The 55,833-nt window shown below is 73.8% G+C and carries 59 protein-coding genes (1 of these 59 only partly in view); 30 read left to right on the top strand and 29 right to left on the bottom strand.

The genetic code is table 11. From position 1 onward, the window contains the following. Together ACRYM6_RS11195 and ACRYM6_RS11190 are read left to right on the top strand one after the other, a co-directional pair. On the top strand, positions 1-698 hold the 3' portion of the coding sequence (locus tag ACRYM6_RS11195) for a TIM barrel protein (RefSeq protein ID WP_432542950.1). Its footprint begins 73 nt before the window's first position; 698 of the gene's 771 nt are visible here — the last part of the coding sequence; its start codon lies beyond the left edge, outside the window; it ends in the stop codon at positions 696-698. 64 nt (positions 699-762) lie between these two features. Continuing rightward, on the top strand, positions 763-1,509 hold the full coding sequence (locus ACRYM6_RS11190; RefSeq protein WP_432542949.1) for a class I SAM-dependent methyltransferase: 747 nt from the start codon (positions 763-765) through the stop codon (positions 1,507-1,509). On the opposite strand, the gene ACRYM6_RS11185 is transcribed toward ACRYM6_RS11190, so the two are convergent. After that, positions 1,499-2,722 carry an ROK family transcriptional regulator gene (locus ACRYM6_RS11185; RefSeq protein WP_432542948.1) on the bottom strand — a complete coding sequence of 408 codons (1,224 nt, stop codon included), beginning with the start codon at positions 2,720-2,722 and terminating at the stop codon, positions 1,499-1,501. The genes ACRYM6_RS11190 and ACRYM6_RS11185 overlap by 11 nt on opposite strands. Before the next feature lie 209 nt (positions 2,723-2,931). Here ACRYM6_RS11185 and ACRYM6_RS11180 point away from each other — a divergent pair, with 209 nt between their 5' ends. From ACRYM6_RS11180 to ACRYM6_RS11145, 8 genes are read left to right on the top strand one after another with little or no spacing between them, the layout of a single operon-like run. Then, positions 2,932-4,629 carry an ABC transporter substrate-binding protein gene (locus tag ACRYM6_RS11180; protein WP_432542947.1) on the top strand — a complete coding sequence of 566 codons (1,698 nt, stop codon included), beginning with the start codon at positions 2,932-2,934 and terminating at the stop codon, positions 4,627-4,629. A gap of 4 nt (positions 4,630-4,633) precedes the next feature. Continuing rightward, positions 4,634-5,620 (top strand): ABC transporter permease, encoded by a 987-nt coding sequence (locus ACRYM6_RS11175; protein WP_432542946.1) that lies wholly within the window; start codon positions 4,634-4,636, stop codon positions 5,618-5,620. Positions 5,621-5,634: 14 nt separating this feature from the next. Then, the gene (locus ACRYM6_RS11170; protein ID WP_432542945.1) at positions 5,635-6,597 is read left to right on the top strand and encodes an ABC transporter permease; all 963 of its coding nucleotides are present in this window, start codon (positions 5,635-5,637) and stop codon (positions 6,595-6,597) included. Further along, positions 6,594-7,460: an ABC transporter ATP-binding protein gene (locus ACRYM6_RS11165; RefSeq protein ID WP_432542944.1), complete on the top strand. Its 867-nt coding sequence runs from the start codon at positions 6,594-6,596 to the stop codon at positions 7,458-7,460. The genes ACRYM6_RS11170 and ACRYM6_RS11165 overlap by 4 nt, the downstream gene beginning before the upstream one ends. Continuing rightward, on the top strand, positions 7,457-8,356 hold the full coding sequence (locus tag ACRYM6_RS11160) for an ABC transporter ATP-binding protein (protein ID WP_432542943.1): 900 nt from the start codon (positions 7,457-7,459) through the stop codon (positions 8,354-8,356). Before ACRYM6_RS11165 ends, ACRYM6_RS11160 begins: the two co-directional genes overlap by 4 nt. A gap of 33 nt (positions 8,357-8,389) precedes the next feature. After that, positions 8,390-10,813 carry a glycoside hydrolase family 2 protein gene (locus ACRYM6_RS11155; RefSeq protein WP_432542942.1) on the top strand — a complete coding sequence of 808 codons (2,424 nt, stop codon included), beginning with the start codon at positions 8,390-8,392 and terminating at the stop codon, positions 10,811-10,813. After that, on the top strand, positions 10,810-11,670 hold the full coding sequence (locus ACRYM6_RS11150; RefSeq protein WP_432542941.1) for a LacI family DNA-binding transcriptional regulator: 861 nt from the start codon (positions 10,810-10,812) through the stop codon (positions 11,668-11,670). The genes ACRYM6_RS11155 and ACRYM6_RS11150 overlap by 4 nt, the downstream gene beginning before the upstream one ends. A gap of 16 nt (positions 11,671-11,686) precedes the next feature. Further along, positions 11,687-12,325: a trimeric intracellular cation channel family protein gene (locus ACRYM6_RS11145; protein ID WP_432542940.1), complete on the top strand. Its 639-nt coding sequence runs from the start codon at positions 11,687-11,689 to the stop codon at positions 12,323-12,325. Between the two features lie 46 nt (positions 12,326-12,371). Here ACRYM6_RS11145 and ACRYM6_RS11140 read toward each other — a convergent pair whose 3' ends face one another. Then, positions 12,372-13,061 (bottom strand): GAF and ANTAR domain-containing protein, encoded by a 690-nt coding sequence (locus ACRYM6_RS11140; protein ID WP_432542939.1) that lies wholly within the window; start codon positions 13,059-13,061, stop codon positions 12,372-12,374. Positions 13,062-13,254: 193 nt separating this feature from the next. After that, positions 13,255-14,280 (bottom strand): ABC transporter substrate-binding protein, encoded by a 1,026-nt coding sequence (locus ACRYM6_RS11135; RefSeq protein WP_432542938.1) that lies wholly within the window; start codon positions 14,278-14,280, stop codon positions 13,255-13,257. 130 nt (positions 14,281-14,410) lie between these two features. Between ACRYM6_RS11135 and ACRYM6_RS11130 the strand changes: the two genes are divergently transcribed. The 3 genes from ACRYM6_RS11130 to ACRYM6_RS11120 all read left to right on the top strand — a co-directional run bounded on the left by ACRYM6_RS11130 (position 14,411) and on the right by ACRYM6_RS11120 (position 17,096). Then, positions 14,411-15,157, top strand: coding sequence for a FadR/GntR family transcriptional regulator (locus ACRYM6_RS11130; RefSeq protein WP_432542937.1), 747 nt, complete (start codon positions 14,411-14,413; stop codon positions 15,155-15,157). A gap of 86 nt (positions 15,158-15,243) precedes the next feature. After that, the gene (locus ACRYM6_RS11125) at positions 15,244-15,543 is read left to right on the top strand and encodes a hypothetical protein (RefSeq protein WP_432542936.1); all 300 of its coding nucleotides are present in this window, start codon (positions 15,244-15,246) and stop codon (positions 15,541-15,543) included. After that, complete coding sequence (locus ACRYM6_RS11120) at positions 15,540-17,096, top strand: amidase (protein ID WP_432542935.1); 1,557 nt, start codon at positions 15,540-15,542, stop codon at positions 17,094-17,096. Before ACRYM6_RS11125 ends, ACRYM6_RS11120 begins: the two co-directional genes overlap by 4 nt. Before the next feature lie 110 nt (positions 17,097-17,206). Here the strand turns inward: ACRYM6_RS11120 and nrdF are convergent, their stop codons facing one another. The 6 genes from nrdF to ACRYM6_RS11090 all read right to left on the bottom strand — a co-directional run bounded on the left by nrdF (position 17,207) and on the right by ACRYM6_RS11090 (position 22,839). Next, on the bottom strand, positions 17,207-18,178 hold the full coding sequence (gene nrdF / locus ACRYM6_RS11115) for a class 1b ribonucleoside-diphosphate reductase subunit beta (protein ID WP_432542934.1): 972 nt from the start codon (positions 18,176-18,178) through the stop codon (positions 17,207-17,209). A 34-nt stretch (positions 18,179-18,212) separates the two neighbouring features. Continuing rightward, positions 18,213-20,294, bottom strand: coding sequence for a class 1b ribonucleoside-diphosphate reductase subunit alpha (gene nrdE / locus ACRYM6_RS11110; protein WP_432542999.1), 2,082 nt, complete (start codon positions 20,292-20,294; stop codon positions 18,213-18,215). Between the two features lie 74 nt (positions 20,295-20,368). After that, positions 20,369-20,767 (bottom strand): class Ib ribonucleoside-diphosphate reductase assembly flavoprotein NrdI, encoded by a 399-nt coding sequence (nrdI, locus tag ACRYM6_RS11105; protein ID WP_432542933.1) that lies wholly within the window; start codon positions 20,765-20,767, stop codon positions 20,369-20,371. Between the two features lie 32 nt (positions 20,768-20,799). Then, the gene (gene nrdH / locus ACRYM6_RS11100; protein ID WP_179750297.1) at positions 20,800-21,039 is read right to left on the bottom strand and encodes a glutaredoxin-like protein NrdH; all 240 of its coding nucleotides are present in this window, start codon (positions 21,037-21,039) and stop codon (positions 20,800-20,802) included. A 451-nt stretch (positions 21,040-21,490) separates the two neighbouring features. Further along, entirely contained in the window at positions 21,491-21,901 is a 411-nt protein-coding gene (locus ACRYM6_RS11095) for a Dabb family protein (RefSeq protein WP_432542932.1), read from the bottom strand. Positions 21,902-21,951: 50 nt separating this feature from the next. Then, positions 21,952-22,839, bottom strand: coding sequence for an SDR family oxidoreductase (locus ACRYM6_RS11090; RefSeq protein ID WP_432542931.1), 888 nt, complete (start codon positions 22,837-22,839; stop codon positions 21,952-21,954). 83 nt (positions 22,840-22,922) lie between these two features. Here ACRYM6_RS11090 and ACRYM6_RS11085 point away from each other — a divergent pair, with 83 nt between their 5' ends. After that, positions 22,923-23,519, top strand: a complete 597-nt coding sequence (locus ACRYM6_RS11085; protein ID WP_432542930.1) for a TetR/AcrR family transcriptional regulator — start codon at positions 22,923-22,925, stop codon at positions 23,517-23,519. A gap of 6 nt (positions 23,520-23,525) precedes the next feature. On the opposite strand, the gene ACRYM6_RS11080 is transcribed toward ACRYM6_RS11085, so the two are convergent. Further along, positions 23,526-24,527 (bottom strand): LacI family DNA-binding transcriptional regulator, encoded by a 1,002-nt coding sequence (locus ACRYM6_RS11080; protein ID WP_432542929.1) that lies wholly within the window; start codon positions 24,525-24,527, stop codon positions 23,526-23,528. Positions 24,528-24,569: 42 nt separating this feature from the next. Continuing rightward, positions 24,570-24,899 (bottom strand): L-rhamnose mutarotase, encoded by a 330-nt coding sequence (locus ACRYM6_RS11075; RefSeq protein ID WP_432542928.1) that lies wholly within the window; start codon positions 24,897-24,899, stop codon positions 24,570-24,572. Between the two features lie 154 nt (positions 24,900-25,053). Between ACRYM6_RS11075 and ACRYM6_RS11070 the strand changes: the two genes are divergently transcribed. Together ACRYM6_RS11070 and ACRYM6_RS11065 are read left to right on the top strand one after the other, a co-directional pair. Then, positions 25,054-25,983, top strand: a complete 930-nt coding sequence (locus tag ACRYM6_RS11070) for a DHH family phosphoesterase (RefSeq protein ID WP_432542927.1) — start codon at positions 25,054-25,056, stop codon at positions 25,981-25,983. Positions 25,984-26,208: 225 nt separating this feature from the next. Beyond that, positions 26,209-27,021 (top strand): IclR family transcriptional regulator, encoded by an 813-nt coding sequence (locus ACRYM6_RS11065; RefSeq protein WP_432542926.1) that lies wholly within the window; start codon positions 26,209-26,211, stop codon positions 27,019-27,021. Here the strand turns inward: ACRYM6_RS11065 and ACRYM6_RS11060 are convergent. After that, entirely contained in the window at positions 27,018-28,205 is a 1,188-nt protein-coding gene (locus ACRYM6_RS11060) for an MFS transporter (protein ID WP_432542925.1), read from the bottom strand. The genes ACRYM6_RS11065 and ACRYM6_RS11060 overlap by 4 nt on opposite strands. Beyond that, on the bottom strand, positions 28,202-28,954 hold the full coding sequence (locus tag ACRYM6_RS11055) for an SDR family NAD(P)-dependent oxidoreductase (protein WP_432542924.1): 753 nt from the start codon (positions 28,952-28,954) through the stop codon (positions 28,202-28,204). The genes ACRYM6_RS11060 and ACRYM6_RS11055 overlap by 4 nt, the downstream gene beginning before the upstream one ends. 59 nt (positions 28,955-29,013) lie before the next feature. Between ACRYM6_RS11055 and ACRYM6_RS11050 the strand changes: the two genes are divergently transcribed. Then, positions 29,014-29,730: an SDR family oxidoreductase gene (locus ACRYM6_RS11050; RefSeq protein ID WP_432542923.1), complete on the top strand. Its 717-nt coding sequence runs from the start codon at positions 29,014-29,016 to the stop codon at positions 29,728-29,730. Then, positions 29,727-30,395 (top strand): FadR/GntR family transcriptional regulator, encoded by a 669-nt coding sequence (locus tag ACRYM6_RS11045; RefSeq protein WP_432542922.1) that lies wholly within the window; start codon positions 29,727-29,729, stop codon positions 30,393-30,395. Before ACRYM6_RS11050 ends, ACRYM6_RS11045 begins: the two co-directional genes overlap by 4 nt. Here ACRYM6_RS11045 and ACRYM6_RS11040 read toward each other — a convergent pair. Then, on the bottom strand, positions 30,356-30,886 hold the full coding sequence (locus ACRYM6_RS11040) for an isochorismatase family protein (protein ID WP_432542921.1): 531 nt from the start codon (positions 30,884-30,886) through the stop codon (positions 30,356-30,358). The genes ACRYM6_RS11045 and ACRYM6_RS11040 overlap by 40 nt on opposite strands. Before the next feature lie 32 nt (positions 30,887-30,918). Between ACRYM6_RS11040 and ACRYM6_RS11035 the strand changes: the two genes are divergently transcribed. Beyond that, on the top strand, positions 30,919-31,308 hold the full coding sequence (locus ACRYM6_RS11035) for a RidA family protein (RefSeq protein WP_432542920.1): 390 nt from the start codon (positions 30,919-30,921) through the stop codon (positions 31,306-31,308). 1 nt (position 31,309) lies between these two features. Here ACRYM6_RS11035 and ACRYM6_RS11030 read toward each other — a convergent pair whose 3' ends face one another. Continuing rightward, positions 31,310-31,576, bottom strand: coding sequence for a hypothetical protein (locus tag ACRYM6_RS11030; RefSeq protein WP_432542919.1), 267 nt, complete (start codon positions 31,574-31,576; stop codon positions 31,310-31,312). Between the two features lie 467 nt (positions 31,577-32,043). Here ACRYM6_RS11030 and ACRYM6_RS11025 point away from each other — a divergent pair, with 467 nt between their 5' ends. Together ACRYM6_RS11025 and ACRYM6_RS11020 are read left to right on the top strand one after the other, a co-directional pair. Then, positions 32,044-32,769, top strand: a complete 726-nt coding sequence (locus ACRYM6_RS11025; protein ID WP_432542918.1) for an HAD family hydrolase — start codon at positions 32,044-32,046, stop codon at positions 32,767-32,769. A 49-nt stretch (positions 32,770-32,818) separates the two neighbouring features. Next, positions 32,819-33,841 (top strand): HD domain-containing protein, encoded by a 1,023-nt coding sequence (locus ACRYM6_RS11020; protein ID WP_432542917.1) that lies wholly within the window; start codon positions 32,819-32,821, stop codon positions 33,839-33,841. 72 nt (positions 33,842-33,913) lie between these two features. Here ACRYM6_RS11020 and ACRYM6_RS11015 read toward each other — a convergent pair whose 3' ends face one another. Both ACRYM6_RS11015 and ACRYM6_RS11010 read right to left on the bottom strand, forming a co-directional pair. After that, entirely contained in the window at positions 33,914-34,504 is a 591-nt protein-coding gene (locus tag ACRYM6_RS11015; protein WP_432542916.1) for a GrpB family protein, read from the bottom strand. A gap of 270 nt (positions 34,505-34,774) precedes the next feature. Further along, positions 34,775-35,620: a WD40 repeat domain-containing protein gene (locus ACRYM6_RS11010; protein WP_432542915.1), complete on the bottom strand. Its 846-nt coding sequence runs from the start codon at positions 35,618-35,620 to the stop codon at positions 34,775-34,777. A gap of 245 nt (positions 35,621-35,865) precedes the next feature. On the opposite strand from ACRYM6_RS11010, the gene ACRYM6_RS11005 reads away from it, so the two are divergent. Further along, positions 35,866-36,090, top strand: coding sequence for a hypothetical protein (locus ACRYM6_RS11005; protein WP_432542914.1), 225 nt, complete (start codon positions 35,866-35,868; stop codon positions 36,088-36,090). Positions 36,091-36,559: 469 nt separating this feature from the next. Further along, the gene (locus ACRYM6_RS11000; RefSeq protein WP_432542913.1) at positions 36,560-36,793 is read left to right on the top strand and encodes a hypothetical protein; all 234 of its coding nucleotides are present in this window, start codon (positions 36,560-36,562) and stop codon (positions 36,791-36,793) included. A gap of 144 nt (positions 36,794-36,937) precedes the next feature. Here the strand turns inward: ACRYM6_RS11000 and ACRYM6_RS10995 are convergent, their stop codons facing one another. Together ACRYM6_RS10995 and ACRYM6_RS10990 are read right to left on the bottom strand one after the other, a co-directional pair. Continuing rightward, positions 36,938-37,978: a phosphotriesterase family protein gene (locus tag ACRYM6_RS10995; protein WP_432542912.1), complete on the bottom strand. Its 1,041-nt coding sequence runs from the start codon at positions 37,976-37,978 to the stop codon at positions 36,938-36,940. A gap of 133 nt (positions 37,979-38,111) precedes the next feature. Then, a complete protein-coding gene (locus ACRYM6_RS10990; protein WP_432542911.1) occupies positions 38,112-39,002 on the bottom strand; it encodes an alpha/beta fold hydrolase in 891 nt (296 codons plus the stop codon). 87 nt (positions 39,003-39,089) lie between these two features. Here ACRYM6_RS10990 and ACRYM6_RS10985 point away from each other — a divergent pair, with 87 nt between their 5' ends. Next, positions 39,090-39,566 carry a MarR family winged helix-turn-helix transcriptional regulator gene (locus ACRYM6_RS10985; protein ID WP_432542910.1) on the top strand — a complete coding sequence of 159 codons (477 nt, stop codon included), beginning with the start codon at positions 39,090-39,092 and terminating at the stop codon, positions 39,564-39,566. 165 nt (positions 39,567-39,731) lie between these two features. Here ACRYM6_RS10985 and ACRYM6_RS10980 read toward each other — a convergent pair whose 3' ends face one another. The 3 genes from ACRYM6_RS10980 to ACRYM6_RS10970 form a co-directional block, all read right to left on the bottom strand. Continuing rightward, entirely contained in the window at positions 39,732-40,199 is a 468-nt protein-coding gene (locus tag ACRYM6_RS10980; protein ID WP_432542909.1) for a hypothetical protein, read from the bottom strand. A gap of 151 nt (positions 40,200-40,350) precedes the next feature. Further along, entirely contained in the window at positions 40,351-40,857 is a 507-nt protein-coding gene (locus ACRYM6_RS10975; protein ID WP_432542908.1) for a VanZ family protein, read from the bottom strand. A 154-nt stretch (positions 40,858-41,011) separates the two neighbouring features. Continuing rightward, on the bottom strand, positions 41,012-42,607 hold the full coding sequence (locus tag ACRYM6_RS10970; RefSeq protein WP_432542907.1) for a methyl-accepting chemotaxis protein: 1,596 nt from the start codon (positions 42,605-42,607) through the stop codon (positions 41,012-41,014). A gap of 156 nt (positions 42,608-42,763) precedes the next feature. Here ACRYM6_RS10970 and ACRYM6_RS10965 point away from each other — a divergent pair, with 156 nt between their 5' ends. Further along, entirely contained in the window at positions 42,764-43,690 is a 927-nt protein-coding gene (locus tag ACRYM6_RS10965; RefSeq protein ID WP_432542906.1) for a DUF5996 family protein, read from the top strand. 39 nt (positions 43,691-43,729) lie between these two features. Beyond that, positions 43,730-44,035: a GNAT family N-acetyltransferase gene (locus tag ACRYM6_RS10960; protein ID WP_432542905.1), complete on the top strand. Its 306-nt coding sequence runs from the start codon at positions 43,730-43,732 to the stop codon at positions 44,033-44,035. Positions 44,036-44,053: 18 nt separating this feature from the next. On the opposite strand, the gene ACRYM6_RS10955 is transcribed toward ACRYM6_RS10960, so the two are convergent. From ACRYM6_RS10955 to ACRYM6_RS10940, 4 genes are all read right to left on the bottom strand, one after another. Beyond that, positions 44,054-44,860, bottom strand: coding sequence for a hypothetical protein (locus ACRYM6_RS10955; RefSeq protein WP_432542904.1), 807 nt, complete (start codon positions 44,858-44,860; stop codon positions 44,054-44,056). Between the two features lie 144 nt (positions 44,861-45,004). Then, on the bottom strand, positions 45,005-45,493 hold the full coding sequence (locus tag ACRYM6_RS10950; protein ID WP_432542903.1) for an Lrp/AsnC family transcriptional regulator: 489 nt from the start codon (positions 45,491-45,493) through the stop codon (positions 45,005-45,007). Between the two features lie 20 nt (positions 45,494-45,513). Further along, complete coding sequence (locus ACRYM6_RS10945) at positions 45,514-46,950, bottom strand: gamma-aminobutyraldehyde dehydrogenase (RefSeq protein ID WP_432542902.1); 1,437 nt, start codon at positions 46,948-46,950, stop codon at positions 45,514-45,516. Further along, positions 46,950-48,938 (bottom strand): primary-amine oxidase, encoded by a 1,989-nt coding sequence (locus ACRYM6_RS10940; protein ID WP_432542901.1) that lies wholly within the window; start codon positions 48,936-48,938, stop codon positions 46,950-46,952. The genes ACRYM6_RS10945 and ACRYM6_RS10940 overlap by 1 nt, the downstream gene beginning before the upstream one ends. Positions 48,939-49,096: 158 nt before the next feature. Here ACRYM6_RS10940 and ACRYM6_RS10935 point away from each other — a divergent pair, with 158 nt between their 5' ends. Further along, on the top strand, positions 49,097-50,608 hold the full coding sequence (locus ACRYM6_RS10935) for an APC family permease (RefSeq protein WP_432542900.1): 1,512 nt from the start codon (positions 49,097-49,099) through the stop codon (positions 50,606-50,608). A gap of 46 nt (positions 50,609-50,654) precedes the next feature. On the opposite strand, the gene nagA is transcribed toward ACRYM6_RS10935, so the two are convergent. Both nagA and ACRYM6_RS10925 read right to left on the bottom strand, forming a co-directional pair. Then, positions 50,655-51,749 (bottom strand): N-acetylglucosamine-6-phosphate deacetylase, encoded by a 1,095-nt coding sequence (nagA, locus tag ACRYM6_RS10930; protein WP_432542899.1) that lies wholly within the window; start codon positions 51,747-51,749, stop codon positions 50,655-50,657. Continuing rightward, entirely contained in the window at positions 51,746-52,786 is a 1,041-nt protein-coding gene (locus ACRYM6_RS10925; RefSeq protein ID WP_432542898.1) for an SIS domain-containing protein, read from the bottom strand. Before ACRYM6_RS10925 ends, nagA begins: the two co-directional genes overlap by 4 nt. Before the next feature lie 96 nt (positions 52,787-52,882). Between ACRYM6_RS10925 and ACRYM6_RS10920 the strand changes: the two genes are divergently transcribed. Then, on the top strand, positions 52,883-53,758 hold the full coding sequence (locus tag ACRYM6_RS10920) for a MurR/RpiR family transcriptional regulator (protein ID WP_432542897.1): 876 nt from the start codon (positions 52,883-52,885) through the stop codon (positions 53,756-53,758). 3 nt (positions 53,759-53,761) lie between these two features. Here the strand turns inward: ACRYM6_RS10920 and map are convergent, their stop codons facing one another. Beyond that, complete coding sequence (gene map / locus ACRYM6_RS10915; protein WP_432542896.1) at positions 53,762-54,529, bottom strand: type I methionyl aminopeptidase; 768 nt, start codon at positions 54,527-54,529, stop codon at positions 53,762-53,764. A gap of 63 nt (positions 54,530-54,592) precedes the next feature. Here map and ACRYM6_RS10910 point away from each other — a divergent pair, with 63 nt between their 5' ends. Both ACRYM6_RS10910 and ACRYM6_RS10905 read left to right on the top strand, forming a co-directional pair. After that, positions 54,593-54,862, top strand: a complete 270-nt coding sequence (locus tag ACRYM6_RS10910) for a helix-turn-helix domain-containing protein (protein ID WP_432542895.1) — start codon at positions 54,593-54,595, stop codon at positions 54,860-54,862. Next, positions 54,859-55,827: an FAD-binding oxidoreductase gene (locus tag ACRYM6_RS10905; RefSeq protein WP_432542894.1), complete on the top strand. Its 969-nt coding sequence runs from the start codon at positions 54,859-54,861 to the stop codon at positions 55,825-55,827. The genes ACRYM6_RS10910 and ACRYM6_RS10905 overlap by 4 nt, the downstream gene beginning before the upstream one ends. Positions 55,828-55,833: the final 6 nt, after the last annotated feature.

Here is a 55,833-nt window from a genome sequence, read left to right as displayed (position 1 = left end):
CCGCCGGTTTCGGCGTGGAGATCTGGGACTGGTGGACGAAGGACCTCGACGAGCTGGCCGCCACCGGCGCGACGTTCACGTCGATGACCGGGTACGTCGAGGGCGAGCTCGTCGACCCCGACGGCGCCGACCGCCTCCTCGCCAGCGCCGAACGGTCGATCGCGGCGTCCCGCGCCCTGGGGCGCCCGGTGCTGAACCTGCACGGCACCGGCCTGGACGACCGGGGGCTGCCGGTGCGGCCGGTGGAGGTGGTGACGGGCCCGATGTGGCTGGCCGCCGAGCGGACGCTGCGCCGGGTCGCGGAACTGGGTGAGCGGCACGACGTGGTGTTCGTGCTGGAGAACCTGAACCGGGCGGTGGACCACCCGGGGACGCCGTTCGCGGCGGCGGCGGACGTGCGGGCGCTGGTCGCGGCGGTCGACAGCCCACACCTGCGGGTGAACCTGGACCTGTACCACGCCCAGATCGGGGAGGGGAACCTGATCGAGCTGATCGGTGCGTGCGCGCCGTGGCTGGGTGAGGTGCAGGTGGCCGACGTCCCGGGGCGGTGCGAGCCGGGCACCGGCGAGCTGAACCACCCGGCGCTCGCGGCGGCGCTGCACGCGGTCGGGTACCGCGGCGTGGTCGCCCTGGAGGCGTTCGCGTCCGGGGACAGCCGCGCGGCGGTCGAGGCGTTCCGGGCGGCCTGGACGGTCTGACCCCGCACGGGTGGCCGGGGAAACCCCTGGCGCCCGGCCGCGGAGTGCACCAGGGTGGTGCGGCGTGGACGACCACGAGCGGACCCGGCGGGCGTGGGCGCAGGCGGCCGGGAAGTACGTCCGCGAGCACGAGCAGTTCCTGGCCCAGGCCCGCACCGCCGAGCTGTTCGCCGTGGAGCGGCGGATCCTCGCCCCGGTCCTCACGGCCGGCCCCGACGTCCTGCACCCGATGAGCGGCAACGGCGTCGACGACGTCGCGCTGGTGCGGGCGGGCGCGGCGACGGTGCTCGGGCTGGACTACGACGAGCGGGCCGTCGCGTGGGCGCAGCGCCGCGCCGACGAGCTCGGCCACCCGGTGCGGTACGTCCGCGCCGACGTCCCGCCGTTCCCGGTGCCGGACGACGCCTTCGACCTGGTCTACACCGGCAAGGGGGCGCTGGTGTGGGTGGCCGACCTGGGCGCGTGGGCGGCGGAGGTGGCGCGCGTGCTGCGCCCGGGCGGGCACCTGTTCGTCCACGAGTCGCACCCGATGGTGCCGCTGTACTCCTGGGACGAGGACACCCCCCGCATCCGCCCCGACCGCGACTACTTCGCCGCCTCGCACGTCAACGACTCCTTCCCCGGTTTCGGCGCCGTCGAGCGGCAGCACACGTTCGCCGGGATCGTGACGGCCGTCCTGGGCGCCGGCCTGGGCGTCGAGGTCCTCGAAGAGCACCCCGAGCCGTTCTGGCGGATGGGCGACGTGGACGCCGCGGCCTGGCGGGGCCGGTTGCCGAACTCCTTCAGCCTGCTGGCCCGGCTCAGCGGGTGAGGCGTTCCTGCAGCAGCAGGGCGGCCGCCCCGACGGCCGGGGCGGTCGCGGCGGCCGACGACACGGTCACGGTCACCGCGCGCCCCCACACGCGCGAGCGCGCCGACCCCACTCGGTCGGTGATCGCCGCGCCGTAGATCGCGGGGGCGGCGGCGAAGCCGGGCCCGGTCAGGACGAGCAGGTCGAGGTCGAGCAGGTTCACGAGGTTCTCGGCGGCGACGGCGACGTACCGGGCCGAGTGGTCCAGCAGCGCCCGGCAGCCGGCGCCGCCCGACCGCGCGGCGCGGGCGATCGCCGCGAAGTCGGTCGTCAGGGCCCGGCGGGAGGACTCCCGCAGGGAAGCCTCGGCCCGGGCCCGGGGGTCCTGCAGCGCGCGGCGGACGACGGCCTCGGGCCCGGCGACGACCTCCAGGCAGCCGGCCGAACCGCACCGGCAGGCCGGGCCGTCGACGTCGACGCAGACGTGACCGAACTCCCCGGCCATCCCCCGCGCGCCGCGCAGGGCGACCCCGTCCAGGACGATCCCGGCCCCGATCCCGGCGCCGCAGTACAGCGCCGCGAACGAGCGGGAGGCGTCGACGCGGGCCACCCAGTACTCCCCGACGGCGGCGGCGGTCGCGTCGTTCTCGACGAGCACGGGCCAGCCGGTCGCCCCGCTCAGCGCGCGGCGCAGCTCCTCCCCGTCCACCGGTGCGCCCTCGGCGGTCCCGGACCCGCCGCCGGTGCGCCGCAGCAGCCCGCCGTCGGGGCCGCCCCAGACCAACCCGATGCCCAGGCACGTCTCGCGGGAGCTCCCGCTGCCGCCCAGCAGCCGGTCGACGTCCGCGGCGAGCCGGGTCGCGAGGTCGGCGGCGTCGGCGGTGGGCGCGACGCGGCGGGTCAGCCGGGCCAGGATGCCGCCGGTCTGGCTGGTCAGGACGTAGGTGACGGTGGTGGTGGCCAGGTCGATGCCCACGGCGGTGCGGCCGCCGGGGTCGAGCTGGAGCAGGGTCCGCGGCTTGCCGCCGGTGGGGGCGCGGCCGACCTCGGCCACGACCCCCTCGGACAGCAGCCGCTTCACGGTGGTCGAGACCGACGCCTCGGTCAGGCCCGTCAGGGCGGCGAGCTCGACGCGGCTGACGGGCCCGGAGGCGCGCAGGGCGTCGAGCAGCCGCTCGCGCGCGCCACCGCGGGCGGGGCGGCGCACCACCCCGGGGTCGTCGACGGACGTCATCACCGCTCCTCGCCACGTGCCGGCGGTCCGGCTGCCCGCCGACTCTAGTGCGCCCCGGCGGCGGGAACCGCACCCTTGACGAGACTTCATCAACTTAATTAAGTTGCTCACAGACGGACCGAGTTCCACCCGCCCACCGATGGGGGTGCCCGCGGGGCGGTCCGGCACTCGCACCGCCGCGAGCTGCGGCCGCAGACCGAGGACTCCACATGCCCCGTCGCACGTCCCACCGGACCACCCGCCTCACCCGGTTCCTCACCGCCGGGGCCGCAGCCACCCTCCTGCTCACCGCCGGCTGCTCCGCCGGCGCCGACAGCGGGGACAGCGGCACGACGCTGGTCGCCTACACCGGCCAGGCCGGTGACTACCAGGTCAACTTCAACCCCTACTCCCCCTCCGACATCGGCGGCGCCGGCCTGATCTTCGAGCCGCTGTTCTTCATCAACAAGACGGCCGCCGACGCCGAGCCCAAGCCCCTGCTGGGCACCGAGTACGCCTGGAACGACGCCGGGACCGAGCTCAGCGTCACCCTGCGCGAGGGGGCCACCTGGTCCGACGGCGAGGCCTTCACCGCCGACGACGTCGTCTTCACCTTCCAGATGCTGCTGGACCACGAGGCCCTCAACAGCACCGGTTTCGACGGCACCGTCACCAAGGTCGACGACACCCACGTCACCTTCACCTGGGCCGAACCCGCCTACACCTCCGGGCCGGACGTGCTCAGCACCATCGTCATCGTGCCCGAGCACCTGTGGAAGGACATCGACCCCGAGGCCGACGTCCTGGAGGAGCCGGTCGGGACGGGCGCCTACACCCTCAGCGAGTTCAAGGGCCAGGCCTTCACCATGGACGCCAACCCGAAGTACTGGGGCGGGGCGCCGAAGGTCTCCAAGGTCCGCTTCCTGGCCCTCTCGGGCAACCAGGCCGGCGCCGACGCCATCGCGGCCGGCACGATCGACTGGCAGACCGGCCCGATCCCCGACATGGCCAACACGAACAAGAACTTCCCGAACTACGACACCGGGTCCGTCTCGCAGAACCAGATGGTCCTCGGCGCCTGCGCGAACGCCGCCCTGGGCTGCGAGGGACCGCAGACCGACCCCGCCGTGCGGCAGGCCCTCTTCCACGCCATCGACCGCACCCAGCTGAACAAGCTGGCCTTCCAGGACACCGCCACGGAGATCTCCCCGAGCATGGCGCTGACCAGCACCCAGGCCGACACCATCTCGGCGCAGGTGGAGCCGAAGGTCGCCCCCGCCACCGCCGAACCGGAGACCTCCGCCCGGATCCTGGAGGCCGCGGGCTGGGCCAAGGGCCCCGACGGCATCTACGCCAAGGACGGGCAGAAGCTCACGCTGACCATCGAGGTCGTCACCGGCTGGACCGACTACATCACCGCCATCCAGACCATCGCCGCCCAGGCGAAGGCCGCCGGCATCCAGGTCGAGACGGCCCAGTCCTCCTGGAACGAGTGGACCGACAAGCGGTTCAAGGGGAACTTCGAGCTCGCCATCGACTCGCTGTGGCAGGGTCCGGCCCCCGACCCGTTCTACCTCTACAGCTACTTCTACGACGGCCGGATGACCGCCCCGGTGGGCACCAAGGCCAACGGCAACAACTACTCCCGGTTCTCCGACCCCGCCGTCGACGCCGCCCTGGACGAGCTGCAGACGCTGTCCCCGGAGGACACCGCCGGCCGCCAGGCCCGGTTCGACGTCATCCAGAGCGCCGTCGCGACCCAGATGCCCTACATCCCGGTCATGACCGGCTCCAACACCAGCGTCTGGAACGTGGCGAAGTTCTCCGGCTGGCCCACGAACGACGACCAGTACGCGTTCCCCGCGGTGTGGTCCGACTTCGACGCGGCCGAGATCTTCAAGACCCTCACGCCCAAGGCCGCGAGCTGACGTCGTGAACTACCTGCTCCGCAAGCTCGGCTTCTACGCGATCGCCTTCTGGGCGGCGCTGACGCTGAACTTCGTCATCCCCCGGCTGCTGCCCGGGGACCCGGTGGACATCCTGCTGGCCAAGCTCAGCCAGCGCGGCACGGTCATCACCCCCGAGACCCGCAAGGCGTACGCCACGCTGCTGGGCGGCGACACCGACGCGTCGCTGCTGTCGCAGTACTGGACCTACCTGGGCAACATCTTCCGCGGCGACCTGGGGACGTCCATCAGCTACTTCCCCGCCCCCGTCACCGACGTCATCTCGGCGTCGATGCCGTGGACGGTCGTCCTCATCGGCCTGGCCACCGCCATCGCCGCGGTCCTCGGGGTGCTGCTCGGGGCGTTCGTCGGGTGGCGGCCGGGCACCTGGCTGGACTCGATGGTGCCCGCCACGACGCTGCTGGCGGCCGTGCCGTACTTCTGGCTGTCGCTGGTGCTCGTCTACCTGCTCTCACGGATCATGGGCCTGTTCCCGGCGCAGGGCGGCTACGACGTCGTCCTGTCGCCGGGCTGGAACGCGGAGTTCATCGGCTCGGCGGTCTACTACGGCTTCCTGCCGGCGCTGACCATCGTCGTCGCCTCCGTGGGCGGCTGGCTGCTGGGCATGCGGAACATGATGGTCTCCACCCTGTCGGAGGACTACGTCACGACGGCCCGGGCCAAGGGGCTGCCGAACCGGTGGATCCTGCGCGACTACGCCGCCCGCAACGCGGTCCTGCCCTCGGTGGCCGGGTTCGCGATCTCGCTGGCGTTCGTCGTGTCCGGGTCGGTGGTCACCGAGCAGGTGTTCTCCTACCCGGGCATCGGCTCCCGGCTGCTGGCGGCGGTGACGAACAACGACTACGCGCTGATGCAGGGCGTGTTCCTGTTCATCACCCTCGCGGTCCTGGGCGCCAACCTCGTCGTCGACCTGCTCTACACGCTCATCGACCCGCGCACCCGCGCCCGCTGAGGACCGGAGGAACCGTGACGAACACCGTCCCCGTCGAGGCGGCGCTGCCGGCCCCGGCGCCGTCGGGGAAACCGGTCCCGGCCTGGCGCCTGCTGGTCCCGACCATGACCCCCTGGCTCGCCGTCGGCCTCGCCCTGGTCCTCGGGATCTGCCTGTTCGGGCTGATCGGCCCGCTGCTCGTCGGCGACCCGGACGCCATCCGCGACACCGGGCTGGCCGGCCCCACGAGCGAGCTGTGGCTGGGCACGACGCAGACCGGTCAGGACGTCCTGGCCCAGCTCGCCCACGCCACCCGCGGGTCGCTGCAGATCGGGTTCCTCGTCGGGATCCTGGCGACCGCGCTGTCGGCCTTCTTCGGCATCTACGGCGCCTACCTCGGCGGCGCCGCCGACGAGGTCTTCTCCCTGCTGACCAACGTGTTCCTCGTCATCCCCGGCCTGCCGCTGGTCATCGTCATCTCCGGGTTCGTCCCGCGCGAGAGCCGGGGGCTGTGGACCATCGCGGTCGTGCTGGCCCTGACCAGCTGGGCCGCCTCGGCCCGGGTGCTGCGGGCGCAGACGCTCTCGGTCCGCAACCGCGAGTACGTCGCGGCGTCGCGGCTGTCCGGCGAACGCGCCTGGCGGGTCATCGTCGTGGAGATCCTGCCGAACCTGCTGCCCGTCCTGGCCTCCCAGTTCGTCTTCGCCGTCATCGCGGCGGTGCTCGGCGAGGCCGGGCTGTCGTTCCTGGGGCTGGGCGCGTCGGGGTCCTCGACGCTGGGCACGATGCTGTTCTACGCCCAGAACGGGTTCGCGCTCCCGCTCGGCGCCTGGTGGTGGTTCCTGCCCCCGGGTCTGCTCATCGCCCTGCTGGGCACCGGGCTGTCGCTGGTCAACTTCTCGATCGACGAGATCGTCAACCCCAAGTTGAAGAACGTCCGGCTGCACCGCAAGCGCACCCGGGCGATCGCGAAGGCCGAGAGGAAGGGGCAGCGGTGAACGACGTGGTGCTGGAGGTCCGCGACGTCACGGTCGTCTACGAGACCGAGAACCCGGTGACCGCGGTCGCCTCGGCCGGCTTCGACCTGCACCGCGGGGAGATCCTGGGCCTGGCCGGGGAGTCCGGGTGCGGGAAGACGACCCTGGCCTACGCCGTCAACCGGCTGCACCAGCCACCGGCCCGCATCGCCTCGGGCACGGTCGTCCTGCACGACGCCGCCACCGGCCGGGACGTCGACGTGCTCGGCCTGGACGACGAGGAGCTGCGCCGGTTCCGCTGGTCGAAGCTGTCGATGGTGTTCCAGGGGGCCATGAACGCCCTCAACCCCGTCCGCGCGATCGGCGCCCAGCTCGACGACACCCTGCGGGCCCACGCCCCGGGCCTGGACAAGCGGGCCCGCCGGGCCCGCTCCGGCGAGGTCCTCGAACGCGTCGGCGTCGACGCGAACCGGCTGCGGGCCTACCCGCACGAGCTGTCCGGCGGCATGCGCCAGCGGGTGATGATCGCCATGGCCATGCTCCTGGAACCCCAGGTGATGATCATGGACGAGCCGACGACGGCGCTCGACGTCGTCGTCCAGCGCGACATCCTGCGCGAGATCGTGCGGCTGCGCGACGAGATGCGGTTCGCGGTCGTGTTCATCACCCACGACCTGCCGCTGCTGCTGGAGATCAGCGACCGCATCGCCGTCATGCGGCACGGCGAGATCGTCGAGCTCGACACCGCCGACACCCTCTACCGCGACGCCGCCCACCCCTACACCCGCAGGCTGCTCGGCTCCTTCCCGAGCCTGTCCGGCGACCGCGGGTCGTTCATCCGCTCCGGCGAGCCGATCGCGGGACTGACCGAGGAGATCGCGTGACCAGCGTCTCGGTGACCGACCTCACCAAGGACTACGGCCTGCGCAAGGGGCTGCGCCGCACCCCCTTCCGCGCCGTCGACCGGGTCAGCTTCGACCTGCTCCCCCGCCGCACGGTCGCCCTCGTCGGGGAGTCGGGGTCCGGCAAGTCGACCATCGCCAAGCTCCTCACCCGGCTGGAGACGCCCAGCTCGGGCCGCGTCGACGTGCGGCTGCCCGACGGCACCCCCGTCGTGGGGTCGGTCTACCGGCGGCAGGTGCAGATGGTGTTCCAGGACCCCTTCGCCTCGCTCAACCCGTTCCACTCCGTGGGCCACCACATCGCCCGGCCGCTGCTGCTGCACGGCCGGACGAAGGGGGCGGCGCAGACGCACGAGCGCGTCCTGGAGATGCTCGAGCGCGTCAACCTCACCCCCGCCGACGTGGTCGCCGCCCGCCGGCCGCACGAGCTGTCCGGCGGCCAGCGCCAGCGCGTGGCCATCGCCCGCGCGCTGGCCCCGGGCGCGAAGGTGCTCATCGCCGACGAACCCGTCTCGATGCTCGACGTGTCGATCCGGCTCGGGGTGCTGAACCTGCTGGCCCGGCTCCAGCGCGAGGAGGACCTCGCGGTCCTCTACATCACCCACGACCTGGCCACGGCCCGGCACTTCTCCGACGAGATCCTCGTCCTGTACCGCGGCCGCGTCGTCGAGCGCGGCCCGGCCGACGCGGTGATCCTCGACCCGCACCACGACTACACGAAGCTGCTGGCGCAGGCCGCGCCCGACCCCGAGCGCGTCGGCAAGGTCGTGGCGACCGAGACCGTCGCCGACCGCTCGGCCATCGACAACAGCGTCTGCTACGACCACCACCTGCGCGCCTGGGTCGAGCACGGCGCCCCCACCGCGGCCGTCGGCTGACCGCCCGTGCCACGACGAGAGGACGGACCCCCAGTGGACGTACGCGCACTGCACGACGGCTGGACCCTGCGGCCGGCGGGCGGGGAGGTCCCCGCCGAGGTCGACCGGGCCGGCCGGATCCCGGCGCAGGTGCCGGGCACGGTGCACACCGACCTGCTCACCGCCGGCCTGGTCCCCGACCCCTACGTGGGGGAGAACGAGGCGGCGCTGCGCTGGCTGCACCGCAGCGCCTGGGAGTACCGGACCACTCTGGACACCGCCGCGGCCCCCGGCGAACGCGTCGAGCTGCGGTTCGACGGCCTGGACACCGTCGCCACCGTCACCCTCGGCGGGACCGAGCTGGGCCGGACCGTGAACATGCACCGCACCCACCGCTTCGACGTCACCGGCCACCGGGGCGGGGACCTCGTCGTGCGGTTCGACTCCGCCCTGGAGCACGCCGAGTCGGTCGAGAAGGACATCGGGGCCCGCCCCCGCACCTACGACCACCCCTACAACGCCGTCCGCAAGATGGCCTGCAGCTTCGGCTGGGACTGGGGACCGGACCTGCAGACCGCCGGGATCTGGCGGCCGGTCACGGTGCGGCGCTGGCGGACCGCGCGGCTGGCGACCGTCCGGCCGCTCGCGACGCTGGAGGGGACCACGGGCCGGCTGCGGGTCCACGTCGAGGTCGAGCGCTCCGGCCTGGAGGCGGCGACCGCCCTGGCGGTGCACGTCGACCTCGGCGCGCACGGGGCGACCACCACCGAGCTCGACCCCCGGACCACCGGCGCCGTCCTGGAGGTGCAGGTGCCCGACGCGCCGGTCTGGTGGCCGCGCGGGTACGGCGAGCAGCCGCTGGTCGACGTCGCGGTCCGGTTGTGCGCGCAGGACGGGACGCCGCTGGACGAGCGCGGGCTCCGCACCGGGTTCCGCGACGTGCGCATCGACGACTCCCCCGACGAGTTCGGCACCCGCACCGTCGTGGTGGTCAACGGGACGCCGGTGTTCGCGCGGGGGGTGAACTGGATCCCGCGCGACCACCTGCTGACCCGGCTGGACGCCGGCCGGTACGCCGCGGCCCTGGACGACGCCGTCGACGCGCACTGCAACCTGGTGCGGGTCTGGGGCGGGGGGCTGTGGGAGAGCGAGGACTTCTACCGCCTGTGCGACGAACGTGGTCTGCTGGTGTGGCAGGACTTCCCGCTGGCCTGCGCCGCCTACGCCGAGGAGGACCCGTTGCGGACCGAGTTCGAGGCCGAGGTCCGCGACAACGTCACCCGGCTGGCCCACCACCCGTCCCTGGCCGTCTGGAGCGGCGGCAACGAGAACCTGCAGGGCCACGAGGACTGGGGGTGGAAGGAGGAGCTGGGGTCCTCGACGTGGGGCGCGGGCTACTACCGCGACCTGTTCCCGGCGCTGCTGGCCGAGCTGGACGGGACCCGGCCGTACCAGCCGGGCAGCCCGACGAGCCCGGAGGGCCTGCACCCCAACGACCCCGACCACGGCACCAACCACGAGTGGGACGTGTGGAACCGGCTGGGCTGGCCGCACTACCGCGACCGGGTCCCCCGCTTCTGCGCGGAGTTCGGCTACCAGGCGCCGCCGACGCTGGCGACCATCGCGGAGTTCCTGCCCGCCGACCAGCGGTCGGCGACGTCGCCGGCGTTCCTGGCGCACCAGAAGGCGCTGGACGGCAACGGCAAGCTCGACCGCGGCATGGCCCCGCACACGGGGGTGCCGTCCGGGTTCGAGGACTGGGTGTGGGCCGCGCAGCTGAACCAGGCCCGCGCGGTGTCGTGCGCGGTGGAGCACCACCGGTCGTGGTGGCCGCGGACGGCGGGGTCGGTCTACTGGCAGCTCGACGACTGCTGGCCGGTGACGTCGTGGGCGGTCGTCGACGGGTCGGGCCGGCGCAAACCGGCGTTCCACGCGCTGCGCCGGGCGTTCGCGCCGCGGCTGCTGACGGTGCAGCCCCGCGAGGGGGTGCCGCACGTGGTGGTGGTCAACGACACCGCGCAGGAGTTCTCCACCCGCGTCCTCGTCCGCCGCACGACGGTGACCGGGCAGGTGCTGGGACGCGCGGAGTTCGACGTGTCGGTGCCGCCCCGGGCGGTGCGCACGCACCCGCTGCCGCTGGTCGGCGGGGACGACGAGCCGGTGGTGGTCGACGCCGGCGGGTTGCGCGCGGTGCACCTGACCGCCCCCGACAAGGACCTCGCGTGGGACCCTGACCCGTTGCGGGTCAGCGTGAGCCGGGTCGCCGACGGGTACGCGGTGCGGGTGCGGGCGCAGTCCCTGGCCCGCGACGTGACCCTGCTGGCGGACGTCGTCGAGCCCGGGGCCCGCGTCGACGACGGGCTGGTGACGCTGCTGCCCGGGGAGTCCCGCACGTTCCGCGTGCGCAGCGCGGCGGTCGCGGACGCCGACGCGTTCGCGGGGGCGCTGCGCACCGCGAACCGGTTCGGCCGCCCGTGAGCGCGCCGGTCGGCCCCGGGACCATCGGCCTGGTCATTCCGGGGCCGGCGCACCGGATCGGGGTGGAGCCGTACTTCGTGGAACTGGTCGAGGGCATGGAGGAGGTGCTGCACCCGGCCGGGTGGAGCGTCCTGGTCCTCGTCGTGTCCGACCTGGCCTCGGAGCTGGCGACCTACCAGCGGTGGAGCACCGACGAGGAGGTGCGCGCGGTCGTCGTCGTCGACCTCGTGGAGGGCGACGTGCGGCCGCGGTTCCTGGCCGACCTGGGGATGCCGCACGTCCTGGCGGCGCACCTGGACTCCCCGTGGGCGTGCACCAGCGAGGTCGCCGACGACGCCAGCCGGCTGGCCCGGGCGGTGGAGTTCCTCGCCCGGTCCGGCCACCGGCGGCTGGGGCACGTGTGCGGGCCCGCGCACCTGGTGCACACGGCCGAGCGGCGCGCCGCGATCGCGGCCGGCGCGGCCCGGCTGGACGTGCAGGTGCTCACGGCCGAGGCCGACTACACCGCGGCCACCGGCGTGCGGGCCGTCACCGAGCTCCTGGCCGCGGCGGACCCGCCGACGGCCGTGGTGTTCGACAACGACGTCATGGCCGTCGCCGCGCTGGAGCACCTCACGGCGCGGGGCGTGCGGGTCCCCGGGGACGTCAGCCTGCTGTCCGCCGACGACTCACCGCTGTGCGAGGTGTCCGTGCCGCCGCTGTCGGCCATGACGGTGGACGTGCACCACCGGGGGCAGCGCCTGGGGACGGCGGTGCAGGCCGTCCTGGCCGGTGGGGACGCGCGGCAGCCGCCGGGCCCGGAGTCGCACGTCGTCGTCCGGGGCAGCACGGCCACCCGCGCCGCCCGCGTGCCCTGACGGCAGAATCGACCGGGTGACGGCCCAAGGATTCCTGCTCCTGCTCGAACTGCTCGGGGTCTTCGCGTTCGCCCTCGACGGGGCCCTGACGGCGATGCGGGCGACCCACCTGGACCTGTTCGGGGTCGTCACCCTGGGGATCGTGACGGCCGTCGGCGGCGGCATCGCCCGCGACGTCCTGCTGGGGCAGCTGCCGCCGGCGTCGTTCCAGACCTGGTACTACCTGGCGACGGCGACGGCCGGGGCGCTGGTCGCGTTCTGGGGGCACCGGCTGCTGAGCCGGATGGCGCGGCCCATCCTCGTCTTCGACACCATCGGCCTGTCGCTGTTCGCGGTCTCCGGCGCGCAGCTGGCGGTGGACGCCGGAGCCGGTGCGGGGCAGGCGATCTTGCTGGGCGGCCTGACCGCGGTGGGCGGCGGGACGCTGCGGGACGTGCTGGTGCGCAAGGTGCCGGGGATCCTCACCGGCGGCCTGTACGCCGTCCCGGCGATGCTGGGGGCGTCGGTGGCCGTGGTGGGCCCGCTGCTGGGGGTGGGCGCCGGGGTCTCGGCGTTCGCCGGCGGGGTGGTGTGCGCGGCGGTGCGGACGGGCGGGACGTTGCGGGGGTGGCGCGCGCCGCGGGCGACGCTGTCGGCCCCCGACGAGCTGGACTGAGCCCGGGCGCGGTCCAGGCGGGGTCCAAGCGGGGTTCAAGCGGGGTTCAGGCGGGCCGGGCGAGCTCGTCGACGACCTCCTGCGCGACGTCGCGCAACCGGCGCCGCTCGGCCCGGGCGCGGGTGCGCAGCCGCTGGAACGCGTCGTCGGGGTGGACGCGGTACCGCTGCGCCAGAGCGCCCTTGGCCTGTTCCAGCACGACCCGGCTGTCGAGGGCCTCCTGCAGCTGGGCCTGCACCCGGACGCCCTCGGCGACGTGCTCGAGCTGGGTGATGCCGACGGCGCCGAAGGACGCCATGGCGTGCGCGACGTCGGACTCGACGCGGGAGCAGGGGCCCTCGTGGTCGCGGAACAGGTTGAGCGCGCCGACGGTCCGGCCGGCGCTGTGGACGGGGACGGCGTGCACGGCGACGATGCCGTGCGCGGCGGCGCGCCGGGCGAACGCGGGCCAGCGGGCGGCGAGCTCGGCGGCGGTGGGGACGGAGACGACGGACCCGGTGCGGTAGGCGTCCAGGCAGGGTCCCCGGCCGGTCCGCAGTTGGAGGAGTTCCACGACGGCGACCTCGCCGGGCGTGGCGGCCAGCAGCTGCAGCTCGCGGTGCTGGTCCTCGACGAGCAGGGCGACGGCCGAGGCGGACAGCAGCTCGGCGCAGTGCCCGACGAGCCGGTGCGCCAGGTCCAGCGGCTCGCCGTGGTCGGCGAGCACCTGTGCGATGTCGTTGACGGCGGCAGCCACCGCATCAGCGCGCACGTCCACGCAGCCCTCCAACGGCACCGGCTCGCGGCCGGCGTGTTCGTCCCCACTGCTCCGTCGGCACGCCCCGGGCTGCACGTGCGGGGACCATTGTGGACGATCACGAGCGCCGGGCACCACCGAGCGCGTCGGGCGCCCCCGGGACGGGTTCCGGGGGCGCCCGACGGGGTGCGGGTCAGAGGTCGGCGGGCACCGTCGCGGGGTCGCCGTCGGTGGCGGTGACGAGCGAGGGGACGGCCGCGTCGATCGCGAACGGCAGGGACAGCGGGCTGGAGAACCCCAGCGCCCCGGCGAAGTCGCTGCCGAAGGAGGGCACGTAGACGGTGCGGTTCTCGGTGACGACCTTCAGCTGGGCGGCCGCGGCGTTCTGCGCGAACTCGGCCTTGCCCAGGCCCAGCACGACGAGGACGTCGGTGTCGAGCTGGACGACCTGCTCCTCGCTGAGGGACCCGCTGACGGGGTTGGCGTCGAAGCCGAACTGAAGGAAGAACGCGCCGCGCGGGTCGGTGGCGTCGAGGGCGTAGTACCCCTGGTTGTAGAGGACGACGCTGACGACCTTGCCCTTGAACCCGGGGTTGGCGTCGGCGGCGGCGGTGAACTCCGCCTCGACGTCGTCGGTGAGCGAACTCGCCTCGTCCTCCTTGCCGAGGGCGCGGCCGATCGCGGCGAGCTCCTCCTGCCAGCTGGCGGCGGCGGTGGTGGAGGCGTCCTGCCCGGCGGGGACGACGTCGGCGACGGTCGGCGCGATGGCCGTGAGCTTGTCGTAGTCGTCCTGGGTCATGTACGAGTACGCGCCGACGACGAGGTCGGGGCCCTGCGCGGCGATCGCCTCGAAGTTCAGCTCCGCCTGGCCGACGGAGGGGATGCCGCCGGCGGGCAGCAGGTCCACGGCCCAGGGGCGCTTCGTTGAGTCGTAGTCGCCCAGCGGGGTGCGGGTGCCGACGGGGGTCACGCCCAGGGCGAGGACGAAGTCCTGCTCGTTGTAGCCGACGGTGACGACCTTCGTCGGGGCGGCCTCGATCGTGGTGGAGCCGAGCTTGTGCTCGATGGTGACGGGGAACGCCCCGTCACCGGACGGGGAGGTCGTGGACGCCGAGGACGCGGACCCGCCGGTGGCGGAGTCGTCGTCCCCGCCGCAGGCGGCGAGGGTGGTGAGGGCGCCGGAGGCGGCCAGGGCGGCGAGGACGGATCGACGGTTCACGCCAAGAGGTTAGCCTCACCTGACGTGTGGTCCACGACGAGGACCGGGTCCACGTCGGGCCGGGTGCCGCTCCCCTGTGCGGCAACCGGTTGACCGCTGTGCGTCACAAGGCATCGGGTACGTTGACGGCGTGCCGGCCTTCCGCAGCGACGACCCCGCCCTCGTGCAGATGGAGCTGAAGGCCGTCCCCCGCGGCAGCGCGGTCTCCGAGGTCGTCCGCCAGCTCACCACCCTGCTGTCCTCCGGGCAGTTCGCCCCCGGCTCGCGCCTGCCCCCCGAGCGCCAGCTCGCCGAGACGCTCGGCGTCGGCCGCTCCGCGGTCCGGGAGGCGCTCGCGGCGCTGGACGTGCTCGGCATCGTCACGGTGCGCCCCGGGTCCGGGACCTACCTGCGCGACAGCATGTCCGAGCTGCTGCCGACGACGCTCAGCTGGGGCCTGATGCTCTCGGCCCGGCACACCTCGCAGCTGTCCGAGGTCCGCAGCGCCCTGGAGGTGCACGCCGCCGCCCTGGCCGCCGAGCGGATCGGGGACGACACCGTGCAGGTGCTGCGCGAGTCGCTGGAGCAGATGGAGGCCAACCTCGACGACCTGCCCGCGTTCATCGAGGCCGACGCCCACTTCCACGTCACCCTGGCCCGCAGCTCCGGCAACGAGGTGCTCGCCGACCTCCTGCAGACCACCCGCAGCCTGCTGCGGCTGTGGGTCGACCGCGGGCTGCGCCGCCGCGAGCAGGCCGAGGTGGCCTGCCGCGAGCACCGGGCCGTCCTGGACGCCGTCGCGGCCCGCGACCCGCAGGCCGCGACGGCGGCCATGCGGACCCACATGGCCACGGCCGGCGACCGCGTCGAGCACGCCGACGAGGCTCCCCAGCCGTAACAATTCGTAACACCCCAGCACTTCCGCGTGGTCCCAGGAATCACCAGAGTCACAGCTGACTCATCAGCACCACCCTGGGAGAGCACGTGATCGACCCGACCGGCGTGAGCGACGAGGCCCTGGACCTCCTCATCACCACCCGCCTCGCCCTGTCCGGCGTGGACCTGGGCCAGCTGCCCGAGGTCGCCGACCCGGCCACCGGCGTCCCCACCCGCGCCGCCGCCCTGGAGTCCCTGCGCACCTTCCTGCGCACCACCGTCCCGGTCATCAGCGCCTGGGAACCGCCGGTGTCCTCCCCCGAGGCCGCGCAGCAGGCCGCGGCCCCGCTGCTCTACCCCTCGATCGCGACGGCCTGGGCCCCCGGCGCCGAAGGGGGCTCCCGGTGAGCCGCACCCTCAACCGCCGCACCTTCCTCGCCGCCACCGGCGGGGCGACGTTCGCCGCGACCGCGCTGGCCCGCCCGGCGGTCGCCGCCCCCGACGTCACCGTCCGCTCGGCCGCCGTCGACGACCCGACCGAGGCGACGATCGCCGAGGCGCTGACCCTGCTGCGCTCGGGCCGGCTCACCGCCACCGACCTCGTGCAGGCGCACGTCGACCGGATCGGCGCCTTCGAGTCGGTCTACCAGGCGTTCAACACCGTCACGGCCGACGCGGCGCTGGCGAAGGCGGCCGAGGTGGACGCCCGCGGCGACGTGCACCGCGCGCTGTCCGGGATCCCGCTGTGCATCAAGGACAACTACTGGACGGCCGGGGTGCCGACGACGGCGAACTCGACGATCTTCGCCGACTTCGTGCCCGACACCGACGCCACCGCGGTCGCCCGGCTCACCGCCGCCGGCGGCATCGTCCTGGGCAAGGGCCAGATGGGCCCGCTGGCCACGACCCGCGCGACCACCCCGGCCGGGGTCGTGACCACCGTCAACGCCTGGACCCCGCAGGACCCCACCGTCGACCCCGGCGGTTCCTCGACCGGGCCGGCGACGGCCGTGGCCGGGCGGCTGGCGACCAGTTCCATCGGCACCCAGACCGGCGGCAGCATCACCGAACCGTCCCGGCAGCAGAACCTCACCGGCCTCAAACCCACGATGGGCCGCACCTCGATCCACGGGATCATCCCGCTGTCGTTCACCCGCGACCACTCCGGCCCGCTGGCCCGCGACGCGGTGGACGCGGCGATCATGACGTCGGTGCTGGCCGGCCCCGACCCGCTGGACCCGCGCACCCTGGGCCTGCCGGAGGTCCCGGACCTGGTGACCGCCGCGACGGCCGTGCACGGGGTGAAGGGCGTGGAAATGCGGCGGGCCACGACCATCGGGGTCCCCGCCGACTTCTTCGCCGGCGTGAGCGCCGAGGTCGCCACCGCCCGGCAGGCCTTCCTGGACCGGATGGCCGCGGTGCCGGGCGTGACGTTCGTCGACGTGCAGTACCCCGCCGACTGGGAACTGCTCACCGGCAGGTTCAACGCGATCCGCCTCTCGGAGCGGACCGAGCCGTTCCGGCACTGGCTGCGCGAGGACCTGTCGCTGTTCGGGGTGAGCTCGCTGTCCTGGCTGCAGGGACTGCTGCTGTCCGGGGACGAGTGGATCACCGGCCAGCGCGCCAAGACGTGGCTGCTGCAGGAACTGTTCGCCGGGCTGTTCACCCGGGTGGACGTCGTCCTGCAGACCTCCCCCGTGCCGTTCGACATCCTCGGCCTGCCCGAGATCGCCTTCCCCATCGGTGAGGCCCCCGCCTCCGAGGGCGGCCCGCTGGCCCCCGTCGGCGTCATCGTCGGCGGTCAGCCCTACGAGGAGGACCGGCTGCTGGAGGTGGCCGCCGCCCACCAGGCGGTGTCCGACTTCCACACGCGCCGGCCCGCGGACCCGTCCGGGGTGCGGACGCTCAGCGCGGGGACGTTGCAGCTGGACGCGGCGACGGCGGCGCTCGCCTCGAACTAGCCCGCCCCCGCCCCGCGCGGGGTCACGGCGGCCGGAACACCGACGCCCGGCGATCGGGGACCCAGCGGTCCTCGATCGCCGGGCGTCGGCGTTCGATCACGGGAGGTGGGTCAGAAGTCCCAGTCCTCGTCCTCGGTGGCCACGGCCTTGCCGATGACGTAGCTGGAACCCGACCCCGAGAAGAAGTCGTGGTTCTCGTCGGCGTTCGGCGACAGCGCCGCCAGGATCGAGGGGTCGACCTTGGTCATGTCCGAGGGGAACATGCCCTCGTAGCCGAGGTTCATCAGCGCCTTGTTGGCGTTGTAGTGCAGGAACGTCTTGACGTCCTCGGTGAGCCCCACGCCGTCGTACAGGTCGGCGGTGTACTTGCACTCGTTGTCGTACAGCTCGTAGAGCAGGTCGAACGCGTAGTCCTTGATCTCGTCGCGCTTGGCCTGGTCGACCAGTTCCAGACCGCGCTGGAACTTGTAGCCGATGTAGTAGCCGTGCACGGCCTCGTCGCGGATGATGAGCCGGATCAGGTCGGCGGTGTTCGTCAGCTGCGCCCGCGAGGAGAAGTGCATGGGCAGGAAGAACCCGGAGTAGAAGAGGAACGACTCCAGCAGCGTGGAGGCGACCTTCCGCTTCAGCGGGTCGTCACCGTGGTAGTACTCCAGCACGATGGACGCCTTGCGCTGCAACGCCTCGTTCTGCTCCGACCAGCCGAACGCCTCGTCGATCTCGCGGGTCGTGGCCAGCGTCGAGAAGATCGAGGAGTAGCTGCGGGCGTGCACCGACTCCATGAACGAGATGTTCGTGTAGACGGCCTCCTCGTGCGGGGTCAGCGCGTCGGGGATGAGCGAGACCGCACCGACGGTGCCCTGGATGGTGTCCAGCAGCGTCAGGCCGGTGAAGACCCGCAGCGTCAGCGTGCGCTCCTCCGGGCTGAGGTTCTGCCACGACTGCACGTCGTTGGACAGCGGCACCTTCTCCGGCAGCCAGAAGTTGCTGGTGAGCCGGTTCCAGATCTCCAGGTCCTTCTCGTCCTGCAGCCGGTTCCAGTTGATCGCGTTGACGCGGTCGATGAGCTTCAACTTCTCCACGGTTCCCTCTCCCCTGACAGCTCGCAGCGCACGCTCAGAGCATGCAGCTGACGCAACCCTCGACCTCGGTGCCCTCGAGGGCCATCTGCCGGATCCGGATGTAGTAGATCGTCTTGATGCCCTTGCGCCACGCGTAGATCTGCGCGCGGTTGATGTCGCGCGTCGTGGCGGTGTCCTTGAAGAACAGCGTCAGGGACATGCCCTGGTCCACGTGCCGGGTCGCCGCGGCGTAGACGTCGATGATCTTCTCGGGGCCGATCTCGTAGGCGTCCTCGTAGAACTCGAGGTTGTCGTTCGTCATGAACGGCGCCGGGTAGTAGACGCGGCCGAGCTTGCCTTCCTTGCGGATCTCGATCTTCGACGCGATCGGGTGGATCGAGGAGGTCGAGTTGTTGATGTAGCTGATCGAGCCCGTCGGGGGGACGGCCTGCAGGTTCTGGTTGAAGATGCCGTGCTCGACGACGGACGCCTTCAGCTCGGCCCACTCCGCGCGGGTCGGCAGCGCGATGCCGGCGCCGGCGAAGAGCTGCTCGACGCGCTCGGTCGTGGGCAGGAAGTCGTTCTCGACGTACGTGTCGAAGAACGAGCCGTCGGCGTACTTCGAGTTCTCGAACCCGTCGAACGTCGCGCCCTGCTCGATGGCGATCCGGTTGCTGGCGCGCAGGGCGTGGAACAGCACCGCGGCGAAGTACACGTTGGTGAAGTCGATGCTCTCGGGGCTGCCGTAGTGCACCCGCTCGCGGGCCAGGTAGCCGTGCAGGTTCATCTGGCCCAGGCCGATGGCGTGCGACTTCGCGTTCCCGTGCGCCACCGACGGCACCGACTGGATGTCGCTGGCGACCGACACGGCGGTCAGGGCGCGGATCGCGGTCTCGACCGTCCGGCCGAGGTCCCCGCCGTCCATCGCCAGGGCGATGTTCAGCGAGCCGAGGTTGCAGGAGATGTCCTTGCCGACCTCGGAGTAGGTGAGGTCCTCGGCCAGCGCGCTGGGCGTGTTGACCTGCAGGATCTCCGAGCACAGGTTCGACATGTTGATGCGCCCGGCGATCGGGTTGGCCCGGTTCACCGTGTCCTCGAACACGATGTAGGGGTACCCGGACTCGAACTGCAGCTCGGCGAGGGTCTGGAAGAACTCGCGGGCCGAGATCTGCGTCTTGCGGATCCGGTCGTCGGCCACCATCTCGCGGTAGTGCTCGGACACCGCGACGTCGCCGAAGGGCTTGCCGTAGACGCGCTCGACGTCGTACGGGGAGAACAGGTGCATCGGCTCGTTGTTCTTGGCGAGCTCGAAGGTGATGTCCGGGACGACGACGCCCAGCGACAGCGTCTTGATGCGGATCTTCTCGTCGGCGTTCTCGCGCTTGGTGTCGAGGAAGCGCAGGATGTCCGGGTGGTGCGCCGACAGGTACACCGCCCCGGCGCCCTGGCGCGCGCCGAGCTGGTTGGCGTAGGAGAACGAGTCCTCCAGGAGCTTCATCACGGGGATGACGCCCGAGGACTGGTTCTGGATCTTCTTGATCGGCGCGCCGTACTCGCGGATGTTGCTCAGCAGCAGCGCCACGCCCCCGCCGCGCTTGGACAGCTGCAGCGCGGAGTTGATGCCGCGGCCGATGGACTCCATGTCGTCCTCGATGCGCAGCAGGAAGCAGGAGACGAGCTCCCCGCGCGAGCCCTTGCCGGCGTTGAGGAAGGTCGGGGTCGCGGGCTGGAAGCGGCCGGTGATGATCTCGTCGACGATGGCGGTGGCGAGGGCCTCGTCGCCCACGGCCAGCGTCAGGGCCGTCATGACGGCCCGGTCCTCGAAGTTCTCGAGGTACTCCTTGCCGTCGAAGCTCTTCAGCGCGTAGCTCGTGTAGAACTTGAACGCGCCCAGGAAGGTGGCGAAGCGGAACTTCGCGGCGTGCGCGCGGTCGGTCAGGGCCCGGACGAACCCGGGGGCGTACTGGTCGAGGACGTGGCCCTCGTAGTACCCCTGCTCGACCATGTGCTCCAGGCGCGCCTCGAAGGAGTCGAAGCGGCGGGTGCGCGGGATGACGTGCTGGAGGAAGTACTGCCGCGCGGCCTCGACGTCGGCCCCGAACTGGATCTTGCCGTCCTCGTCCCAGAGGTTCAGCATCGCGTTGAGCGTGTGGTAGCTCGGCGAGCCCGGGACCGGTACGGCCTGCAGGTCGGGGGTGTCGGAGGTGAGGGTCACAGCGAGTCCAATCCATCGCGCACGCGGCGCACGTCGTCGGGGGTCCCGAAGAGTTCGAAGCGGTAGAGGTGGGGCACGTGGCACTTGGCGGCGACGATGTCGCCGGCGACGGCGTAGTGCTCCCCGAAGTTGGTGTTGCCCGCCCCGATGACGCCGCGCAGGAGGGCGCGGTTGGCGGGGTCGTTGAGGAAGCGGATGACCTGCTTGGGGACCGCTCCGGCGCCTCCGCCGCCCCCGTAGGTGGGGACGACGAGCACGAAGGGCTCGGTGACGACGAGGGGTTCGTCCCGGGCGTGGAGCGGGATCCGCAGGGCGGGGCGGTCCAGCTGGAGCTTGCCGACGAAGCGGTGCGTGTTGCCGGAGACGCTGGAGAAGTAGACGACGCCGGGTGCCACGGGGACTCCTGCTGGGTGTGCTCCGGGGTGGGTCAGACGGAGACGGCGGCCTTGGCCAGCGCGTCGATGCGGTCGGGGCGGAAGCCCGACCAGTGGTCCTCGCCGGCGACGACGACGGGGGCCTGGACGTAGCCGAGGGAGCGGACCAGCGCGAGCGCGTCGGCGTCGACGGTCACGTCGACGACCTCGTAGGCCAGGCCCTTGCGGTCCAGCGCGCGGTAGGTCGCCTTGCACTGCACGCAGGACGGCGTGCTGTAGACGGTGATGCTCATCGGGTGTTCCTTCTTCCCTCGGGTCCTGTCGTCGGGGTCAGCGCCACCGGTGCGTCGAGGTGAGGCATCGGCACGGAGTCCCGTCCTGCTGGAGTGCTCTGAACACTACCCCTAGGGGGCCGTGTGGAAAACCGGCACAAGATGGTGTGTGACAAGGATGTGATTCGCCGTGGGGCGGCGATCGGTGCAGCGGCGCGGGCCGCAAGCCGCTGACCTGCGACGACACCCCCGCACCACCCGTTCGGCGGCCACCCGTAGTCAGCAGAGGCATACGCAGCGTGTTCGGCGTGTCGTGTCGCCTCGGCGTGTCCTCCACAGGGACCCGCCGGTCGGTCCCCAGCTCGTCCACACACTCCTCCACAACACCTGGGGGTCCGGGCCTACTCCCACCCCCACATGTCGCGTCGCCCCGCGACCCGGGGCGGTGGCGCGGGGACCGCCGGCCGCCGGGTCAGGCGGGGACGCTGACGTCGAAGACGAGGACGTCGGCCAGCAGCGGGCCGACGAACTCCTTGAAGCGGGCGTGCTCGGGGTCGTGGTGGGCGGGGTCGGGGGCGACGGGGTCGCCGACGTAGTAGTTCCGGTCGCCCTCGGAGGCGAACGTGACGACGATCCCGTGCTCGAACCCGCCGCCGGCGCCCTCGGGGCTGGTCTGCTCCCCCGCCTCGAGGGAGACGACGTACGGCTCGCCGTCGCGCGGGGAGGCGGCCAGGGCGCGGAACCGGGTCAGCACCTCCTGCCGCTGCTCGGCGCCGACCTCGTCGCGGTAGCGGAACAGGACGACGTGCCGGACCAGGCCGGGGCGGAAACCGCGGGCCGTGATCGTGGCGACGTCGAGCTCGGGGGCGTGGGGTTCGGGCACGGGGGCATGCTGCCAGCGCGGGGTGCGGTCCGCGCGTGCGGCGGGATCGCTCAGGCCAGGTAGCCGGGGAGGTCCTCGGCCAGGGTCGGCCCGGTCGGGTGCCAGTCGAGCAGCGCCCGGGTCCTGTCGCTGGACGCGGCGGCGGGGAGCCCGAGGAAGTACCCGATCCAGCCGATCTCCTCGGTCGCCCGGGCGGGGTCGACGGGCTCCACCGGCAGGCCGAGCCCCTCGCCGATGGCGGTGGCGATGTCCCGGGTCCGGACGCCCTCCTCGGCGACGACGTGCAGCCGGGTCCCGGCGGGGGCGCTCTCGACGGCGAGCCGGACGGCGCGGGCGGCGTCGGTGACGTGCACGGCCGCCCACCGGTTCGTCCCGTCCCCGACGTACCGGGACCGTCCCGCGGCACGGGCGGCGGCGACGAGGGCGGCGATGAAGCCGTGGTCCCCGGTGCCGTGCACGGTGGGGGCGAAGCGGGCAGCGATGGCCCGCACCCCGCGGTCGGCGTGGTCGAGGGCGAGGCGTTCGGACCCGCCGCGGAGGGAGTCCGGGCCGACGGCGGGGTTCACGTCGTCCTCGGTGAGCAGGCGGCCGTCGCCGAGGCCGGCCAGGCCGCCGGCCACCAGGAGCGGGCGGTCGGAACCGACGAGCTCGGCGGCGATGGTCTGCACCGCAGCACGTTCGGCCGCGTTGGAGACGGCCGGGTCGGTGAAGTCGTGCTTGTTGGCGAGGTGGACGGTGCCGTCGGTGGAGCGGGCGCCCTCGCGCAGGGAGCCCAGGTCGTCGAGGTCGCCGCGCAGGACGTCCGCCCCGCGGGCCCGCAGGGCGGCGGCCGAGGCGTCCGAGCGGGCGAGGCCGAGGACCTCGTGGCCGGCGGCGAGGAACTCCTGGACCGCGTGGGAACCGATCCAGCCGGACGCACCGGTGATGAAGACGCGCACGGGAACCTCCTGAGGTGTGATGTCGTGGTGTGACATCACCCTAGACCCTGATGTCAGGATCTGTCATCGCCTAGGGTGGGGCCATGGCGCGATGGGCACCCGGGTCCGGTGAGCGGCTGCAGGCCGCCGCCCTGGAGCTGTTCGACGAGCAGGGCTACGACCGGACCACCGTCTCCCAGATCGCCCAGCGCGCCGGCGTGACCGACCGCACCTTCTTCCGCCACTTCGCCGACAAGCGCGAAGCCCTGTTCGCCGGCAGCGAGCGCCTCCAGGCGGTGTTCACCGACGCCGTCGCGCACTCCCCCGCCACCGACCCCCTGGGACTGGCCGCCGACGCCCTGCGGGCCGCGGCCGGGTTCTTCCCCGCCGACCGCCGGCCCTGGGCGCGCCGCCGGGCGGCCGTCGTCGAGGCCCACCCCGCGCTCGCCGAGCGCGAGCAGCTGAAGATGGTGGTGCTCGTGAACGCCGTCGCGGCCGCCCTGCGCGAGCGCGGGGTCCCCGAACCCGCCGCGAGCCTGCTGGCCCACTCGACGATCACCGTGTTCCAGGTCGCGTTCGGCACCTGGGTCGCCGACGAGTCCGGCCGCACGCTGGGCGAGGTCCAGCAGGCCACCCTCGCCGCGCTGCGCTCGACCCTGGGCGCGCGACCCCGGGGAGCACCGGGCGGCACAGGGCGCTGAGGGGCCTCAGAGGCGCGCGCGGCGGCCCGTCGAGCGGCGGACGACGAGCTCGGGCTCGAAGACGACCTGCTGCGCGGGGCGGCCCTCGACGTGCGCGAGCAGCAGCTCCACCGCCGTGCGCCCCAGCAGCTCGCGCGGCTGGCGCACCGACGTCAGCGGCACCGGCGCCGTCGCCGCGAACCCGATGTCGTCGTACCCCACGACGGCCAGCTCGTCGGGCACCCGCACCCCGCGCCGGACGCACTCGTTGAGGACGCCCAGGGCCAGCAGGTCGTTCGCGCAGAACACCGCCGTGGGGCGCTCGGCGGGGGGCTGGGACAGGAGCTGGGCCGCGGCCTGCGACCCGGCCCGCACCGACAGGCCGGTCGCGTCCACCACCTGGACGTCCCCGGCCGCGCCCACCGCCTCGCGCACGCCCCGCAGCCGCTCCTCGACCTGCCGCAGCGGCGTCGCGACCCCCACGTAGGCGATGCGGCGGTGCCCCGTCCCCACCAGGTGCTCCCCCGCGAGCCGGCCCCCGAGGACGTCGTCCACGGCCACGGACGACGGCCCGCCCGAGGCCGCGCCCCGGTCCACCAGCACCACCGGGGTGCCGTGGTCGCGCACCTCGGTCAGCGCCGCGCTGGGAGCGTCGTGCACGGGGGTCAGCAGGACGCCGAGGACGCGCTGCTGGTCCAGCCGGCGCAGGTGCCGGGCCTCGCGGTCGGCGGAGTTCGCGCTGTTGCACATGACGACCAGGGCGTCGTGGTCCTCGGCGACGTCCTCGGCCGCGGCGATGACGTCGGTGAAGAACGGGTTGGCGACGTCGAGGACGACCATGGCGATGGTCCGGCTCACCCCGGCCCGCAGCTGCCGGGCGGACTCGTTGCGGACGAAGCCGAGCTCGGCGATCGCGTCCTGCACGCGGGTGCGCAGGGCCTCGGAGACCACCTCGGGCCGGTTCAGCACGTTGCTCACCGTGCCCAGCGACACCCCGGCCCGCCGGGCCACCTCCTTGACGGTCGCCATGCCCCCAATGTCCCAGATCGGTCCGCGCCGGCGGTCGCGCCGTCAGTCGAGGTGGAAGTACTCGACGAGCTGCTCGCGCGGCCGGTCCCCCCCGGCGCCGGCCGGGGCGGGCAGGAAGAAGCGCGACATCGTCGCCTCCCAGCGCGCCGAGACGTCCTCGGCGGCCATCGCGGCCGTGGTGGCGGCGAAGTCGTCGGTCTCGCAGTACCCCACGACGAGACCGTCCTCGGCGCGCAGGAACAGCGAGTAGTTCCGCCAGCCGGTGCGGGTGAGGGCGTCGAGCACCTCGGGCCAGACGTCGGCGTGGACCCGCAGGTACTCGGGGACCAGTTCCGGCCGCAGGTGCAGCAGGAAGCACGCCCGTTCCGCCATCGACGAACCTCCTCGACCGCAGCGCTCTGAGACGATTCAAAGCGCGGGCCGAGTCTGACCCGGGGGCCCGGGTGCGTCAAGGGCGACACCCGTCCGGGTGACGGCACCCCCTCGGGCGATCAAGATCGGTGCCGTGGCCGCCGATCAGCCGGGTGTGAGTGAGACCTTCCGCCTCGTGACCCGCAGCGACTTCGACGGGCTGGTCTGCGCCGTGCTGCTGCGCCAGCTCGACCTCGTCGACGAGATCACCTTCGTGCACCCCAAGGACGTGCAGGACGGGGCGGTGGAGATCACCGACCGCGACATCCTCACGAACCTGCCGTACGACCCGCGCGCGCACCTCGTGTTCGACCACCACCACTCCGAGACGCTGCGCAACGGCGAGCGCCCCAACCACGTCATCGACGCCGACGCGCCGTCGGCCGCGCGCGTGGTGTTCGACCACTACGGCGGCGCGGCGCGCTTCCCGAAGATCTCCGACGAGCTGATGCGCGCGGTGGACCAGGCCGACTCCGCCCAGTACTCCGTCGAGGAGATCCTGCGGCCGGCCGGCTGGACGCTGCTGAACTTCCTCATGGACTCGCGCACCGGCCTGGGCCGCTTCCGCGACTTCCGCATCTCCAACTACCAGCTGATGATGCAGCTCATCGACGCCTGCATCGACTACCAGGACGTCGAGGAAATCCTCGCGCTGCCCGACGTCGCCGAGCGCGTGGAGCTGTTCCACGCCCAGGCCGCGCTGTTCGAGGAGCAGCTGCGGCGGGTCACGACGCTGCACGGCGACGTGGCCGTCCTGGACCTGCGCGAGGAGGAGACGATCCACGCCGGGAACCGGTTCTTCGTCTACGCCCTCTTCCCGCAGGCCCGCGTCTCGATGCACGTCCTGTGGGGGCGGGCCAAGCAGAACACGGTGTTCGCCGTGGGCAAGTCGATCGTGGACCGCACCTCCCCCGTCGACGTGGGCGCGGTGTGCCTGGAGTACGGCGGCGGCGGCCACCTGGCCGCCGGGACCTGCCAGGTGCCCCACGAGGACTCCGAGCGGGTCCTGGGCGAGCTCGTCGCGAAGCTGCGGACGCGCGACTGACGGACCCCTGACCTGCGGCAGGTTTGCCGTGATCCCGATCGCGGTACTGCGGGGGGTGCGGTGGGGTCGGGCGCCTGGAGGGGCGAGCGGAGTGGTGCACACCGCCACGGTGGGGATCAGGGGTGACACTCGATCCACCGGAACGCGCACCCGGCCCCACCGTCCACCGCACCGTCCACCCACGTGGACGCGTCCCACCACGTGGCCGGTGTCTAGACTCCGGCCATGACCACGCGCGAGGACGTGCCGGAGGCCGACGGCGGCCGGGGGCCGGTGAAGTCGGCCGAGCGGACCGTGCGGATCCTGCAGGCGCTGGCGCAGCCGCCGTACGTCCTGACCGTCGCGCAGCTGCAGGAACGCACCGGCTACCCGCGCTCCAGCCTGCACGCCCTGCTGCGCACGCTCGTCGACCTGCACTGGATCGAACCGCCCGCCGCGACCGGCCCCGGCGCCGGCGGGTACGGCATCGGCTCGCAGGCCCTGCTCACCGGCACCGCCTACCTCGACCGCGACGCGGCCCTGCCGCTGGCGCTGTCCACCGTGGAGGCCGTGCGCGACGAGACGCGCCGCACCACCCACGTCGCCCGCCTCGACGGCGCGAACGTCGTCTACCTCGCGACCCGCGACGCCCCCGACGCGCACCGCAACCTCTCCCGCGTGGGCCGGTACCTGCCCGCCTACGCCACCTCCCTGGGCAAGGCGCTGCTCGCCGAGCGGACCGCCGCCGAGCTCGACGCGCTGCTGCCGGCCGGGCCGTTCCCCGCCCTCACCCCCGACACCGTCCCGGACCGGGCGGCGCTGGAGGCCGAGCTCGTGGAGGTCCGCGCCCGCGGCTGGGCCCTCGAACGGGGCCAGAACCTCGCCGGCACCGTCTGCGTCGGCGTCCGCGTGGAGTACCGCATCCCCGCCAGCGACGCCCTCAGCTGCAGCATGCCCGCCGAGGAGGCCACCGACGCCGAGGTCGAGCGCGTCGCCGGGATCCTCACCCGGCACGCGGCGCGGCTGGCCGGGGAGCTGCGGGCCGCCGGCATCCGCTAGCTGCGGCGGGGCACGAACCGGAACAGCCCCCCGGCGGCCAGGACCGCCAGGACCGCCACCCCGCCCGTCGCGGCGGTCAGGCCCGCGGCCCCCGCGAGCGCCCCCACGAGCAGGGGCCCGGACGCGGCCCCGGCGTCGGTGACCAGGCGCCAGGCGCCGAGGAAGACGGCGCGCCCGCCGGGTGGGGCGAGGTCGGCGCCGAGGGTCATGACGAGCCCGGCGCCCATGCTGTTGCCCAGGCCGAGGACGACACCGACGAGCGCCACGGTCCAGGCGGTGTGGGCCAGCGGCAGCAGGAGGTGCCCGGCGGCGAGGACGAGCATGGAGGGGACGCCCACGGCGGCGCGGCCGAGGCGGTCCATGACCGAGCCGGCGGGGTAGAACAGCAGCACGTCGACGGCGCCGGAGAGCCCGGCGACGAGGCTGGTGGTGGTGGCGTCGAGGCCGACGTGGTCGCACCACAGGGGCAGGACGGTCTGGCGGGACTGCCGGACGGCCTGCACGGCGAGCGCGGCGACGCCGAGGGTGGCCAGGACCCGGGCGTGCGAGCGCAGGACGTCGCGCAGGGTGGGTGCGGGGCCGGGGTGCGCCTGGTCGGCGACGTCGGGGTCGGGCAGGGTGAGGACGACGACCGCGGCGAGGGCGACGGCCGCGACCGCGACCGCGTAGGGGCCGCGGACGTCCCAGGCGGCGCTGCCCGCGGCGCCGAGGAACGGGCCGGCGAAGGCGCCGAGGCGGCCGACGCCGCCGAGGGTGGACAACGCCCGGGCCCGCAGGTGCGGGGGTGCGGCGGCGGTGAGGAACGACTGCCGGGCCAGGCTCCAGGCGGCCGCGGCGAGGCCCAGGGCGAGGACGCACAGGGACAGGACGGTCTCGTCGGGGGCGGACGCCGCCCCGGCCAGGGCGGCGGCGCTGACGACGGCGGAGACGAGCATCGCGCCGCGCTCGCCGACCCGGGCGACGAGGGCCCCGGCGGGCAGCGCCCCGGCGACCTGGCCGACGCCGAGGAGGGCGACGACGAACGCGGACACCGCGACGGAGGCGCCGAGGTCGCGGGCGGTCAGGGGCAGGACGGGCAGGACCGCGCCCTGGGCGGTGCTGAACAGGGCGGCGGGGGCGTAGACGGCCAGCAGGGGGCGCCACCCGCCGAACGGGGGCCCGGCGGCGTCGGTGGGCGCCCTCACCGGTGGGCGCGGCGGGGGATCTGCGTGGCGAGCTTGCCGCCGGAGACGTCCAGCAGCGTCCCGGTGATGTAGCCGGCGGCGTCGCTGGCGAGGAACACGAGGAGGTCGGCGATGTCGTCGGCGCTGCCCCAGCGCCGCAGCGACAGGGTGTCGAGCAGTTCGTCGGCCTCCTCGGCGGGCAGGTCGGCGAAACCGTTCATGGCGGTCGGGACCATGCCGGGGGCGTAGGCGTTGACGGTGATGTCGTGCGGGCCGAGCTCGGAGGCCAGGACGCGGGTGAACTGCACGACGGCGGCCTTGGAGGCGGCGTAGGCGGCGCTGCCGACGCTGGGGACGATCGCGGCGAACGAGGCGGCGTTGAGGATGCGGCCGCGGCGGCGGGGCTTCATGACCTCGGCGACGGCCTGGCTGACGAGGAACACCCCGCCGACGTTGACGTCCAGGCACTGCCGGAACCGTTCCCAGGTGAGGTCGGCGACGCGCCCGTCGACGTTGATCCCGGCGTTGTTGACGAGGACGTCGACGGTCCCGAACTCCCCGACCACGCGGTCGACGGCGGCCTGGACGGAGGCGGGGTCGGTGACGTCGCAGTCGACCCGCAGGACCCCCGGTTCGGCGGGGTCCTCGAACGCGCGGTCGAACCCGGCGACGCGGGCGCCCTCGGCGGCGAAGCGGCGGGCGAGGGTGCGGCCGATCCCGCGGCCCGCCCCGGTGACGACGACGACGCGGTCGGACAGGTCGAGGTGCACGGGGTCCCCCCTCAATGAACATACTATTGAGGTCCGAACCTACGACCCGAGGAGCCGACGTGCAACGAGTGCTGTGGATCACCGGGGCCGGGTCGGGGATGGGGCAGGCCGTCGCCCGGTCCGCGTCCCACGCCGGCTGGACCGTCGTCCTGTCCGGCCGGCGGCCGGAAGCGTTGCGGGACACCGCGTCCTCCCTGCCCGGCCCCGTCCTCGAACTGCCCCTCGACGTCCGCGACGGCGACGCCGTCCGCGCCGCCCGCGCCCGCGTCGTCGCCGAGTTCGGCCGCATCGACGCGCTCGTGCTCGCCGCCGGCCGCAACACCCCCCGGCGGCAGTGGGACGACCAGGACGTCGAGGAGTTCCACGACGTCGTGGCCGTCAACCTCGGCGCCGTCGTCACCGTCCTCGACGCCGCCCTGCCGGACCTGCGCGAACGCTCCGGCGTCGCCGTCGTCATCTCCTCCTACGCCGGGTGGGCGTTCCACCCCAACGCCGGGATCGCCTACTCCGCCAGCAAGAGCGCCCTGTCCTCGGTGGTGCGGACCCTGAACTCCGGCGAGGCCGCGCACGGCGTCCGCGCCACCCACCTGTGCCCCGGCGACGTCGACACCGACTTCCTCGACCAGCGGCCGCAGGTCCCCGACGCCACCGCCCGCGGGCGCATGCTCACCGCCGACGACGTCGCCCGCACCGTGCAATTCGTCCTGGACTCCCCCGCGCACGTCCGCATCGACGAACTCGTCGTCTCCCCGGTCACCCCCGCCTCGCGGCGGTGAGGAGCCCCGCGTTCCGGCGCGTCCTCGACGAGATCGGCGCGGCCGTCGTCGACGGCGAGTTCGCCGAGGGTTCCCGGACGTCCGTGGAGGCGCTCGTCGACCGGACGCTGGCCTCCCGCAGCATCGTGCGGGAGGCCACCCGCGTCCTGGCCTCCCTCGGCCTGCTGTCGGCGTCCCCGCGCGTCGGGCTCGTCGTGCAGCCGGCGAGCGCGTGGAACCTGCTGGACCCACAGGTCGTCCGCTGGCGGCTCGCCGGGCCGGGCCGCGAGCAGCAGCTGCGGGAACTGCGGGAACTGCGGGCCGCGCTCGAACCCGCCGCGGCGCGGGCCGCCGCCACCCGCGCCACCCCGGCGGCCCGGGCCCGGCTGCGGGAACTGGCCCACCGGCTCGCCCCCACCGCGGCGTTCGCCGACCTGGACGCCGAGCTGCACGACCTGGTCCTGCGGTCCTCCGGCAACGCCCTGTTCGTGCACCTCGCGAACGTCGTCGCGCTCGCCGTCCACGACCGCGCCGGCGTCGACCCCGTCCCCCACGACGTCCGGCTGCACGCCGCCCTGGCCCGCGCCGTCGCCGACGCCGACGCCGACGCCGCCGACGCGGCGGTCCGGGAGATCGTCGCGCGGACTCAGCCCAGCGAGTCGACCACCGTGATCAGCGGGGCGTAGAGGCGCATCGCGTCCAGCGCCCGGACGTGGTCGGCCTCGCTCGCCCCCGCGCACGCGTCCGCGACGACCGTGACGGCGACCCCCGCGTCCGCGGCCGCCAGCGCCGTCGACAGCACGCAGCAGTCGGTCGAGACCCCGCCCAGGACGATCGGGGCCCCACCGGTGACGGCCGCCAGCTCCGGCCCCCACTTGCCGAACGTCGGCGCCGTCACGACCGGCCGGCCCGGCGCGGCGAACCCGTCGACGAGCCCGTACAGCGGGTCGCCGTCCGGGACCCGCGCGAACGCGAACTCCTCGTAGTACGGCACCCACGCCCCCCGCGGCTGCGCCGGCGCCACGAAGCGGGTCAGGACGACGTTCGGCGCGAACCGCTCCACCAGCCGCGCGCACCCGGCGGCCGCGCCCGCGAAACCCGGGGCGGCCCACGGGCTGTCCGGGGAGGCGAAGACGTGCTGCAGGTCGATCAGGACGAGCCACGGCGTCTGGGTCACGGCCGCGACGCTACCTGCGGCAGAGTCCTCCCGTGAGCACTCGTCAACTGATCTCCAGCGGCGCCGCCTGGGAAGCCGTCGTGGGGTACTCCCGCGCCGTCCGCGTCGGCGACCACGTCAGCGTGGCGGGCACCACCGCCGCCGGGCCCGACGGACCCGTCGGCGGCGACGACGTCGCCGAGCAGACCCGCGCCTGCCTCGTGAGGATCCGGGCCGCGCTGCTCGAAGCCGGCGCCACCCTGGAGGACATCGTGCGGACCCGCATGTTCGTCACCGACATCTCCCGCTGGGAGGAGGTCGGCCGCGTGCACGGCGAGTTCCTCGGGCACGTGCGCCCCGCCGCCACGATGGTCGAGGTGAGCCGCCTCATCGAACCCGGCCTGCTCGTCGAGGTCGAGGCCGACGCGATCATCGCGCGCTGACTCACCCGCCCACCGGGCGCAGGTGCTCGGCGTCCACCCAGGCCTCCACCAGGACCGGGTCGTCACCGGGCACGACGTACACCACCCGGCCCCGCCAGCCGTGCGGCCCGCGCACCCACGCCACAACTACCCCCGGCCACGGGTCCCCGCCGTCGGTCGCGCGCACCCAGCAGTGCCGCACGGCGGGACGCTCGCCGCGGGCCTGGCGCTCGCGGACCACGTCGTACAGCGGGCGCTGCCCGTCCCTGCGCAGCTGACCACCGGACACCGTCCGAGGATGCCACGGATTCGAACGCCCGTTCGACCGGACGCGGCGCCGCGACGAGCTGCGGTCGTGCCGCAGGACAGCGGCGGCAGTCCCGCACCGGGACACCGGTGACGCCCCCAGCGGTCCCGGTGGTGGCCCCCGCGGGCAGCGGGCACGACTCCCGCAGGAGGCGGCGCACCAGCCCGGTGCGGGCGAGCCGCACCGCGGGAGCCGTCAGCGGCTCACTCGCGCTGCCCCGACTCCACGGTCACGGACGTCACGGTCATCTCGATGGCCGGTGGGAAGCGAGCAGCAAGAGTCACCCACGCACCCCGCGATCCAGCCGAGATCGAGGTGTCCCCGGAGATGCCCCACGACCTACCTGGCGGCTCGGCCTCGTGGTCGGCTGCGGCGTCCGTCCACGTCCGTGACCGGATGCCACGGGCCCGCCGCGCAGGCGCCCCGTTCGCGCTCACTAGCCTGTGGTCGTGGCACTGGCAGCCGTAGTCCTCGACCTGGACGACACCCTCTTCGACCACTCCACTGCAGCGCTGAGCGGGCTGCGCGCCTGGGTACAGTCCCTGGACCGCGACAGCAGCCCCGAACTGGAGGACGCGTGGATCGCCGCGGAGCGGCGGCACTTCCGTTCCTGGCGCGAAGGCGAAATCAGCTTTGACGAGCAGCGCCGACGCCGCCTGCGCGAGATCCTGCCACTGCTGCAGCTACCCGTCGGCGACGACGCCGAACTCGACGCGCTGTTCACCGACGGCTTCCTGCGTGCCTACCAGCAGGCGTGGACGGTCTTCGACGACGTCGAGAAGGCCCTCGACGACCTGCACGCCGCCGGGTTGCGCACCGCGGTCCTGACCAACGGCACCCGCGAGCAGCAGAACGCCAAGATCGAGGCCATCGGGCTGACCGGACGCCTGGGCCCGGTCTTCACCGCTGAGGAGCTGGGTGTCGCCAAACCTCGCCCGCAAGCGTTCCTGCGGGTGTGCGAGCAGCTGGAAGTCGCGCCCGATCAGACCCTCTACGTCGGTGACGACCATGAGGTCGACGTCCTGGGCGCCCGCGCGGCGGGTCTGCGGGCGGTGCACCTGGACCGCACCGCGAGCGGCCCGGAAGAGGAGGAGGCTCGCATCACCTCCCTGCGCGAACTGGCGGTCCACCTCCTCGACGACTCCGAGCGGCCGATCGAGCAGCAGGCCCCGTGATCTTCTGGCCCTCCCCTCCCCACCAGCACCATCGAACCGGAGGAGCTGGGTGAAGCCCGCCGCCGACACCCTGGGCCTGGAGGGCACCTACACCGACCCGGTGTGGAAGATCACCGTGCGCCTGAGCGCGCTCGAACGCCACCTGCTGCGCACCTGGTGGGTGCGCCGCCTGCAGTTCATCGCCCACGCCGGCGCCGCCGCCACGGTGACCACCCAGAGCTACTCCCGCCTGGAACACTCCCTGGGTGTGCTGGCCCTGGTCGCGCACTTCCACCCCGCCGACCAGCTCGCCCGCGCCGCTGCCCTGGTGCACGACATCGGGCACCTGCCTTTCAGTCACACCTTCGAGGGCCTGGCCGGTCTGAACCACCACCACCTGGGCTCGCAGCGCCTCGAAGCGCTGGCGCCCGTCCTCGACCTGCACGGCCTCGACGCCGTGCAGGTCGACGACAGCGCTCAAGGTGCATCACCTGGCCCCCTGACGGCGGCTGCAGGGCTGCTCAGCCTCGACCACCTGGACTCCTTCGTGCGCAGCGCCCGATCCCACGGCCGGCTCGAGGAAGACCCCCGTCAGCTGCTGAACCGACTGCGGCTGCTGGAAGGGGCCGTGAGCACCGACGCCGCCACCGCCGGCCAGCTCGCTGCCCTCGTCATCGCCGAGGTGCGGTCGCAGACCGCGGCCGTCAACGTCCTGGCCACCGCCGTGATGCGGCACTGGGCCGGCCTCGTCCTAGACGATGCTGCACCGCACCAGCGCGCGGCTGTCGCGGCCATGACCGACGACGAGTTCTGGGCGCTGCTGCGCGCCGACGAACGCACGGCGGGCGACGTCGAGCAGTTCCGTCGCAACCCGCAGCAGTGGAGCGTCACCCGGCAGGAGACTGCGACGCCAGCATCCGGGGTCGGGGACTCGCCCGCCGGCATCGCGCACCGCATCGAGCGGCTGTACCTCACCCTCCCGCTCGTGGAGGGTCGGAACACCGGGTGCGCAGCCACCACCTTCGCCGACCTGCCCTCCCCGCCGCTGCACTACGTCATTGCTCGAACCCCGCCTCCGGCCGGCGAACAGTAGGCGAGACCGCACTTCACGGTCATCCTGCGTTGAGCGCGCTGCTCAGGTTGACGCTTCAGGACGTTGCGATCGTCAGTGGCTGCGCCCCCAGGCCTCGAACTGTCTCTGCACCTCGTCGAAGAACGCGGTCTTGGCGCGGGTGTAGTCGTCGTAGTCGGCATCGCCGGCGTGCTCAGCGGCCACGCCGGCTTTGAAGGAGGCGTAGCGGTCACGGGCCTCGGGGTGGGCGCGTAGCCAGTCGCGGAACCAGACGGCGTAGCGGCCCCACGGCGAGGCACTGAGCCGGACGTGCAGGATCGCGGCCTCAGGTCCGTCGATGTCGTGCACGAAGAGCCGCTTGCGCCACACCTCCTCGGGCACCTGCCCGCGCTCGTGCTCGGAGCCGCGGGGGATGTCGCGGTGGACCCCCGGGGAGTCCGGGCGTGAGCCGGTGGTGGGAATGAAGCCGGCAGGGGCCAACGCCTGGTTCAGCAGTTCGGGCTCGGGCAGCTCGCTGACGACGACTTGAAGGTCGATGCAGGCCTTGGCCATCAGGCCAGGCACCGAGGTGGAACCGATGTGCTCGAAGGACTCGCCCACTCCCAGGGGCCTCATCGCCTGTTCCACCGCGGTGAGCAGCTGCGCTGCTCGCCGGGGCCAGGCAGGGTCGTAGGGCTGCAGCACCGCAGGTCCAGGCATGGGTCGGACGGTAGCGAGGAGGAGTGCGCACGGTGTGTCAGCACCAGCGAGTGTCGGTCGTACAGGCGTCCTTCCCGGCGACGAGGGGCCGACCGAGAACCGCACGGTCATCCCGCGGTGCGCGCGGCACACGGTCATCCCGCGTGGTGCGTGGTCTCGAGCTGTCGGCGACGTCCCTGACGTGGTGAAGACCGAGAGAAGAACCACCGTCCGCTCAACCTCGTCGACGCAACGCTCAGGGCACCCCCGTGCGACTCACGCGTCGTCGAGGACCCGGGTGCTCCAATCCGAGCAGTCCACGACCTGCACGCCGGCATCGGTTAGCAGGACCAACGCCCTGCCAGCACCCATCACGGCCACATCACGCGGACGCTCACACGACCGCTCCTCCACAACGACCGCGGCATCGTCGAACCGAACCAACGACGCCTGCCCCGCCCAGGTCTCGCGGATCGTCACCCAGGTCCTGGTCACCGGATCGTGCGCCAGGGGGCGCAGGTGGTCGCCCACCCTCACACGCTCATGACCGTCGAGATCGAGGAGGCGCAAGAACCCGTTGTCCTCGATGGCCAGGTGCTTCCCATCGGTGGCCGCGGACCAGACAGGTCCCAGTCCCGTCGGGATCCGAGGCGCCAGCGGGTCCAGGCACCGATCCAGCAGGCGGCACCAACCGCCGCCCACCGCCAAGGACAGGTCCTCGCTCAGCGCCATCACCTGCAGCACGCCCCGCAGGGAACGCACCTCCTTGCCGGTGGCCGCGTCCAGGACCCGAGTGGGGCCACGGTCGCAGCTGACGGCGACACGACCCCCTGCCAGCGCGGTCAGGACCTGCACGTTGCTGCGGCTGCGGTCCTGCCACAACCGCTCACCGCTCAGGTCATAGCCGCACACCCCGTGGCGGGTGTACGCCCCGGCGACCACCACCGGCCGCTCCCCAGGGACCAGCGCCACCCGACGACCGCCGAAGTCGTAGACCGTCTCGAACGTGGCGCAGCGCGCAGCACGCTCCCGCGACCACACGTGCACGACCCGCTCGAACTCGGCCGTGACCAGCAGGTCTTCCTCCCACAGCGGCACGGCGACCTGACGCAGGTCATTCACCAGCGAGCACCCTCTGTGAGCACTTCGAAGATCATGTCGGACAGTCTGGCCGGCACCTCGGACACCAGCGTCGCATCGAGGTTCGACGCGACGGCCGCCTATCGGGGCGGGCGGAGCCGCGGATGGCGCAGGCACGGCAGGGCTGCGACTTCACGCTTCTGCCGATGACCGAGCTGTCGCGTCCGCGCGATGAGCGCCGCACCGGGCCGTTGCCGTCACGCTGCCCGACGAGGAGCATCAACGCCATGAGCCTGGAAACGTGGTGGCCCCAGCTGCAGCAGGACTCGCGCGACTGGCTGATCGCCCACAACGGGGAGGCGCTCACCCCGTCCGTCGTGCAGAACATCGAGCGGGTGAACGGTCCCGTGCCTGCGCAGGCGTGGTGGGTGGGCGAGGCCGGGCCCGACGGCTTGCAGCTGTCCGACGCAGCCGTCGACTGGATCGAGGGAGCCGCCAACGAGGAGTCCTAGCAGCCGCCCTCGCGTTCCCTCGATGCCGCGGTGGCAGGCCCCCGCCGCTGAGACGGCAGCTGATGCGAGACGTCCGGTCATCCCGCACTCGGCGCGGCGGTGACCTGACCCGAGACGCAGCACGGCCGCCGGGCTCTTCGGCCCGGCGGCCGTGTGGTGGCCGATCCGGCAGTCGCCTCTCGGCGAGAGGCCGCTCGAAGCGGCTGGAGGTGAGGCCCGGGGACGTGCAGCGGAACGGCCACCTTGTACAAGCAGGCGTCGGGCAGCTGCATTCCCGGTGTCACCGTGTCACCGTGTCCCCGCGCAGCCCGCCAGGCGCACGGTCGTCCCGCCCCGCGGGCGACGTCGCGGTCAGGGCGCCCTCCGGGCGACGTCACGGTCGTGGGGACCTCGGCGTACGACCGGGACGCGCCACGCAGGTGCTCTCGACGGCCGGGTGCGTCGCGTCGGGACTGGTAGGACTGGGGAGGTGGGTCAGCCGAGGAAACCGTGGTGGAGCGTCACCCGCACCCGCGGGCAGTCCCTGCTCCTCGGTCTCCTGTGGGTGATCGTCGGAGTCCTGCAGCTGACCAGCCTCGTCGCCGATGAGCGCGGCGGCTGGTGGCGGTGGGCCTTGACGACCCTGCTGATCGTCATGGCCGGCTACTACCTGCTCGCCTGGTGGGTCCGTGGCCGCCGGGAGGGGACCGCGTCGATGGACTGACGCCCGCTCGCGGCCCGCTGGGCACGACGTTCCGGTCGGGGCGCGTTGCGCGTGGTCCGTTCACGGCGCGAGCCGGGGCGTCTCCGACCGTCCGGAGCCACCGGTGGCCGTGAGGTCGCCGACGCTGCCGACGGGCGGCGGTGACTACCGCGCGAAGGCGCGGAACGGGTTGCGGACGCACAGGTCGTCGACGACGTCCTCGTCGACACCCGCCGCCCGCAGCGCGGGCAGGAACGAGCCGGTCAGGTCCGTGAAGGGCCGGGGGTTCCCACCGCCGGGCAGGGCCGGGTCGAACCACCCCGCGTCGTGGGACAGCAGGACCCGGCCGGCCTGCCCCGCCTCGAGGCTGTCGAGCACGAGCCCCAGCGTCCGCGCGTCATCGCCCTGCCCGACGTCGTCGAACTCGATCCACGCGCCGCGGTCGACGATCGCCTGCCGCAGAGCGGGGTCGGTGATGGTCTGGGTGTGGATCGACAGGAAGCGCTCCGGCGCCAGCCCCTCGGCCACGGCGAGGTCGATCTGCCGCAGCACGACGTTCCCGTCCGTGGTGTGCGAGCCGACGAGCGCCCCGGTGCGCGCCGCGGCCCGGGCCGCCGCGCCACGTCCGCGGCCATCCGGCCGCCCACGCCGGTGCCGGCCGGGGGAGCCCCCCCCCCCCCCCCCCCCCCCCCCCCCCCCCCCCCCCCCCCCCCCCCCCACCACCCGCTCCTCGACCGGCCGGATGCCGTCCTCGGCCGCCGAGATCTTGAGGAAACCGGCCAGGACGCCGGAGTCCTCGACGCCCTCGGTCAGCTCGCGGTGCATCCACCCCTCGAGTTCCTCGTCGCTCGCGCCGTACACCCAGTCCGGCACCCACGGTTCCCGGTAGACCCCGGTCGCGACCACGACGGGCACGCCCGTGCGACGGCTCACGTCCAGGACGAGGTCGACGCGCCGGCCCAGGCCGGGAGGCGTGCACTCCACGAGCGCGGTGACCCCGGCCGCGGACGCCCCGGCCAGCAGCGGTTCGACGACCGAGGCGAACTCGGCCGGGTCGGCCTGGGCGAAACCGGGGGAACCGGCGGGGCGGAAGTCGACGAGGAGGTGCTCGTGCGGCAGGACCAGGCCCACGTCCCCGGCGCCGAGGGGGCCGAGCGTCGTGTGCAGGCGTCGTCCCGGTGCGGCGGTGCCGAGGGGTTCTGCCACGTCGTCTCCCGGTGCGGTGGGTGGTCCAGGGCTCGACATCCTCCCCCGCCGCTCGACCGTCGGCGAACTCCGGGCGCACCGCCGACCGCGCGGACGGCACGACGCCGGCCCGCGGGGACGGGGGCGCGACCGTTCAGCGGTTCCGGTCGACGCGGTCGACGAAGTCGCCGACGGCGGCGGCGAAGGCGGCGGGCGCCTCCTGCGCGACGAAGTGCCCGACGTCCGGGACGGTGACCGCGGTGACGTCGCCGGCGACCTGGCGCATCGTCCGCTCGGTGAAGGGCGCGTTGACGCCGTCGACGGCGAGCACGGGAACGGTCAGCGGCTGCGACCCGGCCAGTGCCCGCACCCGGTCACCGCCGGTGAGGGAGGAGCGGTAGAGCCCGCCGGTGCCGCTCCAGCCGCCCGGCCGCGCGTAGGTGCGGGCGAACTCATCCAGGTCGGCCTCGGTGATGGCGCCCGCGACCACCGTCATGGCGGAGACGGCCCACTCGAGCACCACCCGCTCGCGGCCGGCCAGGAGCAGTTCCGGGATCCCCGGGGCGGCCAGGAGCCCCACGTGCCAGGAGCCGCCGTTCCCCACGTCGGCCAGCGCCTCCCAGCCGTACCCCGGGAGGGCGGTCTCGACGCAGGTGACGCTGAGGACGTCGTCGGGGTGGGTGGCGGCGAACGCGACGACCGGCCCGCCGCTGATGTCCTGGCCGGTCACGTGCACGGGGCCGACGCCGAGGTGGGCGACCAACCGGTGCAGGTCCTCCGCCGCGGTGGCCAGGTCGTGGTCGCCGTCGGCGACGGCGGAGTCGCCGAAGCCGCGCAGGTCGACGGCGAACACCCGGTGGGTGGCGGCGAGCAGCGGGATGACGTCGCGGAAGGCCCACCAGGACTCCGGCCACCCGTGCACCAGCAGGACCGGGGACCCGGTGCCGCCCGCCGAGACGTAGTGCAACGTGGTGCCGCCGACCTCGGCGGTGTGGTGCGTGACGCCTGCCACGGCGGGCGAGGTGGTGGCGGGAGAACTGGTCATGCGGTGACCCCCAAGATGGACAACCAGGTTGACTCCAGTGTTGGTCAACTCGGTTGTCCATGTCAAGAGCAGATCTAGACTGCGGTCGTGTCCTCGCGATCCGGCGCCGATCTCGCCCTGCTGCTCCTGGGCAGCTACCGCAACCTGGTGGACGAGGTGGTCCGGGAACTGGCGAACCGGGGGTACCCCGACGCCCGGCCGTCGCACGAGTACGCGATCCGGGCCATCCGGGCCGGCGCCGACAGCGCCTCGGACCTGGCCCGCCGACTCGCCGTCACCAAGCAGGCCGCGGCGAAGACGATCGCCGCGCTCGTCGAACGCGGGTACGTCACCACCGAGACCGACCCCGCCGACGTCCGCCGCAAGACCATCCGGATCACCGATCGCGGGATGGGGCTGATCACCGAGGGCACGGCGATCTTCGACGAGGTGCGGGCCCGCTGGGAAGCGCGTCTGGGCGCCGCCGAACTCGCCGAGCTGGAGGAGCAGCTCGCCCAGTTCGTCGGCGACTCCCCCATCGACCTCGACGCTCCGGGCTGGGCGGCGGGACAGGAACTGCGCTAGCGGCCGGCCGAGGTCGTCGGCGGGGAGCAGACGTCCACTCGTGCCGGTGTCGTGCCGTCGCACCGGACCGTCGTGCGACGCGCCGACACCACCTCACAACGCCGCCCCGCCGGCAGCAGCGAGACGGCGAACGCCTTCCCGTCCCGCGACCGGCCGGGCCCAGCGTCAGCCCCGACCCGCCGCCGCGATGAGCCACGGGTCGGCGTCGGACTGGCGCACCAGCACGTACCCCCACCCCGGTTCCCCACCCGAGGTCCCCGCGCCGCCGTCGTCGGCGGTGTAGGTGACCTGCACGTCGACCGCCTGCGCGTAGGCCTTGAGGTCGTCCGGGCTCCAGGTGGTGTCGTAGGGCGTGGCGGTGCCGGAGACCTCCACGTCGTCCAGGTCCGGCGACCCGCCGTCCTGCCAGACGTCATGCGCGGCGAAACCCGAGGTGGACAGGGCCGCAGCGGTGGCGGCGTCGTCGTCCTGCACCGCGTCCAGGTAGTCGCGCACGACCTCACCGGCCGGTTGCGAGGCGACGTGGCGCCCGACCACCTCGGGGTCGGGGGTCGTCGGGGGCGAACCGCACGCCCCCAGCGCCGCGACGGTCAGGGCGGCGGTGGCGACCAGCGCGGCGCGAGGAGTTCCCACCGTCCCTGTGTACCGCCACGGGCCGGACCGCGGCGCCGCCTCCACCTGTTCTCCACCGCTCCCCCCGCGACGGTGGTGTTCTCGCGCAGGTGCGCCACCGACGACGTGCCGGGGATCGGCAGCAGGTCCGGGGAACGTCGGAACCCTCGCCTCAGCCGCGCCGGGGACCGGCGGGAGCCTCCGCCCCGTTCCGCCGCACCAGCTTGAGGACCACCCACGCCAGCAGACCGCCGACGACGGATCCCAGGGAGTTCGCCGTCCAGTCACCGGTGTCGCACGAGCGGCCCAGCGCGGGGACGAGCGCCTGGAACGCCTCGATCCCCGCGGACAGCGCGCTGCCGGCGACGGCGGCCGGCACCGGGCGACGCGTCGCGACCCCGGCCAGGAACACCGGCGCGACGAGGAGCACCAGGTTGGCGAACGACTCGACGCGGGCCGGCGTGGGCCAGGACCACTCCACCGCGCAGCCGACCACCAGGTCGCGGTCGACGGGTACCAGCGTCAGGGCGGCCAGCGGCAGCAGGGACAGACCGGCCAGGACCCCGGTGAGCCGGGGCCGCCGGGCCAGTCGCGGGCCGAGCGCGAGAGCGGCGACGACGCCCAGCGCCAGCAGCGCCGGGGTGATCCACGGGTGCCCGACGAGGAAGGTGCTCAGCACCGCCGGCCCCTCCCGGCCGCGGGGGCGCCGGAGCGGTGGCCGGCGGTCCGCGGCGCGGGTGGGTGGCGAGGCACCCGACGATCATGCCGAACGGGTCAGCGGTGCGCCGTCGGCGGGGCCGGGGTTCCCTCACCCGGCCCCGCCGACGGGGTCCTCAGGCGCGGGGCAGGGTGAAGGTGGCGACCAGTTCGTTCAGCTCCGCCGCCGAGCGGGAGACGTCGGCGGCGGTGGTCGCGGTGTGGGTGGCCCCGGCGGTGGTCTGGTCCGAGGCGGCCGCGATGCCGGAGATGTTGCTCGCGATCTCCTGGGAGCCGGTGGAGACCTCGGTGACGTTGCGGACCATCTCCGACGTGGTCGCCGACTGCTCCTCCACCGCCGCGGCGATGGTGGCCTGCAGCCCGTCGATGCGGGCGATGACCTCGGTGATCTCGGTCAGCGCACCGGCGGCGGCGGTGGCGTCGGCCTGGGTGGCGTCGACCTTGGAGATGATCTCCTCGGTCGCCCGCGCGGTCTGCTGGGCCAGTTCCTTCACCTCACCGGCCACCACCGCGAAGCCCTTGCCCATCTCCCCGGCCCGGGCGGCCTCGATGGTCGCGTTCAGCGCCAGCAGGTTGGTCTGCTCGGCGATGGAGGTGATCAGCTTGACGACCTCACCGATCTCGCGGGAGGAGGCCGACAGCCGTTCCAGGGTGTCCCCGGCCGCCCCGGCCGCCGAGACCGCCGAGGCGGCGGTGGAGGAGGCTTCGGCGGTGGAGGTGGCGATCTCGCGGATCGCCGAGCTCATCTGGTCCCCGGCCGCGGCGACGGTGCCGATGTTGGCGCTGATCTCCTCGGTGGCGGCGGAGACGACCTGGGCCTGGGTGGAGGCTTCCTCGGCGCCGGAGGACAGCTGGGTGGCGACGGTGGTCAGTTCCTCGCTGGAGGCGGCCAGGGTGGTGGCGTTGCCGGCGATGCGGCGCACCGTGTCGGTCAGGCGGTCCATGGTGGTGTCCACGGCCGCGGCCAGCTGGCCGACCTCGTCCTTGGTCTGGATGCCGACGCGGTGGTCCAGGCGGCCCTCGGCCAGCCCGCGCACCACGGTCAGCACCTTGGCCAGCGGACCGGCGACCGAGCGGGCCACGACGGTGGCGACCACGACGGCCACGACCAGGGCCAGGGCGCCGATGACCAGCAGCAGCGTCACCGCGGACTCGTAGTCGGCCGCACCGTCGGCGACCAGGTCCTCCGCGGCCGCGGCCTCACCCGCGTCCAGGGCGTCGAGGGTCTCGGTGATCTGCTTCGCGGTCGGGGCGACGGTGGTCTGGCGGTGCGCGATGTAGCCGTCGATGTCCTGGGCCCGGGCCAGGGTGACGAGTTCCTCGCGCTCGCCGCGGTACTGGGCCAGGAGGTCCTGGAACGTCTTCTGGTCCGCCGCGTCCGCGCCCGGGTCGCCCGCCCGGTAGGCCTCCCACGCCTCGTCGAGGACGCCGTCGGTGGCCTCCATCGCCTGGACGTTGGCCTCGATGTCGGCGGGCGTCATGGCCAGCGCGGCGTTGGTGATGTCCATGCGCACCTGCAGGTACGCGGCGCGGACGTCGCTGAGGTGCTGGGCCGACCCCACCCCGGCGGTCGACATGCGGTCCAGGTTGGCCTGGGCCGACCCCAGCCGGTTGATCCCCAGGCCGACGACGACGGCCAGGAGCAGGCAGACGACGCCGAAGCCGGCGAAGAGCTTGGACGCGACGTTCAGGTTCCGCAGGTGGGTGAGCACCTTCTAGACATCGGCCCCGCCGCCCCGGTCTTGAGGGGATTGACAGACACGTGTCGCCTCGATCACCGCGGGTCTAGGATCGACCGGACCCCGACCACCGACGTGATCCTCCCGGGAGATCAGATGACCGCGTCCGGCGACCCAGTGGTCCGACCGGTGGCCGAGACGGCGTGGCCCGCCCTGCGGGTGGACGACTGGACCCCCACCCGCGACACCCTGCACATGTGGACCCAGATCGTCGGCAAGGTGCGGCTGGCCCACGCCCCGCTGGTCAACCACTGGTGGCAGGCCACCCTCTACGTCAGCCCCCGGGGCCTGACCACCTCCGCCGTGCCGCACGGGAACGGGGTCTTCGACCTCGAGTTCGACTTCATCGACCACCACCTGACCGCCCGGTCCAGCAGCGGCCGTTCGCGGACCGTGGCGCTGGAGTCGAAACCCACCGCGCAGTTCTACGAGGAGGTCGCGGCCGCCCTGGGCGACCTCGGCGTCCACACCGGCATCCGGGCCACCCCGAACGAGGTGGACCCCGCCATCCCCTTCGCCGAGGACCACGAGCACGCCACCTACGACCCGCGGGCGGTGAACGCGTTCTGGCGGCAACTGCTGCAGGCCGACCGCGTGATGGGGAGGTTCCGCTCCCACTTCGTCGGCAAGGTCAGCCCCGTCCACTTCTTCTGGGGAGCCATGGACCTGGCCTGCACCCGCTTCTCCGGCCGCGGGGCCCCGACCCACCCCGGCGGGGCGCCGAACTGCGGCGACTGGGTCATGGCGGAGGGCTACTCCCGCGAACTCAGCAGTTGCGGCTTCTGGCCCGGTGGGGGTGAGGAAGGCGCCTTCTACGCCTACGCCTACCCCGAGCCCGACGGGTTCGCCACCCACCCCGTGCAGCCGGAGGGCGCCCGCTACAGCACCGCGAACCGGCAGTACCTGCTGCCCTACGAGGTCGTGCGCCGCTCCGCCGACCCCGACCGCACGCTGATGGACTTCCTCCAGAGCACCTACGCGGCCGCCGCCGACCACGGGCGGTGGGACCGCGCGGCCCTCGAGGACGACCCGGCCCGCTGGGACCACCTCCGCTGACCGCCACCACCCGCCCGGAGAGGACGGACGAAGGACGACATGGAGATCACCGTCACGCACCACGCCGCCGAGAAGCGGTACGAAGCCCACGCAGGGGGCTCGCGGATCGGTCTCGCGGCCTACGTGCTCGCGGACCGGATGATCGTCTTCACGCACACCGAGGTCGACCCCGCCCACGAGGGGCGCGGGGTGGGCGGCGCGCTGGCGCGGTTCGCCCTCGACGACGCCCGGGCCCGCGGCCTGACGGTCATGCCGCTGTGCCCCTTCATCAAGGGGTGGATCCAGCGCCACCCGGACTACGCCGACCTGCAGTTCAACGCCCCGGTGAGCACCGCCACCGACTGAACCGGGACCGGCCGGCGGTCACCGCGCGGACCCGACGGCGACCCGGTCGCGCAGGTCGACGACCTCGTCCCGCTCGTCCCGGCCGCTCCGCCCGCCGGGCGGGACGACCACGAGGGGCGCGCGCAGGGCCCGCACGGGCAGGGCGGCCTCGGCCCCACCGGCCACCACGACGAGGTCGCCGACGACCAGCCGCTGCGGCACGACGTCGGCCGCGGCGCCCTCCACCACGTCGGCGTGGACGGGGCGGTGCCCGGCCGACGACAGGCGGGCCCGGGCGACGTGGTGGTGGCCGGCGGCCTCGAGGTGCGCGTGGCGGCGCTCCGCCTCCCCCGGGCCGGCGGCCTGCCACGTCGTCAGCAGCCGCAGCGGCAGGTCCCGGCCGTGGTCGACGGCCCAGTCGGCCACGGCCCGCTCCTCGGAGGACACCACCAGCACCCGTCGGGTGGCGGTGAGCACGGCTCGCGGGCCCACGAGGACGACCGGCACGGGGCAGCGCGGCAGCACGGCACCGAGGACCTCCCCGGTCCCCGGCCCGACGGGCGTGAGCCCGCGGCCGCAGCCGAGCACGAGGAGGTCGCTGCGCGCGGAGGCCGCCAGCAGGGCGTGGGCGACGTCGTCGGTGGTGAGGGTCACGTCGACCCGGGGTTCGCGGCCGGGGACGCGCAGCAGCTCCTCGGCGAGCACGGCGTCGAGGTCGGTGTGCCCGGCTCCCGGGCCGAGCAGCACGTGCAGCGGGCGGTCCGCCGCGGCGCAGTCCTGGACGGCCCACCGCAGCGCCCGCCGCGAGGCACCCGAACCGGAGAATCCCACCGTCGTCGCGTGCACGCCGCCTCCTCGCGGGTCCGGGGCCGGGGTGCTCAGCTCCGGCGCACCCCGATCCTCCCCCCACCACGCTCCCGGCACAACGCGTGACGACGGGCTCACCGCCGGCCGCTCACCCGTTCGGCCCAGCCCCCGGCCCCGGCGACGTCAGCGCGTCCCCCAGTTGTAGAGCTGCTTGCGCAGCTTCAGGTAGACGAACGTCTCGGTGGCGACGACGCCGGGGATGGAGCGGATCTTGTCGTTGATGAGCTCCAGCAGGCCGTCGTCGTCCTCGCAGACGACCTCCACGAGGACGTCGAAGGAACCGGCGGTCACGACGACGTAGTCGATCTCGGGCAGTTCGACCAGCCGGTCGGCCACGACGCGGGTGTCCCCCTCGGCCCGGATGCCGACCATGGCCTGCCGGGAGAAACCCACCTGCAACGGGTCGGTCACCGCGACGATCTGCATGACGCCGCCGTCCAGCAGCCGCTGGACGCGCTGGCGGACGGCGGCCTCGGACAACCCGACGGCCTTGCCGATGGCGGCGTACGACATCCGCCCGTCCTCCTGCAGCACCTCGATGATCCGCTTGGAGACGTCGTCGAGGGCGGGAGCGGGGTGACGGTTCGGCACCCGCAGGATCCTAGTCCGCACCCCGCCCCCGATCGCCGGTCTCAGGAGTCGAGGTTGGCCATGACGTGCTTGACCCGGGTGTAGTCCTCGAACCCGTACATCGACAGGTCCTTGCCGTACCCCGACTGCTTGAAACCCCCGTGCGGCATCTCGGCCACCAGCGGGATGTGGGTGTTGATCCACACGCACCCGAAGTCCAGCGCCGCCGACATCCGCATCGCCCGGCCGAAGTCCTTCGTCCACACGCTGGAGGCCAGGCCGTACCTCGTGCCGTTCGCCCAGCGCAGCGCCTCGTCCTCGTCGGTGAAACGCTGCACCGTGATGACCGGCCCGAAGATCTCGTTCTGCACGGCCTCGTCGTCCTGCTTCAGCCCCGAGACCACGGTGGGCTGGTAGTAGAAGCCGTCCGCCAGTTCCCCGGTGCCGCGCGAGCCGCCGGCACCCAGCACCGCGTGGTCGGGCAGCCGGTCGACGAAACCGGAGACGTGGGCGAGCTGGTTGGCGTTGTTCACCGGGCCCAGCGCGGCGTCGGCGTCGTCGGGCAGGCCGATCCTGGTGTTCCGGGCCTGCTCGGCCAGCGCCGCGACGAAGTCGTCGTGCACCCGCGGCGCGGCCAGGACCCGGGTCGCGGCCGTGCAGTCCTGCCCCGCGTTGAAGTACCCCGCCCCGGCGATGGCCTCGGCGGCCGCGGCGACGTCGGCGTCGTCGAACACCACGACCGGCGCCTTGCCGCCGAGTTCGAGGTGGACCCGCTTGACGTCCTTGGAGGCCGACTCCGCGACCTGCATCCCGGCCCGGATCGACCCGGTGATCGCGACGAGCCCGGGCGTCGGGTGCTCCACCAGCGCCCGGCCGGTGTCCCGGTCACCGCACACGACGTTCAGGACCCCCGGGGGCAGGATCTCGTTCGCGATCCTGCCCAGCAGCACCGTGGAGGCCGGCGTGGTGTCCGACGGCTTGAGCACCACCGTGTTCCCCGCCGCCAGCGCCGGGCCGATCTTCCAGATCGCCATCATGAACGGGTAGTTCCACGGCGTGACCTGGCCGACGACGCCGATGGGCTCGCGCCGCACCCAGGAGGTGTGACCGGCCAGGTACTCCCCGGCCGAGCGGCCCTCCAGGACGCGGGCGGCGCCGGCGAAGAACCGCAGCTGGTCCACCGCGGGCGGGATCTCCTCGCTGCGGGTCAGCGCGACGGGCTTGCCGGTGTTCTTCACCTCCGCCGCGATGAACTCCTCGGCGCGGTCCTCGATCGCGTCGGCGAGGTCCAGCAGGAACTTCTGCCGCTCGGCGGGGGTGGTGCGCCCCCACGACGTGAACGCCGACGACGCGGCGGCGTAGGCGGACTGGACGTCCTCGGGGGACGACAGCGGGGCCGTGGCGTACACGGTCCCGGTCGAGGGGTCGACGACGTCGCTGGTGCGGCCGTCGGAGGCCGGGACGGACTCGCCGTCCACGACGTTGAGGAGCGTCTCCATCAGTTCTTCTTCCCTCCGGTGGGTGGTCGGTGGCAGTGCGCCGGCGGTGGTTCCGGCAGGTCCAGGGCGGGGTTCCGGTCGAAGAACCCCGCGGGGGCGAGGCGGAACCGGACGGCGTCGGACGGCATGACGGGCCAGTCCTCCGGCCGGGGCACGTGGTGGATCCCGAACACGTGCCACAGCACGACGTCGGTGTCCTCCAGGGGTTCGTCGTCGGCGATCCACCGGGTCATGCCGAGGTCCTGCTCGCTCTGCGTGGGGTGGTCCCCGGCGGGCCACAGCTCGTCGTCGTGGTGGCGCGTCACCCACACGTCGTGCCCGATGACGGGGGCCCGCAGGAACTGCGGGGCGTCGGGGGCGAACAGGTGCGGGATCGCGTCGGGCGTCAGGAGCTTGTACGCCGTCGGGTTCCCCCACGCGTTCGTGCGGCGCGTGCTGGTGACCTTCCAGACGCGCTGCCGCTGCTGGTCGACGTCGCGGCCGGCCTCCCGCTCGGAGCGGATCGGCGTCGACGTCGTCGTCACCGCGAGCCCGTGCGGGTTGTCGGGGCCGGTGGGCACGACGTGGCTGTCGACCTCGTGGACGGTGCCGTGCGGGCCGTCGACGTCGAGGTCGAGCCGGGCCACCAGGAAGTGCTGGTGGATCGGGGCGTAGGTGCGCTCGTCGACGAGGGTCCCGGTGGCCGGGGCCGGTTCCCCCGGCGCGATCGGCGTCGTCACCATGATCCCGGTGGCGCGGACCTCGCACTCGATCGAGCCGTCGAGGTACAGCCGCCAGTACACGAGGTACTCGTAGTTCGCGACGGTGGCGTGGAAGGAGACCACCATCCGGCGGGACCGGCGGACCTGCGCCCCGGACCGCTCGTCGACGTGCTTCCACAGCACCGCGTCGTCCTCCTCGTGCAGGCAGACCGCCTGCGGGACGACGTACGGCTCCCCGCGGGAGTCGGTGAGCACGGCGTCGAGGTAGCGGATCTCGCCGAGGCAGTCGCAGCCCAGTTCCAGGGAGGTGGTCATGTAGCCCAGCCCCCACTCGCCGATGTCGTAGGCGGTGCGGCGGCGGTGCTCGAAGGACGGGTCGCGGTAGGGCACGACCATCTCGGCGAACGAGAGCCGGTAGCCGATCTCGCGGCGCTCGGTGCCCCCGTCCGTCTCCTGCACCCAGGCGAGCTGGTGCAGGACCAGGCCCTCGCGGTGGGTGAACCCGAGCCGCACCGACCAGTTCGCCCAGCGCAGCTCGCCGTCGTCGGTGACCGTGAAGGACGGGCCGTCGGGCTGGGTGATCTCCAGCGGCCGCAGGTGGTCGCGGGGTTCGAGGTCCAGCAGCGACGGCAGGTACTCCCCCTGCGTGGCGGCGTCGGGGACGACGGGCCCGTCCTCGACGTCGAGGAGCTCGTAGGTCGCCATGTCGACGACGAACTTCAGCCCGCTCACCGGGTGGGCGTAGGGGTTGCCGTCGGGGGTGCCGCGCCGCCAGACGTCGACCCAGCCGATCCGGCGGTCCCGCCACCGCTGCGGCATGACGGCGGCGCCGTAGGTCCAGGTGTCGAGCAGGACGAGGTCGAGGTCGGTGATGCCGCGCGCGGCCAGCGCGGCGACGACCCGCGGCTCGGCCTTCAGGGCCCGCTCGGCCTCGTGGAACTCGTCGAGGGTGAAGTTCGGGGTGACCCCGGGCAGGTGGTCGAACCGCTCGACCGTCCCGGCGACGAGGTCGACGACGCTCTCGGAGGTCCGGCCGTCGGCCCGGTCCCACAGGATCGAGCGCGCCCGCCGGGGCACCGGGTCCCCCGGCCGCCACGCCCGCACCCGCGCCTTGGGGGGCTCGTCGAGGGCCACCCCGGCGAAGCGCGTCGTGGGCGTCAGCCGCCCGTCGGCCCGCAGGACCTCGAGGTTGCGGCGGAACTCCTGCGCGACCAGCGGGGCCAGGGGGTGCGCGGGCACGGGGACCTCTTCCGTCGACGGTGGCGTGAGCGGCCAGTCTGACGGCAAGCGCGGCGATCAGCAAGGCCGGTCTTCGGTTTCCGTCGCCAACGGGGCATCCGACGACGGATTCCATGATTCCACATCGTCCGCTGGTAGTGTCCTCCGGTTCTGAACCGCCCTGACACGCAGGAGATCCGATGGCACGTACCGACCACCCTCCCGACATGACCCCCGCCCCGGCCACCGGCAAGGGCCTCGAGAACGGCGCCCTGGGCCTGTGGGGCAACACCGTGATCGGCCTGGGCGCCACCGCCCCCGTCTACAGCCTCGCCGCGACCCTCGGGTACGTCGTGCTGGCGGTGCACGACAAGGCCCCGGCGATGTTCCTCGTCGCGTTCGTCCCCATGCTCCTCGTCGCGATCGCCTACCGGGAGCTCAACCGCGCCGCCCCCGACTGCGGCACGACGTTCACCTGGGGCACCAAGGCGTTCGGCCCGTGGGTCGGCTGGATGGGCGGCTGGGGCGTGGCCGTCTCGGCCATCATCGTGCTCGCCAACGTCGCGGAGATCTCCGCGGTCTACACCCTGCGCTTCCTCGGCCTCGACGGCGCGGCCGAGGACCTGCTGCTGCGCACGGCCCTCGGGCTCGTGTTCATCGTCGGCATGACCTGGGTCAGCTACCGCGGGATCATCATCTCCGAGCGGCTGCAGAACGTCCTGATCATCGTGCAGTTCGTCGTCCTCGGGGTCATCTCCGTGGGCGCCCTCTACCTCGTCTACACCGGCGGCGCCGGCGACCAGGCCGTGCGGCCGTCGTGGGAGTGGTTCTCCCCGGCCGGGGTGAGCGGTTCGGCGATGGCCGAGGCCGTCATCCTGTGCATCTTCATCTACTGGGGCTGGGACGCGTGCCTGGCCGTCACCGAGGAGACGAAGGACGCCGACCGGACCCCCGGGCGCGCCGCGCTGCTGGCCACCGTGATCCTCGTCGTGACGTACGTCCTCGTCGCCGTCGCCGTGCAGGCCTACGCCGGTTTCGGGACGACGGGCATCGGGCTGAACAACCCCGACAACGCCGACGACGTCCTGTCCACGCTGGGCGAGCCGGTCGGCGGTGCGGTCCTGTCCGGCCTGCTGCTGGTGACCGTCGCGATCTCCGCCGCGTCCTCCACCCAGACCACGATCCTGCCCACGGCCCGCGGGACCCTGTCGATGGCGGTCTACGGCGCGCTGCCGCAGCGGTTCGCGAAGGTCCACCCCCGGTTCAAGACACCGTCCTTCGGGACGGTCGTGATGGGCGCCGCCGCGGTGGGGTTCTACGTCGTCCTCAGCCTGGTGAGCCAGAACGCGCTGCAGGACTCGATCGCCTCCCTCGGCCTGGCCGTGGCGTTCTACTACGGCATCACCGCGTTCTCGTGCATCTGGTACTTCCGCCGCACGCTGACCCGCTCGGCCCGCGACTTCCTGCTGCGCGGCCTGCTGCCCGCCCTCGGCGGCCTCGGGATGCTGTGGGCGTTCGTCCAGAGCAGCGTCGACATGCTCGACCCCGAGTACGGGTTCACCACGTTCGGCCCGCTCGGCGGGGTGTTCGTCATCGGCGTCGGCATGCTCGTGCTGGGCGTCCCGCTGATGCTGCTGTGCGCGACGCGGCTGACGGCGTTCTTCCGCGGCGAGACCCTCGACGCGGACACGCCGATCCTCGTGCCGGAGACGGGCGAGCCGCCCATCGGCGGGCTCTGAGGGACCAGCGGGGTCCGGACCCACGGGGTCCGGGCCCCGCGCTCGTTCAGGCCAGGACGCGGCGCACGGTCAGGTCGTCGGCGAGGACGACCGCCCCGCCGCGGGCACCCGGTTCGAGGTGCCCGACGTCGGCGCGGCCGAGCAGCCGCGCGGGTGCCGCGGTGAGCGCCGCGAGCGCGTCGTCGAGGTCGACACCGGCCCCCACGGCGACCCGCAGGGCCTGGTCCTGCGTGAGGGTGCTGCCGGCGATCGTCGACGACCCGGTCAGCCGCGCCACCCCGTCCTCGACGTCGACGTCGAGGCCGCCGAGCCGGTAGCGGCCGTCGTCCGCACCGGTGGCGGCCATCGCGTCGGTGACGAGCGCGACGCGGCCCCGGCCGGCCCGGCGGGCGGCGAGCGCCACGACGAGCGGGTGCAGGTGGACGCCGTCGGCGATGAGCTCGACGGTGACGCGGTCGTCGTCGAGCAGGGCCGCGACGGGCCCGGGGGCGCGGTGGTGCAGGGGCGGCATGGCGTTGAACAGGTGGGTGGCCGCGCGGGCGCCGGCGTCGACGGCGCGGCCGGCGAGGTCGGCGTCGGCGTCGGTGTGCCCGACGGCGGCGACCGCCCCGGCCCCGGCGATCCGCTGCACGGCGGCGAGCCCGCCGGGCAGCTCGGGGGCGATGGTGACGACGCGGACCAGCCCGGTGCCCAGCAGCCGGTCGAGGTCGGCGGGGTCGGGCTCGCGCAGCAGGGCGGGGTCGTGGGCGCCGTGGTGGGCGGGGCTGAGCCAGGGGCCCTCGAGGTGGACGCCGGCCAGGACGCCGTCGGTGACGAGGTCGCGGTAGACGTCGAGGGTCGCGGCGAGCTCGTCGAGGGGCCGGGTGACGAGGCTGGCGACGAGGGTGGTCGTGCCGTGCGCGCGGTGGGTGCGGGCGACGGTGAGGGCGTCCTCGACGGACCCGCCGAAGCTCGCCCCGCCCCCGCCGTGGCAGTGGACGTCGACGAACCCGGGGACGACGTGGGCGCCGGTGACGGTCTCGTCGGCGGCGGGGGCGGGGCCGGTGCCGACCTGCACGACCTCGGCCCCGCGCAGCAGCGCCCAGCCGTCGGTCAGGACGCGGGTGCCGGTGCGGACGGTGCCGCGGGCCAGGACGCTCACCGGGTCTCCGTGACCTTGCGCAGCCCGCGGGGGGCGTCGGGGTCCAGCCCGCGGGCGACGGCCATCTCCAGCGCGAGCCGCTGCAGGGGGACGATCTGCACGACGGGGGCGAGGTCCTCCGGCATGCCCGGGGGCAGCGCAAGCCGGACGGTGGCCTCGGGGGCCAGGCCCGGGGGCGCGACGGCGCAGACGTCGGCGCCGCGCTCGTGCAGGGCGGCCAGGACGGGGGCGACGGCCTCCCCTCCCCTGCCCTCGGGGACGACGGCGATGACGGGCCGGTCGGCGTCGACCATGGCGAGGGGGCCGTGCATGAGGTCGGCGGCGGAGAACGCCTGGGCCGACAGGTAGGACGTCTCCATGAGCTTGAGCGCCGCCTCGCGGGCGGTGGGGTAGGAGTAGCCGCGGGCGGTCAGGACGAGGCGGTCGACGAACCGGTAGCGGGCGGCGACGTCGGGGACGTCGTCGGCGTGGACGGCCTGGTCGAGGAACCGCGGGACGTCCTTCGCGGGGGTGAGGTCGCCGCCGCGCCAGGTGGTCACGAGCAGCCAGAGGGTGAGCAGCTGGGCGGTGTAGCTCTTGGTGGCGGCGACGGCGAGCTCGGGGCCGGCGTGCACGTCGAGGTGGTGCTCGGCGGCCTGCGCCAGCGGGGAGGACGGGTTGTTGGTGACGGCGAGGGTGATCGCGCCGGCGCGGCGGGCGGCGGCGGTGGACTCGACGAGGTCGGGGGACCCGCCGGACTGGCTGACGCTGATCCACAGGACGCCGCGCAGGTCGGGGGTGGCGCCGTAGACGGTGAGGGTGGAGGTGGAGGTCAGGCCGCAGGGCAGTCCGAGGCCGACCTCCAGCAGGTACTTGGCGTAGAGGGCGGCGTGGTCGCTGGTGCCGCGGGCGGTCAGCAGCACGGTGCGGGGCGCGGCCTCGCGCAGCAGGGCGGCGACGCGGGCGACCTCGCCGCCGGCGGCGGTGAGGACGCGGTCGGCGACCGCGGGCTGCTCGGCGATCTCGGAACGGACGAGGTGACCTCGGGGGGTGCTCACGGGGGCTCCTGACGTCGGTGCGGGGATGAAGGAAGTTGACACGACCGTAGCGGCGCGTGAAAGTTCTCGCCAGACCCTTCGCCGGACGGAGCTCCCGTGCCCACCCCCGACCCCGCCTCCCTGCGCGCGCACCTGCTCGCCGCCCTCCCGGCGGCCACGGCCTCGGGCGCCCGCGTCCTGACCGCCCTGCTGGAGGACCCCGCCGCGGCCGCCCAGCTGACCGTCACCGACCTCGCCGCCCGCACCGGCACCAGCGAGGCGACCGTCGTGCGCACCGCCCGCTCGCTGGGTTTCGCCGGCTACCCGCAGCTGCGGCTCGCGCTGGCCGCCGCCGGGCCGGTCCCCGAGCCGGCGGCGCTGCTCACCGGGTCCCTGGAGGACCCCGCCGACCTCGCCGACGTCGTCACGACCCTGGCGGCCCTGGAGAGCGAGGCCGTCACCGCGACCGCCCGGACGCTGGACCTGACCGCCCTGGCCGCGGCGGCGGACGACCTGCGCGCCGCTCGCGTCGTCGACTGCTACGGCCTGGGCGTCTCGGCGTCGCTGGCCGCCGACTTCGACCACAAGGCCGTCCGGGTCGGGGTGCTGACGCGGCTGCGCACCGAGGGGCACGCGGCCCTGGTGAGCTCGGAGACCCTGCGGGCCGGGGACGCCGCCGTCGTGGTCAGCCACTCCGGGACCACCCCGGACGTCGTCACGGCGGCCCGGCGCGCCCGCGCCCGCGGGGCCGCGGTCGTGGCCGTGACGAGCTCGCCCGGTTCCCCGCTGGCCTCCGGCGCCGACCACGTCCTCCTCGCCACCGGGCGCGAGACCGCCTACCGCGCGGGGGCGATGGCCAGCCGCGCCGGGACGGCCCTGGTGCTGGACTGCCTGTACGTGGCGCTGGTGCAGCGGCTGGGCGGGTCGGCCAGCGACACCCTGCGGCGCACCCTGGAGGCCGTCGAGGAACCCCGGACCGGCCGCCGCGGCTGACCGTCAGGGCAGGGTGAGGACCACCGGCCCGTCGGCGGTGACGGCGACGGTGTGCTCCTCGTGGGCGCCCTGGCTGCCGTCGACGCTGCGCATCGTCCAGCCGTCGTCGTCGGTGCGGTACTCGGGGTTCCCGCCGGCGGTGAACCAGGGTTCGATCGCGATGACGAGGCCGGGCTTGAGCACCATCCCGCGCCCGGCGCGGCCGTCGTTGGGCACCGAGGGGTCCTCGTGCATGGTCCGGCCGACGCCGTGGCCGCCGAACTCGGTGTTCACCCCGCACCCGTGCCGCCGGCCGACGGCGCCGATGGCGGCGGAGACGTCACCGACGCGGTTCCCCGGCACGGCGGCGGCGATCCCGGCCGCGAGCGCCTCCTTGGTGGCGGCGACGAACTCGGGGTCGCCGGGGCGGGGGGTGCCGACGCTGAAGGTGGTGGCGGAGTCACCGGCCCAGCCGTCGAGGACGGCGCCGCAGTCGACGCTGAGCAGGTCGCCGTCGCGCAGGGCGTAGGGCCCGGGGATGCCGTGCAGGACGGCGTCGTTGACGGAGGCGCAGATGACGCCGGGGAACGGGGTGTCGGCGAAGCGGGGCTGGTAGTTCAAGAAGGGCGAGGTGGCGCCCGCGCCGAAGATCACCTCGCGGGCGACGGCGTCGAGCTCGTCGAGCCGGACGCCGGGGGCGGCGTGGGCGCGGACGGCGGCCAGGGCCTGCGCGACGACGCGGCCGGCCGCGCGCATGGCCTCGACCTCGCCGGGCGTCTTGAGTTCCACCACGGTGCTCTCCTCCCAGTCGGTATACCTATACCGGTATTGTTGTCCCGGTATTAGTATCACGTCATGGTCCGGCCACCGCTGCCCGAAGAGGTCCGCGCCCGAGGGCGACGCCTGGGCGAACTGCTGCGCACCGCCCGCGGCGACCTCACCGTCCCCCAGGTCTCCGCCCGCTCCGGCGTGCCCGCCGAGACGCTGCGCAAGATCGAGGCCGGCCGCGTCCCCACCCCGGCGTTCTTCACCGTCGTCGCCCTCGCCGAGGCCCTGGACCTGCCGCTGGCCGCCGTCGTCGAGCACTGCACCCCACCGGCACCCGCCGCCGAGGGAGCCGCGTGAACCCGCTCACCGGCCTGCTGACCGACTCCGCCTCCCGCGCGGCCGTCGCGACCGACCGGTCCGGGCACGTCCCCGCCACCCCGCCCGACGGCGTCGTGCGGGCCCGCGACGTCGAGGACGTCGTGCGGACCCTGCGCTGGGCCAGCGAGCACCGCACCCCCGTCGTCACCCGCGGCGCCGGCACCGGGCTCGCGGCCGGGGCCAGCGCCCACGCCGGCGAGGTCGTCCTGGACCTGTCGGGGATGGACCGCATCCTGCAGCTGCGGCCCGACGACCAGGTCGCGGTCGTCGAACCGGGCGTCCTGACCGCCGACCTCGACGCCGCCGCCGCCGAGCACGGCCTGTTCTACGCCCCCGACCCCGCCAGCGCGGCGATCTCCACGATCGGCGGGAACATCGCGACGAACGCCGGTGGCCTGCGCTGCGCCAAGTACGGCGTGACGCGCGAGGCCGTCCTGGGCCTGGACCTGGTGCTGGCCGACGGCCGCCGCGTCCGCACCGGCCGCCAGACCGTCAAGGGGGTCGCCGGGTACGACCTGACCGGCCTGGTCGTCGGGTCCGAGGGGACGCTCGCGGTCGTCGTCGGCGCGACCGTGCGCCTGCGCCCGCGCCCGGCCGAGGTCGCCACCCTCGCGGCGCACTTCGACGACGTCGTGACCGCCGCCGCGGCCGCCTCGGCCATCACCGCGGCGCGGCTGCAGCCGTCGGTGCTGGAACTGGTCGACGCGGTGACGCTGGAGGCGATCGACGCCGCCCGCGGCTCCTCGCTGCGCTCGCTGGGCGGGGCGGTGCTCGTCGTGCAGTGCGACGGCCGGGGCGCGGGCGCCGAGATCGAGGCCGTCGGCGAGGTCGTCGGCCGCTCGGCGACGGGGGGGGGGGGGGGGGCGGGGCCGGCCGGGGCCGCGGGCCTGCGCGCCCCACGGCGCGCCCCGCCGCCCGCCGCGGCAGCGTCCGGGGTCGTGTGAATTTTT

Origin of the sequence: Kineococcus rugosus (genome assembly GCF_050871975.1) — a bacterium.
Lineage (GTDB): Bacteria > Actinomycetota > Actinomycetes > Actinomycetales > Kineococcaceae > Kineococcus.
Note: the sequence above shows the minus strand (reverse complement) of the source record. Positions and strands in the feature narration are given on the sequence as shown.

Excerpts from the sequence above, each read along its gene's own strand:
- ACRYM6_RS11185 (WP_432542948.1), bottom strand. The coding sequence starts at position 2,722 with ATGACGTCCGTCGACGACCCCGGGGTGGTGCGCCGCCCCGCCCGCGGT.
- ACRYM6_RS11180 (WP_432542947.1), top strand. The coding sequence starts at position 2,932 with ATGCCCCGTCGCACGTCCCACCGGACCACCCGCCTCACCCGGTTCCTC.
- nrdE (WP_432542999.1), bottom strand. The coding sequence starts at position 20,294 with ATGCTGAACCTCTGGGACGAGGACGGCAAGATCCAGTTCGGGGCCGAC.
- nrdH (WP_179750297.1), bottom strand. The coding sequence starts at position 21,039 with ATGAGCATCACCGTCTACAGCACGCCGTCCTGCGTGCAGTGCAAGGCG.
- ACRYM6_RS11085 (WP_432542930.1), top strand. The coding sequence starts at position 22,923 with ATGGCGCGATGGGCACCCGGGTCCGGTGAGCGGCTGCAGGCCGCCGCC.
- ACRYM6_RS11080 (WP_432542929.1), bottom strand. The coding sequence starts at position 24,527 with ATGGCGACCGTCAAGGAGGTGGCCCGGCGGGCCGGGGTGTCGCTGGGC.
- ACRYM6_RS11075 (WP_432542928.1), bottom strand. The coding sequence starts at position 24,899 with ATGGCGGAACGGGCGTGCTTCCTGCTGCACCTGCGGCCGGAACTGGTC.
- ACRYM6_RS11065 (WP_432542926.1), top strand. The coding sequence starts at position 26,209 with ATGACCACGCGCGAGGACGTGCCGGAGGCCGACGGCGGCCGGGGGCCG.
- ACRYM6_RS11005 (WP_432542914.1), top strand. The coding sequence starts at position 35,866 with ATGAGCCTGGAAACGTGGTGGCCCCAGCTGCAGCAGGACTCGCGCGAC.
- ACRYM6_RS10990 (WP_432542911.1), bottom strand. The coding sequence starts at position 39,002 with ATGACCAGTTCTCCCGCCACCACCTCGCCCGCCGTGGCAGGCGTCACG.
- ACRYM6_RS10960 (WP_432542905.1), top strand. The coding sequence starts at position 43,730 with ATGGAGATCACCGTCACGCACCACGCCGCCGAGAAGCGGTACGAAGCC.
- ACRYM6_RS10945 (WP_432542902.1), bottom strand. The coding sequence starts at position 46,950 with ATGGAGACGCTCCTCAACGTCGTGGACGGCGAGTCCGTCCCGGCCTCC.
- ACRYM6_RS10935 (WP_432542900.1), top strand. The coding sequence starts at position 49,097 with ATGACCCCCGCCCCGGCCACCGGCAAGGGCCTCGAGAACGGCGCCCTG.
- ACRYM6_RS10910 (WP_432542895.1), top strand. The coding sequence starts at position 54,593 with ATGGTCCGGCCACCGCTGCCCGAAGAGGTCCGCGCCCGAGGGCGACGC.